This window comes from Delftia acidovorans NBRC 14950, assembly GCF_001598795.1.
Taxonomy (GTDB): Bacteria; Pseudomonadota; Gammaproteobacteria; order Burkholderiales; family Burkholderiaceae_C; genus Comamonas; species Comamonas acidovorans.
Map to the genome: position 1 here is coordinate 1 of NZ_BCZP01000011.1, position 57671 is coordinate 57671.

The window sequence follows — 57671 nt, forward strand, 5'->3', positions numbered from 1 at the left end:
AACCCCGCCACACCACAGGAGACCACCATGGCCCGCCAGATCATCATTGCCATTTCCGCCGACGACGAGGGCCGCGTTGCCCTGACCACCAACCTGCCCCGCCCGGTGCCTGGGCGCGGCCTGAACACTGAGGACGCGGCCGCCCTGGAGCTGCTTCGCATGGCCCAGCACCTGCCCAACCTCGAAACCACCACCTACGACGCCAACCACCTGGCGCCGGATGCGGCCGAGGCCTTCGACCTGATCCGCGAGCTGATCAACCCTGATGGCTACGGCTACTCGGTCACCGCCGAAGTCGGCAACCACGCACGCCGCGTGCTGCAGATCAAGGGGCAGCAGGTCGGTCTCCCGCTATGAGCAAGAACACACCATGGCGGGCCGAGGATGACGCCTACCTGCGGGCGCACTACCCCACCCAGCCCACGGCTGCCGTCGCTGCGCACCTGCAGCGCTCGGCCAGGCATGTGCAGCAGCGCGCCTATGACCTGGGTGTGAAAAAGGCACCCGGCGCCAAGACCGCGCGCACCGGCCGCTGGACGGACCTCGATGACCTGCTGCAGCTGCTGTATGCCGACATGCTCAACGAGGACCTGCGGGAGCTGCTGGGCATGCCCATGCGAGACATCGCCACAAGGGCCAGCCGCCTGGGCCTGCACAAGTCCCCTGCGGTGCTGACCCAGACCTACCGCGCTTCCATGCTGCGCCAGGGCCAGAGGCTGGGGCAGTTCACCGCAGGGTTCAAGCCGTGGAACAAGGGGAAGCACGGATACAGCGTGGAGCAGCGAAAAAGCCATTTCAAGGCCGGAAACAGGCCTCCGACCTGGGTGCCCGTGGGCACCGAGCGCTGGACCACGCCGCCACGCGCGCTGCCACATGCAGCCCGCTACCTCAAGCGCAAGGTGGCCGAGCCAAACCGATGGGCGCTGGTACACCGCATCGTCTGGGAGCAGCACCACGGCCCTATTCCGGAGGGACATGCCGTCATCTTCCATGACGGCGACACCTCAAATTTCGACATCAACAACCTCCGCTGCATCCCTCGCGCAGAGCTGTCCCGCAGCAACGGGGCCGCCGTCCCCATCGACCTTCTGCCCGTGTGGCAACTCACACGCCAGCTGGACCGCGAGATCAAGGAAATCGAGAAAACCGAGCATGACCACCACCACAACCGACACCCAGCCCACGCCGCCTGAAATCAGCGGCATGGGCCAGCTGCAATCGCTGCTGCTCCAGACCATCAAGGATCTGCGCAGCGGTGCCACCACGCCGCAGATCGCCCGCGCCATCACCGACATCGGCCAGACCCTGGTGGCCAGCTCCCGCGCAGAAATCGAATTTGCGCGGATCACCAAGGCCTCGCGCGTGGGATTTCTTGACTCTCCAGCGACGCAAGCTGCATTGCCCAGACCCACGGCAGACGGGTCCGGCCACACCACACCACTGCCGCCGGGCCAGCACTGGCAGGGCCTGGTCCACCGCACCAGCGATGAGGAGCCCAACCGATGAATCAGCATCAGCCCAAAGGCTCAATGTGTCAGACCTGCTGCAGCGGCAGCCGCGCCTGCGCCGCGCTGCCCTTCGCATCCATGCCCGTCATCAAGACCTATCCGGACGGCGTGAAAGCCGTGAAATGCAGCGCATATCAGGCAACCACCAGCGCACAGGCCCGCCGCTGCCTCAGCTGCGGAGCACCTGCACCCACCCATCTCGCCGAAGGCGAGGGACTGCCCTGCGGCCACTAACCGCAATCACTCAAGAGGATTTTCATGAACACATACCAACTCCTGCTCGCTCAGCGAGATGCGCTCGACGCGCGCATCGCTACCGAATTCAACCGACTGCGCCAGGACTCCATCGACACGGTCAAGCAGCTGTGCACCATGTACAGCATCAGCGCTGCCGATGTGTTCTCCGCAGCGAAGCCCAAGGCCAACGTGGGCCAGCCGAAGTACCGGGACCCCGCCACCGGCGCGACCTGGACCGGCCGGGGCAAGCCGCCGAACTGGATCAACGGCAAGGACCGCGCGCCCTTCCTGATCGCCACCCAGTAGAGGCATGAGCACAGCGCATGGGCGCTGTCCTGATACCTCCCCCTCCCCTGAAGCCACCCGGCCCCGTGCCGCGAGTGGCTTTTTTTTGGCCCAAAGGAACCCCACCCGATGAAGCGCGACAACTTCACCATGCCGCTGGCCTTCCCCGGCGAACTCATCATCGACAACTTTGCCGGCGGCGGCGGCACGTCCACTGGGCTGGAGTCCGCATTCGGCCGGCCCGTGGACATCGCCATCAACCACGACCCCGAGGCGCTGGCCATGCACGCCGCGAACCACCCGCACACGCTGCACCTGCGCGAATCGGTCTGGGACGTGAACCCGATCCAGGTCACCGGCAATCAGCCCGTGGCGCTCGTCTGGCTGTCGCCGGACTGCAAGCACTTCAGCAAGGCCAAGGGCGGCACGCCCGTATCGAAGCACATCCGGGGCCTGGCGTGGGTGGGCATGCGCTGGGTTGCCATGTGCAAGCCCCGCGTGCTCATGCTGGAGAACGTGGAGGAGTTCCAGACCTGGGGTCCGATCCTGGTGGGCCCCGATGGCCTGGCCCGGCCGGACCCCGCGCGCCGGGGCAAGACCTTCAAATCGTTCGTGCGCCAGCTGCGCATGCACGGCTACCAGGTGGACTGGCGCGAACTGCGCGCCAGCGACCACGGCACGCCCACGATCCGCAAGCGCCTGTTCTTGGTGGCCCGCCGCGACGGTCTGCCCATCGTCTGGCCCGAGCAGACACATGCCGAGCCCACGGATCGCCGCGTCATCGCGGGCAAGCTGGCCGCGCACCGCACGGCCGCCGAGTGCATCGACTTCGACCTGCATGCCGAGAGCGTGTTCGGCCGCAAACGCCCGCTGGTGGACAACACCATGCGCCGTGTCGCAAAGGGCCTGTGGCGCCATGTGCTGACCAGTGCCAGCCCGTTCATCGTTGGCGCTGGCGGCCCGGTCTATTCGGGCCGGCCTGCAGCGACAGACCGCCCCATCGGCACCGTGACCACGCAGAACCACCGCGCCGTGGCCCAGCCCGTGATCGCGCCCTACCTGAACGAACACGCGAACGCCAGCAACCAGCGCACCATGCCCGCCGACGCACCGCTGCGCACGGTCTGCGCGCAGGTGAAGGGTGGCCACTTCTCAGTGGTGGCGCCCACGCTGGCCCCGCTGCGCGGCACGACTGAGCAGCACCTGCTCGGCCATGCCGTGGATGCACCGCTGTCCACGGTTGCCGCGTCCGGCACGCACCACGCGCTGGTGGGCGCCAACCTGGTCACCATCGGCTACGGCAAGCGCTGGAGCCATGGCGCGCGCAGCCTGGAAGTGCCGCTCAACACGGTCACGGCTAGCGGCGGCACCAGCGCGCTGGCTGCCGTACACCTCACCCACCTCACCCACCACGGCGAGCGCACCGGCAACGATCCGCGCGAGCCCCTGCGCACCGTCACCGGCGCCAACCGGGGTGAGCAGGCCATGGTGGCCGCGTGCTTGGAGCAGGCCAACGGCGGGTTCTACGACGGCGACGGCCGCAGCGCGGCGGACCCCATGTCCACGGTGACTTCCAGCGGCACGCAGCAGCGGCTCATCACCGCCTACCTCGTGAAGTACTACAGCGAGGGCGGCCAGTACAGCGCCTGCAGCGAGCCGATGCACACCGTGCCCACGAAGGCGCGCATGGGCCTGGTGCAGACCTGCCAGGTGCCGGCCGCAACGCTGGCGCCCGAGCATGCCGAGCGGGCCCGGCTCTGCGCCGAGCTGCTTCACAAGCACCTGCCCGAGCACTTCCCAGACCCCGCCGAGCTGGTCCTGATGTGGCACGCGGGCCAGTGGTGGGTGCTCGTCGACATCACGCTGCGCATGCTCAAGCCACGCGAGCTGTTCCGGGCCCAGGGCTTCCCGCGCGACTACCACTTCGAGCGCGTGCCCGACCCGGCCCTGCTGTTTCGAGGTGGCAAGCAAGCCGCCGACCCGCGTGATGTGCCGCTCATCGACCTGAGCACTACCGCCCAGGTCCGCATGTGCGGCAACAGCGTCTGCCCACCTCTGGCCGAGGCCCTGGCCCGCGCCAACTTCGCCCACGAGGCGCTGATTTACGGAGTCGCCGCTTGACCCCGACCCCACCCCAGACCTGCGAGCTGCTGCAGCGCGCAGGCCACGTCATCAACACCACTGCCACCTGGTGGCGCATCCCCAAGGAAGCCTCATGACAGCAACGAAGCAAACGCCCGAAATGATCCTGGCCAGCTCCCCCGAGGCCGCAAGCATTCAGACCGTCACCGGCTGGGTCGCGCGCGACGGCCGCTTCTGGGGTGACGACGAGCGCATGGCGCGCTACTGCGGATCGACGCACAGCATTTGCGAAAAGAACCCTGCACACGGCCCTGTCGAGAACCGCTCCTACTGCGAGGCCTGCTACGCCGAAAGGAAGGATGCCCAGTGGCAGGCCCTGCCGAAGGCGCCTGTTTCTGAGGAGCTGATGCCGCTGTGCGTCTTCGACAGCGATCGCTACTTCTTCGACCTCGATGACCTGCGCGACTGGCTGAAGGAGCACGAACTAAATCCAGAAGATGTTCGCCTCGTGCAATGCGAGCCAGTGCACGCGCAGCCCATCGACCCCAATGAGCACTTCGCGGACGACTTGCCAGAAGACGGCGAGGTCCCGGATGAGCTGCGCGAGGCATTCGAGGCCTTGAACGCAGCGATTGAGAAGTGCAACCCCCTGGGCTGGCGCGCCGCAAACAAGCTGGGTGTTCTGATCCCCGCCGACTTCCTCAACTGATCCCCGCGAACACAGGAGCAACACATGACTCACATCCTGATCCCGCGCGAACCCAGCACTGCCCTGCTTCGCCCCTTCATCGGCTGCAACACCCAGGAACTGCACGAGGCCTGGGCCGCAATGGTCCGCATTGCCGAGGTCCAGCATGCCCGCGCCGGCAGCCAGTGCCTGCAGCAGATTGCGGAGCCCGCAACCCTGGCCGGCAGCACCATCGAGCAGTACGCCCGCATGTTCAACGCAGCCTGTGAGGCTCTGGGCCAAATCAGCGACTGCCTGGGCATCAACTCGGACATCAACCCAGGCGCCGAACCCATCATCGCCGCCATTGAGCAGCTGCGCGCTGGCGGCACTCATCCTGTGCTGGATGACCGCTGGAAGGCCCGCATGCTCGACGGCCGCGCGCCAGAGCGCGACGAGATGGGCCTGGGCGATCACCCCGATCTGCCTTGGCTGGACGAAGGCATGATGCCGCGCAGCTTCTTCGCCGCGCTAGGTCTGGAGCTGGCCCACACGATGGCCGAGGACCAGCTGGACGCCGATGCTCTCGAAACCATGAGCGAGGCCGTCAACTGGACCGACTGGCAGCCGACCTCACCCCAAGGCGTCGGCTGGAAGCTGGTTTCCATCTTCGACACCGAGGACGGGCCGGCGGCGTGGTGGCTGCGCGAGTTACCCGAAGCCGAAGACGGCACCACGACCATTAGCAAGCTGCAGGCCGAGGCCGGGCGACTGCAGAAGGCAATCAACGAGCTGGCCGGCATGTTCCATGACCAGATCGTCGCTCAGCAAGCCGCCTACATCGAATGGCAGCATGGCGCGGGCGCGGAGGCTGCGATGGGATGGATCGAGAACGGTCTCTGCGGCCCTGGCCACATTCCTGACGAGGACGCCCCCTATGGCAAGGAGGCGCAGGCTTGGTTCGACGCCAACAAGCACGAACCTTTCCCTGCATGCCCGTGCGGACGGCCCTCAAACATTCTCTGGATGGGCAAAGGCTTCTGCTGCAACGCGCACTACGACGAGGCATTCAAGGCCCACCAGACCGCCAAGGGGGAGCACGGCAATGGCTGACGCGCACGACGAATTCCTCAAGGCTTTCGATCGGCTGCTGGAAGAGCACGGGATCGCCGAGGCCATGTCCATCGCAACTGGAACCTTCGTGTCGCTGGTTGTCGGCTTTGCCAAGCACAACGGCCATGCCGACAACCTGCCAATCACTATCAAGGGCACGGACCGCAACAGCGGGCACCGCCGCGACATCACGATCCACCCCGCGAAATCGCGCCCCGCGCCGCACAAAGAGAGCTGACATGCAAACAGCAACACCCCAGCAGGTCCGCCTGCTGCAGCACACGCTCGGCCTGTGCGAGCACCAACGCAGCTCCTACCGCAATCACTTTGTGGCTGGGCCTGGCCACCACGACATGCCGGACCTCGAATCGTTGGAGAGCCTAGGCCTCATGGCCCGCGTGCACGCGCCGGCATTTTGCGAGGTGAGCGACATCGTGTTCGTGACCACCACGGCCGGCGCCGCCCTGGCGCTGGAGCACCTGCCCGAGCCGCCGCCACCTGCGAAGCAGACGCAGTACCGCCAATGGCTGAATGCGGACACGGGCTGCACGTTCTGCGAGTGGTTGTGCGGAAGCCGGCTACCGAAGTTCGAGACACGCGGCTACGTCCTCAACGGAACCCAGGAATACCGCATGTACCGCATGGTCTGGGACGGCGACTGGGACAGCTACCGCGACGTGCAGGGCCAGTGGGCCACCACGAAGAAGGAAGCAAAGGCCAGCTACAAGGCGGCGCTAAAGGCGCACCAGCAAGCACGGCGCACAGCAAGCAAACAGGAGAGCCACCATGCGTGAACGTCCCATTCTCTTCAGCGGCCCGATGGTCCGCGCCCTGCTGGCGGGCACGAAGACGCAAACGCGCCGCGTCGTGAAGCCACAACCCGACTCCACACACAGGGGCTTCCCCTACTGGCACGTCGGCGGCTATCGTGCATCGTGGTGCCGCAGCGCGGCGGATGGCGGTCCGCTGGAGCCCTCGAACCCGCTACTCTGCCCCTATGGCCAGCCCGGCGACCGGCTGTGGGTGCGCGAGACCTTCGGCCACTTCGAGCGCAACGAGAACTTCAAGCCCGGCTGCGATGTGTTTTACAGGGCCGATGGCGACTGCTTGGAACTGGAGCCCTGGCGCCCCAGCATTCACATTCCCCGCTGGGCCAGCCGCATCCTGCTGGAGATCACCAGTGTGCGCATCGAGCGCCTGCAGGACATCAGCGACGAGGATGCCCGCGCCGAGGGCATGGAGTGCATGGCAGGTGACCCGGAATGCGGCTACCGCAACTACCTGGACAAGACCGACCAAGACTGGACGCTGAGCCCGCGCGAGTCGTTCCAGAGCCTCTGGGAATCGATCAACGGCCCGACCAGCTGGAGCGCTAACCCTTGGGTGTGGCCGCTGGACCTCAGGCGCATCCTGAACCAACAGCAAGGACAACAACAATGAGCAACACAGACACCCTGAACCTGCGCGAAGCTGCAGACATCCTCAAGATTCACGTCAAAACCGCAGAAGACATGGCCCGCGAGGGGAAAATACCGGCCGCAAAAATCGGCCGTGCCTATGTCTTCATGCGCCGCGACGTGGTGCGCTTCGCCGAGCAGGCAATCAACAAGCAAACCGCCGACCGCATACTGAAGCGCTCACCAAAGCGCGTTCGCAAGGTCAGTGCCCCGCAGGTTCGCGTAGCGCATTAGCATGCGCTGCGTCTTGTGGCCTGTGATCTTCATGATCTGCGTCTCGCTCAGCGTGGTCCGCTCAAACAGGCGGCTGGTCGCTTCGTGTCGCAGATCATGAAATCGCAGGCCCTTGGCCCCGGCCTGCTCCATGATCCCCGCATACAGGTTCGACAGGTAGTCAGTGGTGGCATGCAGATCTTCATCACGCTTCGACCACCACGGGAAAATCAACGACTGCGGGCTGGGCAGATCCAGGCCCTGCAGGTAGCCCTCCAGCACTCCAACTGCCACCGAGGACAGCGGCACTTGCCGCTTGTCACCGTTCTTGGTCTTGTCCAAAAACACCGTTCGCCGTGGCAGGTCCACCTGCCCGAGCGTCAGCGTGTACATCTCGCGCATCCGCATTGCCGTCTCCACGGCCAGGACGAACAGGCATCGCAACGCTGCCTGGTTCTCCAGTTTCAGCGGCCGCTGCCTTCGCGCGAGAACTCCCCCATCAATCACAGCCAACACGGCCTCATACTCGCCGCGCTCCAGGCGCCGGTCACGCTCCACATCGGTGCGAGCACCACCTTCTGCAAGCGCGGCATCCGTCTTTGTGTACTGGGCATATCCGTCTGGCAGCGTGCGTAGCGGATGGTCCGGCAGGGACAGCAGCCCCTTTCGCATGCCCCAGTCCGTGCACCTGGCCAGTGCCCCTACCTTGGCACGGATGGTGGCCGGCGCCAGGTTCTCCACCCTCTTCATTTCCGAAATCCAGCCATCGACCCAAGCCGAATTGATCTCGCTCAGCGGGTAGTGGCCACGGCTGTCCAGGATGGTGCCGAGGGCACTTCGATCTTTCGGCGACGGATGCGCATCGCGCTCGTACTCGCGCACCAGCTCCTTGATTGTCAGCACCACCTCAGCCTTTTGGTGCTCGGCGGGCACGATGCCCCGTGACAGCAGGGCATCCAGCCTGGCTGCATATTCATCGCCCTCGGCCTCGGTTGCGAAGGTCAAATAGAGCGGTTTGTCCAGCACGCCCCGGCGCTTGAACGTGTACTGCCAGGTGCCATTCGGGAACTGTTTCTTGCCTGCCAAGCCGGCCTCCGATCTGCTGCAAATGGGGCGCGAGTCTACGCCCAGGCAGGTTGGTAGACAACTATTCTCGGCTGGTAGACGCTCCCTTTGGCTACCATTCTGGCGGGTAAAACGGCAAAGAAAAAGGCCCTAGAAGTCTCTAGGGCCTTGATTTAATTCAGTTTTTGGTGGTGGGTGCTAACGGGGTCGAACCGCTGACCTACGCCTTGTAAGGGCGCCGCTCTACCAACTGAGCTAAGCACCCCACCTTGACTGGTGTCAGTTCAGGGCATCTTTCAATGCCTTGCCCGGACGGAACTTTGGAACCTTGGCGGCCTTGATCTTGATGGTTTCGCCGGTGCGGGGGTTGCGGCCCGTACGAGCAGCGCGCTTACCAACGGCGAATGTGCCAAAACCAACGAGCGACACTGTACCACCCTTTTTGAGGGTTTTCTTCACAGCCTCAATCGTGGAATCCAGTGCACGAGCAGCCGCAGCCTTGGAGATGTCGGCGTTGTTAGCGATGTGCTCAATCAGTTCGGTTTTATTCACAAGATGCCTCTGGAGAAATAAGTGAATGGGATGTCTCTGCGGCCACCAACTTGGCTCGGCCAGAAACCCGGCGCGACGGATACGGAATCTGGCTTGCCGTTCGACGCCTGCCTCGGGGCAGACATCGGTGAATTAAAGCCATCGACCTTCCAGGTGTCAATGCACGCTGCGCATCGCAGCGACAGGGGACGATTCTATGCGGTTTTGGCGCCAGCTTTGGCTTTGCGGCCGGTTTTTTGCGCCCGGCGCAGGCTAGCGGCTTCACGAATTGACAAGGGTTGACAATGGACTTGTCCGCTGCAGGCCTTGCCAGTGCTGCAATGCGCCTCACCGCTTCGCATCCACGACGCCGCAGCGGCTGCCCTGCCTGATTCAAATGCTTCCAAAAAAATAGCAACGCCAGACAGTTTGACGTGTCTGGCGCAGGATCCCGGGAACGGCCGGAAAGGCCCTCAGTGCGTGACCCGCGCGCGGATCTCGGGCAGGGCTTTTTGCAGGTAGTACACCATCGACCAGACGGTGAGCACCGCCGCCACCCAGATCAGCACCTGGCCCCAGACGCCGGTGTCGATCATGCCGAACACACGGCCGTCGTACAGCAGGAAGGGAATGGCCACCATCTGCGCCGTGGTCTTGAGCTTGCCGAGCATGTGGACGGCCACGCTCTTGCCCGCGCCCAGGTGCGCCATCCACTCGCGCAGAGCCGAGATGGCGATCTCGCGGCCGATGATGATCAGGGCCACGAACACATCGGTGCGCTGCAGGTGCACCAGCACCAGCAGCGACGCGCAGACCAGGAACTTGTCGGCCACCGGATCGAGGAAGGCGCCGAAGGCCGATGTCTGGTTGAGCTTGCGCGCCAGGTAGCCGTCGAGCCAGTCGGTGGCCGCGAAGACGATGAACATGACCGTGGCGACCAGGTTGCGGGTCGCCACATCGAACGGCGCGTAGAACACCCCGACGATCAGCGGAATCGCGACGATCCGCGTACAGGTCATCAAGGTGGGGATTGTGAGAAACATGGCCGCCATTGTGTCACGTACCTTGGTGTTTGAGGTTCTGTTTCAAGGCCCGCGGTGCAGCCTGCGGGACGGTCATTTCAATGCAATGCACGGTAGATATCTTCAGCCAGCGCGGCCGAGATGCCGTCCACGCTGCACAGGTCCTCGACGGTGGCTTCGGACACGCCGCGCACGCCGCCAAAGCGCTGCAGCAGGCGCGCTCGCTTCTTGGGGCCAACGCCCGGAATCTCCTCGAGCTTGCCGCCGCCCACGCGCACCTTGGCACGCGCCGCGCGCATGCCGGTGATGGCGAAGCGGTGGGCCTCGTCGCGGATCTGGGCCACCAGCATCAGCGCGGCCGAGTCGTAGCCCAGGTAGATCTTCTCGCGCCCGTCGGCAAAGACCAGCTCTTCCAGGCCGACCTTGCGCCCCTCGCCCTTTTCCACGCCCACGATGCGCGAGACATCGAGGCCCAGCTGCTCGAAGACTTCGCGCGCCATGCTGACCTGGCCCTTGCCGCCGTCGACCAGCACCAGGTCCGGCAGTTGCGGCTGCTTGCCCGTGAGCTCGGCACCGCCCGCCTCTCTTTGCGCTTCGGCCACGCGGCTGTAGCGGCGCGTCAGCACCTGGCGCATGGCGGCATAGTCGTCGCCGCCCGTGATGCCTTCGATGTTGAAACGCCGGTATTCGCTGCTTTGCATCTTGTGGTGATGGAAGACCACGCAGGAGGCCTGCGTTGCCTCGCCCGCCGTGTGCGAGATGTCGAAGCATTCGATGGTGAGTTCATCCAGGTTCTCGCAGGCCAGGTCCAGCGCCTCGACCAGCGCGCGCGTGCGCGCCTGCTGCGAGCCTTCTTCGGCCAGCAGGCGGGCCATCTGGATGTCGGCGTTCTTTTGCGCCATCTCCAGCCAGATGCGACGCTGCTCGCGCGGCTGCTGCACGGCGGTGATGCGCACGCCGCCTTGCTCGCTCAGCAGGGCCAGCAGCTTCTTGTCCACTGGATGGCTGACGATGAGCACGGGCGGCACGGCCACGCCGGTGTAGTGCTGGGCGATGAAGGCCTCCAGCACGATGTCCTCGACCGGGCGCGCGGATTCGGCAAGATTGGCCTCTTCCTCGCCGGCGTAGACCGAGGCGGCATCGCCCAGATTGGCGGGAAAGTACGGCCGGTCGCCCAGGTGGCGGCCGCCGCGCACCATGGCCAGATTCACGCAGGCGCGGCCGCCCTGCACCTTCACGGCGAGAATGTCCACGTCGCGGTCGTCAGCGGTTTCTATGACCTGCTGGTGCAGCACGCGCGACAGCGCCGTCATCTGGTTGCGCACCTCGGCGGCCTGCTCGTATTCCATGCGCCCGGCGTGCTCCATCATGCGGGCCTCCAGCTGGCGCAGCAGTTCCTGGGTTTCGCCGCGCAGCATGGCCTCGGCATTGCGCACATCCAGCGCATAGGCTTCGGGCGAGATCAGATCCACGCAAGGGCCGCTGCAGCGCTTGATCTGGTAGAGCAGGCAGGGGCGCGAGCGGTTGGCAAAGACCGTGTCCTCGCAGGTGCGCAGCCTGAAGACCTTCTGCAGCAGCTGGATGCTTTCCTTGACGGCCCAGGCGTTGGGATAGGGACCGAAGTAGCGGTGGCGCTTGTCCACGGCACCACGGTAGTAGGCCATGCGCGCGAAGCGCTGGTGGGCAGGCTCGCCAGCCTGGCCGTCGCGCGCGGCCACGCCGGTGATCTTCAGGTAGGGATAGCTCTTGTCGTCCCGGAACAGGATGTTGTACTTGGGGTGCTGCGTCTTGATGAGGTTGTTTTCGAGCAGCAGGGCCTCGGCCTCGGAGCGCACCACCGTGGTCTCCATGCGGGCGATCTTGCCCACCATGTGGCCTATGCGCGTGCCGCCATGGTTCTTGGTGAAGTAGCTGGAGACCCGGCGCTTGAGGTTGATGGCCTTGCCCACGTACAGCAGGCCGCCTGCCGCGTCGAAATAGCGGTAGACGCCGGGCAGACCCGGCAGCGCTGCCACCTGGGCCAGCAGTTCATCGGAATGGGGTTCGGACATGCGCCTATTGTGGCCGCTGCCCGGGCCCGCCGCAGCGGGCCTGCGGGCCCTCGGGCTCTTACTCGGCCTCGATCTTCGAGGATTTGACCACCTGGGCCCAGTTGGACCACTCGGTCTTGACCATGGCGCCCAGCTGCTGCGGGTTCATGTAGTCCGCCGTGGCGCCCTGCTCCTGTGCCTTTTGCTTGAAGGCCGGGTTCTCCACCACCTTCTTGAGGTCGGCCGTGAGCTTGTCGATCACGGGCTTGGGCGTGGCGGCGGGCGCAAACACGGCAAACCAGGAGGTGGCGTTGACGCCCGCATAGCCGGCCTCGGCCGTGGTGGGCGCATCAGGCAGGCTGGGCAGGCGCTGCGTGCCGGTGACGGCCAGCACGCGCAGCTTGCCGCTTTGCACATGGGGCATGAAGGGCGGCGCCGTGCCGAAGGTCAGGTCCACCTGGCCACCCAGCAGGTCCTGCAGCGCGGGGCCGGTGCCCTTGTAGGGGACGTGGACCATCTTGATGCCGGCCTGCTGCTCCAGCATGGCGCCCGTCACGTGCTGCAGCGAGCCATTGCCCGACGAGGCGTAGTTCAGCTTGCCGGGGTTGGCCTTGGCATAGGCCACGAGTTCGGCCAGCGTCTTGACGGGCAGCTCGGACCGCACCACGATGATCTGCGGCGCCGACAGCACATTGGCCACGGGCTGGAAGTCGCCCTGCTCCCAGATGCGGGCCTTGGTCAGGTGGGGCGAGATGACGTGGTAGCCCGAGTACTGCATGAGCAGGGTGTAGCCATCGGCCTCGGCACGCTTGACCAGGCTGGCTGCGATGGAGCCGTTGCCGCCGCCCTTGTTGTCCACCACCACCGACTGGCCGATGACGGGCGCCAGGGCCTGGGCCGCCATGCGCGCCGCCAGGTCGGTAGTGCCACCGGCTGCGGCCGGCACGATCATGGTGATGGTCTTGGCGGGGTAGCCGCCCTGGGCCAGCGCGGCTGTGCCGCCCAGGCCCAGTCCTGCGATGGCCATGGCCACGGCTGCGATCTGTCTGCGTTGAATCTTCTTCATCTTTGTCTCCTTGGTTTGCTCGGTTCTTGTGAATGAGAATGCGCGCCGGCCTCAGCCCTTGGCCAAAGCCCGTTCGCGGATGGCTGCAAAGTCGGCTGGTGGCTGGTGCAGGTCCAGCCGGGCACCGGCCTTGGCGATCTGGCTGGCCGTGTCATGGCCGATCAGCGCGGGCAGGCTGCGCGCGGCCGCGACGATCTGCGCCAGGTCCACGCCGGTGTCGTAGCCCATGAGCTGCAGCGCGTGGACGATGTCCTCGGTGCAGGCATTGCCCGAGGCGCCGGGCGCGTAGGGGCAGCCGCCCAGGCCGCCGATGGAGGCGTCGAAGCGGTCGCCGCCCGCCTCGATCGAGGCCAGCACATTGCCCAGGGCCATACCGCGTGTATTGTGGAAGTGCAGGGTCAGTCCCAGTTGTGGCCAGCGCTGCCGGAAGGCGGCCACCATGGCACGCACCTGGGTCGGGAAGGCCATGCCCGTGGTGTCGCACAGCGTGATGCCCTGCACGCCCAGGTCGGCAAAGCGCTGCACCCAGTCGAAGACTTCCTGCTGCGGCACGTCGCCCTCCATGGGGCAGCCAAAGCAGCACGACAGCGAGACGTTGACGGGCACGCCCGCCTGCTGCGCCGTGGCCACGACCTGGGCCAGCGCCGCGAACGACTGGCTGCGCTGCATGCGCAGGTTGCACAGGTTGTGCGTCTCGCTGACCGACATGACCAGGTTGAGCTCGTCCGTGCGCGCCTCGATGGCGCGCTCGGCGCCGCGGGCATTGGGCACCAGGGCCGTGTAGACCGTGCCGGGGCGGCGCTCTATCTCACGCATGACGATCTCGCCATCGCGCAGCGCGGGAATGGCCGTGGGCGAGACAAAGGCCGTGACCTCGATCTTGGACAGGCCAGCCTGAGACAGCGCATTGACCAGGGCGATCTTGTCCTCGGTGGGGACAAAGGCCTGCTCCATCTGCAGCCCGTCGCGCGTGCCGACCTCGTTGAAGAAGACGCGGCGGCCCGCGCCCTGCCAGACATCCGTGGGGTGGACGGCATTCATTGGATCACTCCCTTGCTGCGCAGCAGCGCAATCTGTTGGGCCGTGAGGCCGGCCTCGGCCAGCACGGCATCGGTGTCATCGCCCACATGGGGCGCACTGCTGCGCACCGTGCCGGGCGTGAGCGAGAGCTTGGGGACGATGCCCGGCACCTCGATGTCGTCTCCGTCGCGCGTGTGCTGGCTGAGGATCATGTCGCGGGCGCGGTAATGCGGGTCCTCGGCAATGTCCTTGGCCGTGTAGACCTTGCCGGCCGGCACGCGCGCGGCGGCCAGTTGGTCCATCACGGCCTGCACGCTCTGCGAGCGCGTCCAGCCGCCAATGACGGCGTCGATCTCGGCGATGCGCGCCACGCGGCCCGCGTTGTCGGCCAGTTGCGGATCGTCGGCCAGGTCCTGGCGGCCGATGGTGGCCATCAGGCGCTTGAAGATGGAGTCGCCATTGCCGGCCACCAGCACCCAGCCGTCCTGGCAGGGATAGGCGTTGGACGGCGCAATGCCCGGCAGCGCGCTGCCCGCCGCCTCGCGCACGGCACCAAAGGCGCTGTATTCGGGCAGCAGGCTTTCCATGACGTTGAACACGGCCTCGTGCAGCGCCACGTCGATGACCTGGCCGGCACCGCCGTTCACCTTGCGGTGGTACAGGGCCATCATCACGCCGATCACACCATGCAGCGCGGCCAGCGTGTCGCCTATCGAGACGCCCACGCGCACCGGCACGCGGCCCGGCTCGGCCGTCAGGTGGCGCAGGCCGCCCATGGCCTCGCCTATCACGCCAAAGCCCGGCAGGTCGCGGTAGGGGCCGGTCTGGCCGTAGCCCGAGATGCGCAGGATGACCAGGCCGGGGTTGAGCGCATGGAGCTCTTCGGGCGACATGCCCCAGCCTTCCAGCGTGCCGGGGCGGAAGTTCTCGACCAGCACATCGGCCTCGGCGATCAGGCGCCGCGCGATGTCCTGGCCCTCCTGCTGGCGCAGGTCCAGCGCCACCGAGCGCTTGTTGCGCGACTGCACCTGCCACCAGACCGAGGTGCCGTTCTTGATCAGGCGCCAGTTGCGCAGCGGATCGCCCGCGCCCGGCGCCTCGATCTTGACCACGTCGGCGCCGAACTCGCCCAGCGTCTTGCCGCAGAACGGCCCTGCAATCAATTGCCCCATCTCGACCACGCGCACGCCATTGAGTGCGCCGGGTGTGGGTGCCTGCCTTGTCTGTTGTGTCATGGGTTAGCGCTTCCTCTTTGTCTCCTGCGGCCAGCCTCCGATGGCATTGCCGCGGCGCCGATCTTGCCGCCGTCCGCGCGCGCTGCAAAACGCTCAAGCGCGACGCTGCCATCGCAAACCGGCATGGCAGAACCCAGCCGGGCGGGGCCGGGAGATAATCGCCACCCCATGAAACTCGACCCGATTTCGCTGCGCCTGTTCGTGGCCGTGATGGAGGAAAGCGCCATCGCCCGCGCCGCCGCACGTGAACACATCGCCCCCTCGGCCGCCAGCCGGCGGCTGGCCGAGCTGGAGAGCCAGCTGCAGGTGGAGCTGTTCACGCGCAGCAACCGCGGCAGCGTGCCCACGGCTGCCGCCTATGCACTGCTGAACATGGCGCGTGGCGTGCTCAACGACCTGGACGGCATCGGCGAGCAGATGCGCGAGTACGGCAGCGGCCTGCGCGGCCATGTGCGCGTGATGGCCAACATCTCGGCCATCACGCAGTTTCTGCCCTCCCAGCTGCAGCGCTTCCTGGACCAGCATCCGCATGTGGACGTGCGCCTGCAGGAGCGCGTGAGCAGCGACATCGCACGCGCCGTGGCCGACAACGAGGCCGACATCGGCATCCTCAACCAGGGCAGCTATGGAGAGAAGATCCGCCTGCGCCCGTACCGGCGCGATCGCCTCATCGTCATCGTGCCCCAGGGCCATGCGCTGGTACGGCGGCGCTCGCTGCGGCTGGCCCAGGTGCTGGACCATGACCTGGTGGGCATGCACGCCGGCAGCGCGCTCAACCACCAGATCACGCGCGCGGCCGCTGACCTGGGCCTGCAGCCCCGGCTGCGCATGAAGGTCACGGGCTATGACGCGCTGTGCCTGATGGTGGCCTCGGGCCTGGGCGTCGGCATCCTGCCCGAAGGCAGCGCACGCCTGTACCTGGGCGCCCTGCCGCTGCGCTGCATTGCGCTGGACGAGCCCTGGGCCGAGCGCCAGCTGATGCTGTGCGTGCGCTCGCAAGAGGCACTGCCGCCCGTGGCGCAGTTGCTGGTCGAACACCTGTGCGAACCCTGATTCCCATGCTTGCCTTCAACCCCATCCCCCCGGCCCCTCTGCCAGAGCAGGCCGCCGCACGGACCTGGGACATCTTCTGCCAGGTCATAGACAACTTTGGCGACATCGGCGTGTGCTGGCGCGCGGCGGCCGACCTGGCCTCACGCGGCCAGCGCGTGCGGCTGTGGATGGACGACGCCAGCGCCCTGGCCTGGATGGCTCCCCGGCCGCACCCGGCCGGGCTCAGCGTGCACGGCTGGCCCACGCAGGCGCAGGATGTCCCGCAGTCCATGGGTGATGTGGTCATCGAGGCCTTCGGCTGCGAGATCCCGCCGCCCTTTCTGGCGGCCATCGCGCGCCGGGCACCGCTGTGGATCAACCTCGAATACCTGTCGGCAGAGGACTATGTGGAGCACTGCCACCGCCTGCCCTCGCCGCTGATGTCGGGGCCGGCTGCGGGGTTGACGCGCTGGTTCTTCTACCCGGGCTTCACGGCCGCCACGGGCGGCCTGCTGCGCGAGCCGGACCTGGCCGCGCGCCAGGCAGCCTTTGCTTCCGAGGGCCGGCAGGCCTGGCGCACACGCCACGGCATAGGCACCGGCGATTGCGCCATCTCTCTGTTCTGCTACGAGCCCCCTGCCCTGCCTCAATGGCTGGCCCAACTGCATGCAGCGCCCCCTGCGCCGCAGGCCACGCATTTGCTGGTAACCCCGGGGCGCGCAGCCGCCACCGTGCAACAGGCCATGGCCAGCGTGCCCGCCACGGAACAAGGCGCGGTGACCCGGCATGCGCTGCAGCCCTGCCCCCAACCTCAGTTCGATGAAATGCTCTGGGCCTGCGACCTGAACCTGGTGCGTGGCGAGGATTCGCTGGTACGCGCGCTGTGGGCGGGCCAGCCGCTGGTCTGGCACATCTATCTCCAGCACGACGACGCCCATCACGACAAGCTCGACGCCTTTCTTGATTGGCTGCAGGCACCAGCCAGCCTGCGCGCCTTCCACCATGCCTGGAACGGCATGGCACCGGCAAGCACCTTGCCCGCAATCACGCCTGCGTTGCTGCAGCAATGGCAGGAATGCGTGCAGGCGGCACGCTTGCGGCTGCTGCAACAGACCCCATTGATTGAGCAGCTACAAGCTTTCGTGACCGAAAAAAGCTAGAATGCACGTTTTGCCTCCCTGGAGGCGCCGCTGCGGGCGACCGCCAGCCGGCCGCCATCGACCAACCAGGGTTGCACCCGCCGCGGAACTGCGGCAGGCGCACCGTCCCAGCGACTTCGCTTGCCTGCCCTGTTGAGCGGCTCAACCTCAGCCAAGCAAGCTATGAAAATCGCTCAAGAAATCCGCGCCGGCAACGTGATCATGCACGGCAAGGACCCGATGATCGTCCTGAAGACCGAATACGCTCGCGGTGGCCGCGGCGCCGCCACCGTCCGCATGAAGCTCAAGTCCCTGCTGGGCAACATGGGCACCGAAGTCGTCTTCAAGGCCGACGACAAGATCGACAACGTGATCCTGGACAAGAAGGAGTGCACCTACTCCTACTTCGCCGATCCGATGTACGTGTGGATGGATGCCGACTTCAACCAGTACGAAGTGGAAGCCACCAACATGGGTGACGCCATCAACTACCTGGAAGACGGCATGGAAGCCGAAGTCGTGTTCTACGACGGCAAGGCCATCTCCTGCGAACTGCCCACTTCCGTGGAACGCGAAATCACCTGGACCGAACCCGCCGTCAAGGGCGACACATCGGGCAAGGTGCTCAAGCCCGCCAAGATTGCCACCGGCTTCGAAGTGCCCGTGCCCCTGTTCGTGAGCCAGGGCGACAAGATCGAAATCGACACCCGCACGGGCGAATACCGCAAGCGCGTCTAAACAACGCTTGCAGTTCCCTCTGCGAAGCCCCTGGCAGTCTCTGCCAGGGGCTTTTTCTTTGGGCGCGCGGTATCCATGCAGATATTTACCCGGATTTAATTGACTTGCAAATTTTACCCGGCTAATATCCACCGCATGACTACCGACTCTTGCATGGCGGGCGCCGAGCCCGCACCCAGCTACACCATCTTCCAGGGCCATGGCCGTCTGCTCCAGGGGGACAGGCCTGCCGTCCTGCAGTTCCTGCAAAGCCATGAACAACAGGCGCAGGGCAGTGGATCGGCACCGCCGTTGTGGGTTTTCGACGACCACAGCGGCATGCGGCTGGACCTGGACTGGCGCAGCGAGCTGGCCGCATCGCCCGTACCCGGTCAAGCCGCCGCGCCCCGCAGCGTGGGCCGCCCCAAGCTGGGCGTGGTGGCACGCGAAGTCACCTTGCTGCCACGGCACTGGGAATGGCTCAACCGCCAGCCCGGCGGCGCCTCCGGCGCACTGCGCAGGCTGGTGGACGAGGCGCGCGGCAAGCACGCCGCACAGGATGCCGTGCGCGCCGCCACCGAAGCCGTCTACCGTTTCATGAGCGAGATGGCGGGCGACCTGCCCCATTTCGAGGACGCCAGCCGCGCCCTGTTTGCACGCCAGGCCGAAGCCTTTGCACAGCACACCGCCGCCTGGCCCGAGGATGTGCGAAGCTACCTGCAGCAACTGGGCGGCCCCGTGTGGGCGGGCTCACCTGCGGCACCAGCCCAGGACTGAAAACCTAAACCGGCCCGACCTCACTGCTTTTCTCGTCGCATTACCAGACACAACATGACGAAACCAACCGAACCCCTGCCCCAGGCCGCCGCGCCTGCCGCATCCAGCCCCGGCGGGCCGCCCATTGCCGGCAGCCAGCCGCTGTGGCGCACCTTTCTGGTGTTCCTGGGCCCCATGGTGCTGGCCAACATCCTGCAATCGCTGTCGGGCACCATCAACAGCGTCTTCATCGGCCAGATGCTGGGCGTGCAGGCGCTGGCCGCCGTCGCGGCCTTCTTTCCGGTGATGTTCCTCTTCATCGCCTTCGTGATCGGCCTGGGCGCGGGCTCCTCGGTGCTGATCGGCCAGGCCTACGGCGCGCGCATGCATGACAAGCTGCGCGCGATTGCAGGCACGGCCATGTGCATAGGACTGCTGTTTGGCGCCATCGTGGCCCTGTTCGGCGGGCTGTTCACCGAGCCGCTGATGCGATTGCTGGGCACGCCGCCCGACATCATGGAGCAGGCCACGCTGTACTCGCGCATCGTGCTGCTGGGCATGCCGGGGCTGTTCGTGTTTCTGCTGGCCACCTCGCTGCTGCGCGGCGTGGGCGACACGGTCTCGCCCATGCTGGCCCTGCTGATCTCCACGGGCACGGGCCTGGCCTGCACCCCGGCGCTGATCGCGGGCTGGGCCGGCCTGCCGCGCCTGGGCGTGGCCAGCGCGGGCGTGTCCATGATCCTGGGCTTCACCCTGGCGCTGGCCTGGCTGGGCTGGCGGCTGCGCCGCATCGGCAGCCCGCTGGCGCCCAATGCCGCGCTGTGGAAGGCGATGCGCATTGACCGAACCCTGCTCAAGAGCATCCTGCGCGTGGGCATTCCCACGGGCGTGCAGATGATTGCCTCGTCCATGGCCGGGCTGGTCGTCGTGTCGCTGGTCAACGGCTTCGGCTCCAGCGCCACGGCCGCCTATGGCGCGGTCAACCAGATCAACTCGTTTGCGCAGTTTCCCGTGATCTCGGTCGCCATCACGGCCTCCATCCTCGGAGCCCAGGCCATCGGCGCGGGCCGCAGCGAGCGGCTAGGAGCCATCACGGCCACGGCCATCCGCATGAACCTGGCATTGGGCGCCGCACTGGCCCTGATCGGCAGCCTGTTCGCACGGCCGCTGCTGGGCATGTTCATCACCGACGAGCAGGTGCTGGTGCTGGCCATCGAGCTGCTGTACATCGTGCTGTGGAGCGGCCTGCTGCTGGGCTGCTTCATTGCCCTGTCGTCCATCATGCGCGCCAGCGGCGATGTGGTCATTCCCACGGCCATCACCATCACGGTGCTCGCCGTGCTGGAGCTGCCCATGGCCTGGTGGCTGAGCCGCGGCTTCGGGCTGATGGGGATCTGGATGGCGCTTCCGCTGTCCTACACCCTGACGCTGTGCCTGCAGACCGCCTACTACAAGCTGGTCTGGAAGAAGCGCCCCATCCGCCGCATGGTGTAAGGCGTGCGCCATGCAAAACAGGCTTCCCGAGGGAAGCCTGTTTTTTTGGGGTGGGCAAAGCGTCAGGCGTTCAGGTCCAGCACCACGCGCCCTTCGATCTTGCCTTCATGCATGCGCGCAAAGATGTCGTTGATGTTCTCCAGCCGGTCGGTGGACACGGTGGCCTTGACCTTGCCCATGGCCGCGAAGTCCAGAGACTCCTGCAGGTCCAGCCGCGTGCCCACGATGGAGCCGCGCACGGTCACGCCGCTGAGCACCATGTTGAAGATGGGCAGCGGAAAGCTGCCGGGCGGCAGGCCGTTGAGCGACACCGTGCCGCCGCGCCGCACCATGCCCAGCGCCTGCTCGAAGGCCTTGGGCGATACCGCCGTCACCAAGGCGCCGTGTGCGCCGCCAATCTCCTTTTTCAGGTAGGCCGCAGGGTCCGTGGTCATGGCGTTGACCGTGACCTGTGCGCCCAGGCGCCTGGCCAGCGCCAGCTTGTCGTCATCCACATCCACCGCCGCCACGTTCAGGCCCATGGCCTTGGCGTACTGCACGGCCATGTGGCCCAGGCCGCCGATGCCCGAGATCACCACCCAGTTGCCGGGTTTGGTGTCGGTGACCTTCAGGCCCTTGTAGACGGTGACGCCCGCGCACAGCACGGGAGCGATCTCGATGAGGTCCACGCTGCCGGGCAGCAGGCCCACGAAATTGGCATCGGCCAGCGCGTACTGCGCAAAGCCGCCGTTGACGGAGTAGCCGGTGTTCTTTTGCTGCTCGCACAGCGTCTCCCAGCCGCCCAGGCAATGCTCGCAATGGCCGCAGGCCGTGTACAGCCAGGGAATGCCGACGCGGTCGCCCTCCTTCACATGGGTGACACCTGCTCCCACGGCGGCCACATAGCCCACGCCTTCATGGCCTGGGATGAAAGGCGGATTGGGCTTGACGGGCCAGTCGCCCTGAGCCGCGTGCAAATCGGTATGGCAGACGCCGCAGGCCTCGATCTTCACCAGCACATGGCCGGGATCGGGCCTGGGCACCTGGACTTCCTCGATGGTGAGCGGCTTGCCAAACTCCCGCACCACGGCGGCCTTCATGGTCCTGTTCATTCGCGCCATCCTTTCTTTGCGTCAAAGTAGGTACAGCATTTCAGCGAAGCGACCTGAACGCCTTGATCAAAATCAGGCCTTGGACCATCAAGGACAAAAAAAGCGGGCAAGGAAAACCTTGCCCGCTTTTCAGGGATGCGAATGCAGGCCTTACACGGGCTGGCCCACCAGGTCGTGGCCCTGCGTGCCCACGATGCGCGCCTTCACGAAGTCGCCCACCTTGTAGGTCTTGCTGGCCTTCTCGGGCGGCAGCAGGTGCACCAGGCCGTCGATCTCGGGCGCATCGGCATAGCTGCGGCCCACGCCACCCTTCTTGCCCAGGCCCACGGACTTGTCCACCAGCACCTGCATGGTCTGGCCCACGCGCTTTTGCAGGCGCGCAGTGGAAACCTCTTCGGCCACGGCCATGAAGCGCGCACGGCGCTCCTCACGCACTTCCAGGGGCAGCATGCCGGGAATCTCGTTGGCGGCAGCGCCTTCGACCGGGCTGTAGGCAAAGCAGCCCGCGCGGTCGATCTGCGCCTCGCGCAGGAACTGCAGCAGGTGCTCGAACTCCTGCTCCGTCTCGCCAGGGAAGCCCGCGATGAAGGTTGAACGGATCACCAGATCCGGGCAGATCTCGCGCCAGCGCTGCAGGCGCTCCAGGTTCCTCTCGCCGTTGGCGGGGCGCTTCATGCGCTTCAAGACATCGGGATGGCTGTGCTGGAAGGGCACGTCCAGATAGGGCAGCACGCGGCCCGTGGCCATGAACGGAATGACCTCGTCCACGCTGGGGTACGGGTAGACATAGTGCAGGCGCACCCAGGCGCCATAGGGCTCGGCGATCTCGGCCAGCGTCTGCACCAGTTCGAGCATGCGCGTCTTGACCGGCTTGCCGTCCCAGAAGCCCGTGCGGTACTTCACATCCACGCCATAGGCCGAGGTGTCCTGGCTGATCACCAGCAGCTCCTTGACGCCGCCCTCGAACAGCGCGCGCGCCTCCTTGAGCACATCGCCCACGGGGCGCGAGACCAGGTCGCCACGCATGGAGGGAATGATGCAGAAGGTGCAGCGGTGGTTGCAGCCCTCGGAAATCTTCAGGTAGGCGTAGTGCCTGGGCGTGAGCTTGATGCCCGCCTCGCCAAAGGCGCCCGGCACCAGGTCGATGAAGGGATCGTGCGGCTTGGGCAGATGGGTGTGAACGGCGTTCATCACCTCCTGCGTGGCGTGCGGCCCGGTCACGGCCAGCACGCTGGGGTGCACTTCCTGGATCAGGTTGCCGCCGTCCTTGCCCGCCTTGGCACCCAGGCAGCCCGTGACGATGACCTTGCCGTTCTCGGCCAGCGCCTCGCCAATGGTGTCCAGGCTCTCGCGCACGGCGTCATCGATGAAGCCACAGGTGTTGACGATCACCAGGTCAGCGCCCTCGAAGGTCTTGGAGGTCTGGTAACCCTCGGCGCTGAGCTGGGTAAGGATGAGTTCAGAGTCCGTGAGTGCCTTGGGGCATCCAAGAGACACGAAGCCCACGCGCGGAGCGGCCGCGCCTGCAGGGGTTGTCATGGTTGTTGCGTCGCTCGTGGGGGTCATAGGGGCGATATTGTCCCAGTTCTGCGAGAACTTGGTAAACCGCCCCTGAACTTATCCCTGCAAGCTCAGCTATTGCGCTTGATCCCGAGCGCGCCCAGCATCTGCTCGGTCTGCTTTTGCATCTGCTCCTGCATCTGGGTGAACATGTTCTGCGACTGCTCCATGTAGCTGCTCATCATGTTCTGCATGGCGGGCGGCTGCATGCGCATGAACTGGCTCCAGGCCTCGGGCGAGGTGCCCTGGGCCTGCTCGGCCAGCTTGTTCTGGAAGTCGGTGAACATCTGCACGTTCTTTTCCAGATACGAGCCCATGTAGCCCTGCATGGCATGGCCGTAGAAACGGATGATGTTGGCCAGCACGGTCTCGGAGAACATGGGCGCGCCACCAGCCTCTTCTTCCAGAATGATCTGCAGCAGGATGCTGCGCGTGAGGTCTTCGCCGCTCTTGGCGTCCTTGACCACCACGGGCTCGTTGCTCATTACCAGCTGCTTGACTTCCGTCAGCGTGATGTAGGAGGACGTGTTGGTGTCGTAGAGACGGCGGTTGGGGTATTTCTTGATCACGCGCTGAGCGCTGGGGGCGGCGGCTGTTGTCGTCTCTTGCATTGCAATGCTTCTCCTCTTGTACGTGCTTGTACGGGCAATTGATCTATTGCACTGCAACAGATTCTAGGCAGCGCACACAGCACCTGGCGCAGCAGTAACCCTGATGGTAGCCGCGTACGGCGCGCCTGCGGGCCTTGCCGCGCGCAACAGCGTCTCAAGGGCGACCTGGCCAGGCCGCCGTGCGCAGCCAGTTGCAGGTCGCGCGCCGTCAAGCCGGCAGGCCCGGGCTGGCAGGCGGCATTCCCAGGCTGGAATGCGTGGCCAGTTGCTCCAGCAAGGCCTCGCCGATGGCCCAGGTATAGGCGGCATTGATGCCTGCACAAGTCAGCGGTCCGGTAAACCAGCTGGCAATGGAGGCCAGGCGCAGCACCTGCGTGCCCAGGCGCGGCGGCTCCATGGCCTGCACGAGCCCGGTGATGACCTGCACAGCAAGCTCCTGTGTAAAAGGCGCGCCGAACAGCAGGCACAGCCGCTGCGCCATGCGCAGCTGCACGGCCATGGCGACGGCCGCGCTGACCATGCCGGGAGGCGCCGCAGCGCTGGCAGCGGTCATCAACGTGTGATTGCGGATGACTTCGCGCGCACGCAGCCGGCGCAGGCCATCGCGGGTCAAGGCTCGGGAAATGGTCATGGTTCAGCCCTCGTTTCACGCATGGTATGCACGGCGCGCCGGAATCAGCTCCGCTCAGGCCACCATCTCCAGCAGCAGCACTTGCACCTGGACTCCCGGCGCCCCCACGGCCAGCGCGCCCACATAGCCGGCCGGCACAGGCAGATCCAGCGTGGTCCAGTCCTGTGGCGCCATGCCGGCCGGAGCATGGCACAGCCAACCGGAGGCGGCAGGCCCGCAGTCCACGGCGTAGGCATCCAGCGGCAGCGACAGCCCCTGGCCCACGGCCTTGGACACTGCCTCCTTGCGCGCCCAGCAGCGCATGGCCGCACCGGACGCCTCTTCGGCAAGGGCCTCGATGGCCCGCTTCTCCGTGGGGTGGAAACAGGCCGCAATACCCAGGAAGTCAGGGGGCGCCTGGGCGGATTCGACGTCGATGCCTGCCGTGGTGCAGCGCGTGGCCACGGCCCAGACCTGGTTGCCGCTGTGGCTCAGGTTGCAACCCAGCCCGAAGGCCGCGAAATCGGGCCGACCAAAGGAGTTGAGTGCCAGCGGCGCCAGCGCCGGCATGCCGCCATAGGCGCTGGCCAGACGCCGCAGCAGGCTGCGCCCCGCGAGGTGACGCAGCGCATCGCGCCCCTGCACAAAACGCGCAGCGCGCGCATGTTCGCAGGTGGCGGTATGCGCCGCCAGGGCCGGGCGAAAGACGCGCTCGAGTGTCCAGTCCAGTGTCAGCCCCAGGCAGACGGCAGAGTCCGGCGCCAGGGGTGGCAGCTCAAAATCCAGCGGCGCATGGGCCGGCACGCGCAGCCGCTGCAGTGTCACCTGGCGGCCGCGATACCATCGCGTTGCGTGGACGGAGCCGCAGCAGGCGCCGGGATGGCTTCCGGCCTGGCCGTCTCGCGCCGATGCGTGTCGGGAACCGTCGGCCGTGGCATGGCGGACGAGGCCGGCCTGGCGTCGCGCACCAGCGGTCCGGCAACGGCATCTGCAGGCGTGGAGGCATCGCCCCTGCTGGTGCCGGCGACCGGCTTGCCGGCCGTCTTGCCCTCGGGTTTGAGGCCCTCGCCACCGATGGAGATCAGCGGCAGCCCGCCCGTCTTGTCGTTGCCCATGATGACCACCTTGGCATTCTCGGAGCGCGCCAGCTCCAGGGTTGCCTCGATGCCGCGCCAGCGCAGATAGGCATCGTTCATGCCGCCACTGATGATTTCCTGGAAGTTGCGGATGCCCAGTGCCTCAACCCGCTTGCGCTCGCTCTCCTGCCCTTCCTTTTCCACCATCAGCGCGTATTGCTCGACTTCGTGGCGGGTGACGTTCTTGCGCACGATGGCATCTTCCACGCCGTCCGGCAGCACGATGCGCTTGATCAGCACGTCCTCGATCAGCACCCACTCCTGGCCAGAACGCAGTTCGGTGTTGAAGCGGTGGCGGATGTCGTAGCGCACCGACTCCGAGATCTGGTTCTGGATCTCCAGACGGTGACTGGTGTAGATATCCTCAGGGCGGTAGATGGCGATCACATCGCGCGCACGCGCACCGATGGACTGGCCCACCAGGGTCTCGGTGTAGTCGCTGCCGATATAGCGGTGCAACTCCCCCAGGAACTCGGGCACCAGGCGGAATCGCCAGGCCAGTGTGACCTGCAGCTTCAGTCCGTCGGAGGCCAGCACCTCGTACTCGCGGTCCACGCTCTGCAGGCGGGCGTCGTAGATGTAGAGGATGTCCCAGGGCGGAATCAGGGTCGTGCCCTCGGAGCGCACCGAATCGATGTCCGTGCCGCCGCCAAAGCGCTTCCAGTGAACCCCGAGGTGGCCCGCCGGAATGGTGACGACCATGGAAGGCAGCAGAAAGACCAGCAGGACCAGCAGGACCACGGCGGCGATCAGCAGATCGTCCCCGAAAAAACGCAGCCGTGCCCACAGCCTGCGGCCCATCGCGGCCATGCCGCCATCCCGGCTTGCGGTGGTGGCGTTCATGATGCACTCCCTCGGTTAGAGACGGAGGCGATGCGCCCGTCCTCTATGTGTACGCGGCGGTCCGCGTGGTGGAAATAGCGGTCGTCATGGGTGATGGCGATGACGGTCACCCCCTTGTGCTGCAGGCGCGGCAGCAGGACCTCGTAGAACTTGGCGCGGAAATGCGGGTCCTGGTCTGCCGCCCATTCGTCAAGCACCAGCACGGGCCGGCCTTCCAGCTGGGCCGCCACCAGGGCCAGGCGCTTGCGCTGTCCGGTGGACAGGCCCACGGTCGAGAAGCGCCGGCCGCCCTCTATGTGCACCTTGCTCTCGATCTCCATCTCGTCGATCAGCGCATCGGCATGTGCGCTATCGACAGGATCCAGGCCGTACAGCGTGCGAAACAGGTGGAAGTCCGAGAAGATGGCGCCGAACAGGTCGCGGTAGGCTTGCAGGCCCTGGGCATCCACGGGCTGCCCGTCCAGGACGAGGGAGCCGGAGTCCAGCGGATACAGCCCCGTCAGCATCTTGACCAGCGTAGTCTTGCCCGAACCGTTGCCGCCCGTGATGAACAACGTCTCGCCCCGGTGGATGCTCAGGTCGACAGGCCCCACCGTGAAACGGTCGCTGCCCTCGCCTCGCGTGAAGACGGCATGGCGCAACTCGATGGTGTCGAAGCTGGCGGGCGCGCCGGAATCGGTGCCCGTGCTCGTGGGGTTGCCAGTGCTGGTGCCCGGAGGCTCCACGTTGTCATCCAGCAGTTTCTCGACAGCCAGCAGGTTCTCCGCAGCCGCATTGGCCACGGTGATCTGCGGCGCGGCGGAGATCACACCCGACACCGGCCCGACAAGAAACAGCACGGCGGTCAGCACCTTGACCGTGATGGCCGCGAAGGTCGTGCTCAACACCGGCAGGATGAAGACCAGCGAGCCCAGCAGCACGAAGATCGCCGCCTGGGAGAACACGAAATTCATGCCCAGCGTGCGCTGCGCCAGCGAACGGTAGTGGGCCGTGCGCGAGGACACGCGCACCGCATCGTCCAGCAGTTCCGCGGCGCGGCGGCTGGACAGCTTGATTTCCTTGAAGCCGCCCAGCAGCGCCTCGACCATCTCGTGCAGGGCGCCGATTTCCTCATGCGCGCGGCGCAGATCCTGACTGGCACGCTGGCCACGGCGGGCATACACGCGCGCGGCCAGCAGCAGGACCACCACCACCAGCCCGAGCGCAGGCAGGGACAGCGTGGCGATGTAGACCGCCGTGCACAGGATCATCATCACGGCCTGCACGCCCAGGATCAGGCTGCCGGCAGTGTGCGAGACGGTCTGCGTATCGGCATTGATGGCCGTGAAGATGGCCCCATGGCCGATCTTCTCCACCCCCACCAGGCGGCTGGCGGCCAGCTTGCGGATCAGGCGGCGGCGCCATTCGTCAACGATGCGCTCGACCTCGTCGGTGGTGGTGTTGAGAACATAGCGCTGGCTGAAGATGTAGACCAGCAGCGCCAATCCGTACAGCGCCACGTACTGGGCGTTGCCGCCCGAACGCAGCTGGCTGTCCGTCGCCACCGAGTTGACCACGGCCAGGATCACCGTGCTGGAGGCACCGGCGAGGAAAGCGACAAAGCCCAGGCGCTGCAGCGGGGTCCGCGCATCGCGGATCAGGAGTTCCGTCAGGCGCATGCGTCAGCGGCCACCCAGGCGGTCTTCGGCCTGCAGCGAGGCGAACAGCAGAAGGTAGATGAATGCCACCAGCGGCGTCAGCATGAAAGCCACGACCAGGGTACGCATCCAGCCCAGGCGGGTGCGCCGGCCGATGAAGGAAACGATCAGGCACAAAATCAGATAGATGAGAAAGGCGTTCGACATGCCCGGGCTCCTATTTTTTGTCGATGATCTTCAGGGGAATGGCGCCGTAGGCCAGCGCACGCACGTCGGCGGAGCAGTCGGCGCCGTTGGAGTACGTGCACTCGATGACTTCGAGCTCTCCGGTCAGGTTGTCGCAGCTGCCCACATCGATGGCATTGGACAGATGGGTCAGGTCCTGCTTGCCGACCTTGAGGACATAGAAGCGGGCGATCGTGCTGCCGGCCGACTTGTCGTTGCCCTGCTTGCGGTAGCGGATGCCGGCCACCAGTTCCTCCATGGTCTGGTTGGAGGAGTTGTTCACCTGGATCTGGGGCGAGCACACGGAGCGGCGGTTCATGCCGTCGTTGGCCAGGATCACCAGGGCCTGGGGAATGGATACATAGATCTGCCCCTTGGGCCGGCGCCTCTTGACCAGTTCCTGCAGCGGCTCTTCGATCACATGGTTGTTGCTGCCCAGCCGGTGCCCCACGTCCTGGGCCCTGGCGCCCGTCGCGGTGGCGGCCAGGCCGCACGCCATCAGCGTCCACAGCAGCGCGGCACGCAGGGCGCCGCTCGTCATCATCGGGAAATCGTTCATGCAGGCACCAGGCAGGCCGCTGCGCCCAGGCGCAGGCGGTCGATGTCGGCGGACAGAGTGTCCAGGAAGTCGGGAGCCGACTGGAGGAAGAAATGCCCGCCATCGAAGCAATGCAGCCGCGAGCCACCCGTGGTCATGGCGGACCATCCGGCCATCGCCAGGGGCGTGGCGAGCGCATCGGCCCGTCCCGCATAGGCCACCACGGGGCAATCCAGGGGATGCCCCGGCCCCGGCAGCGGCTGGGCCGCCAGTGCGAAGTCGGCCCGCAGCACGGGCAGCGCCATGGTCCAGAAACCGGGGTCGGCATCCAGCTCGGGCGGGATGCCGCCATAGGAGCGGACCAGCCGCTGGAAGGCGCCATCATCCAGGCCAGCCGTATCGGCCACGGCCGGGCGACCGGGGGGCGCGCTGGCGGCCACCAGCAGCCCGCACGGTGGCGGCAGGCCGCGTTCGGCAAGTTGCCGGACCAGGGCAAACGCAAGGCGCGCGCCCAGGCTGCAGCCAAAGAGCGCGTAAGGACGGTCCAGCCAGGGCGCCACGGCATCGGCAAGGCCGGCTAGCATGGCGTCCAGGCTGACCAGCGGCCTTTCCGACAGCCGCGTTTCGTGGCCCGGGTACTGCAGCGGCGCCACGGCCACGCCTGGCAGATGGCGGCGCCAGCCCAGATAGGCCGAGGCACCGCCACCGGCGAAGGGCAGGCACAGCAGGCGCACGCCTGCATCCGCCGCACCTGCACCGAAGGCCAGCCAGGGGCAGCGGGAGGGCTGCATCGATGTCATCGCAACCGGGCCGTGCCTGCTCAGGACGCGCCGGCCTTGCCGCCGCCGACGTTCTTCTGGACGAAGGCCTTGCCCTCTTCCACCTGTTGCTTGAGCTTGCTGCTCATGTCCGAGACCTTGACATCCAGGAAGGTGCCGCCCGTCTCGAAATGCTGCATGAACAGCTTGCCGACCGCGTAGGTGGTCGCGCCCGCCAAAGTGGACTGGGCCAGCACGCCGGCGGCGATGCCCACGCCCGGGATGAACTTCAGCAGGCTGGCCAGCGGTGCCGTCACCACCAGCGGCAGGTAGCCCCCCAGCAACGCGCCCAGCAGCTTCTTGCCGGTCTCGTCCGACAGCGAATGGCCGTACAGGCGGCCCACCTTGCGCAGCAGGCTCAGCTGCACGCCGGTGAGGGCGATCAGGTCCAGGCCCGGAACCGGCAGGATGCCGATGCCCATGGCCGTGATCACGTGGTTCTTGATGGTGTGCAGGGCCTCGTTTTGCCGCTCCTGCGGGGTCAGGGGCGCATCGGCTGTTTCAGCAGAGGCCACGGCAGCATCGGCAATGGCCGTGTCGGTGGCAGGGCTCACGGTACTTTCGGCTTTTTCCACGCTCATGGGAAATCTCCAGTTGGGGAACAAGTGGCCCGGCGCACGGCGCCGGGAAGGCGGCACAGGAAGCGGAGTTCGCCCAGTGCCACGGCGGAACACAAATGTTCCAAAGTGTCACCGACACCGGAATCATTCGTGAAACACAGGTAACAGTCAACCCTGCGCGCCGCGCCCTGGCCGCGGGCGCAGGAGGGGGTCAGGGGACTGCGAACGGGGTGCATTCGGGGCCTCAGCCTTCGGCTTTTCCGTAGAGGCGCTCGGCCGGGATGCCCAGATCCTCGCAGGCGGCCAGCAGGGAGCGCACGGAGCGCATGGCGGCCGACTCCGGGTCGAACTCGATGCTGGTGATAAACGACAGCCACGGCTCCAGCCCCAGTGCATAGACGAAGACCTGCTCGCACTGCAGCATGCGCAGCAGGCCCATGGCGCGGCGGTAGTCCGAGCCGTCGAGCCGGCGCGACTGGTCGCGTGCGCGGTCCAGCGGTGTCGGCAGCAGCGGACCGTACAGCCAGCTCAGGGGCGCGCCCTCGCACTCCATGCCGATGAACAGGGCCTGCAGCGAACCCACCACGGGGCGCAGGTGCTCGTACAGGCGAGGCTCCAGATTGTTGGAGTCCGCCGCGAACAGCAGGCGGCTGCCGGCGGCATCCACCAGCCAGGCGGCCTTGGTGCGAATGTCCAGATCGGCATGCTCGCCCAGGAAAGGCAGGGCGGTGACCGTCAGGTCGCCCTCGCTGAAGACCTCCAGCGGGCCGATTTCCTGCACATCGGCAAAGCCCGCCGCCTGCAGTGCGAGCTTGAGCGAGGGGTCGGCAAGACTGCCTCCCCCGCCGGCTGGCACCAGAACCCGACCGATGCGCGAGCGCAGGGCCAGCAAGGTCTCCAGCTGCACATGGTCCTGGTGGTTGTGCGTCAGCGCCACGCAGTCGATGCGCTGCGGCAGGTCGGCCAGCGTGAAGCGCGGTGTCTGGCCCGCGCTGCCACCGGCAGGCACCAGGGGATCGATCAGCACGCTGCGCCCACCTGGCGTCTCGACCAGCACGCAGGCATGGCCGAAATACCGCCAGCGCGCGCTGCCCACCGGCGCCGTGTCCGCCAGGTCCCCACCGCGCCGGGCCGGTGGCGTGCCGGTCAGCAAAGCGTGGAAGCGGTCGGCCCGCGCGCCCTCCAGCCCGAGCGACTCGGCGATGGCATCGAAGGGGCGCGGTGCGTGCCGCAGCGCTGCCAGCATGTCGTTGGCGGGGCTGGCATACGGAATCTGCAGGGCGACCGCCCCGTCACGTTCGAGCTGCGGCGTGCCCAGGGCAAAGGGCCGCACATCGCCGCCGCGCATCACCAGCGTGCTCTGAGCCGAGGTGTCATACAGCGGGCTGCGGTAGAGCAGCGCCTCGATCAGGCGCAGGTCCGGTGCGCCGGTCAGCGAGTACACGAGCTCCGCATAGCCGCGCACCGAATCGGGAAGGCGCGGATACAGCTGCGCCATCGAATGCCCATCGGCCTGGGTCTTGAGCAACTCCCAGCACTGCCCCAGGTCGGCAGCAAACGACAACAGCCCGGCATGGCGCTGGCGCGTCTCGTCCAGCAGGGCCTGGATGTCCCCGCGGCGCTCGGCCGGCCAGTCCATGAAGGGGCCGCCGCGCATGGCGGCATTGGCCACGGCCTGGGCATGCAGCTCGGGCGCCTCCAGATAGGACTCCATGATGCGCACGTAGCGGTTGGCCAGGTACAGGGCCGCCGTGGCGGGCGAAATCAGAAAGGACCAGGCATACCAGCCCGCGAACCGTGGCACGGCCACCACGTCCTCGCGCAGATAAAGCGGTGTTGCGTCAGCCATGTGTCTCCTCAAGCCAATAGGTCAGCGGCCGGTCCTGGTCCAGCGTCTCCAGCAGGTGCGCCATGGACTCCAGCAGGGCGTCGGCCACGGCGGGAGCGACCTTGAGCGCGTCGTGCACCGCCAGCAGGCGAAAATCGTCGCCGGGCATGACTTCCAGGTTGAACGGGTGGTGCCAGGCGTCACGGATGTCCACATCGTGAAAAGCCAGGGCGGCGCTGTCGCTGCCCAACTCGCCCAGCGGGTAGTTCTGAATGCGCAGCGCCGTGCCGAACAGGTCATCGGCAGCGGCCAGCCCGGCGGCCGATGCGATAGCCCGCGGCGCCAGCCAGGCATGACCAGACGCCTGCATGCGCCGGCGCTGCAACTGCTGGCAGGCGGCGGCAAAGCCCTGCGCCCGGTCGAGCCTCACGCGCAACGGCGGTGTGGCCAACATGGCGCCCACCATGGCCTCGGCACCCTCGAGTTCGGCGGGACGCAGGGCCGAGGTGACGCCAAAGGCCAGGTCGTCGCGCCCCATGTGCCGCGCCAGCACCAGCGCCCACGCCAGCAGGGCCACGCTGGGCACCGACAGGCGGTGGCGGCGGGCAAAGGCAGCCACGCTGGCGCCCGTCCCGGCTGCCAGCACCCGGTGCACCTGGCGGGAACGTCCGCTGGCCACGGCTGCCTCGGCAGCAGGCCAACGCGAGGGCGCCAGGCCCGCCAGTTCATTCTTCCAGAAGGCCTGCGCGCTGCCCGCATCCTGCGCATCCAGCCAGTCGAGGAAGCGCCGCACGTCGGGCGCTGGAGTGTCGGGCGCCGCCGCGCCGGGCAAGCGGCCCGCATAAACGGCCTGCACATCGGCCATCAAAATCGGCATCGACCAGCCATCGACCAGCAGGTGATGGTAGGTCCAGCAAAAGCGCCAGCCGCCGTCCGGCATGCGGGCGAGCGCAAAGCGCATCAGCGGGGCGCGGGCAAGATCGAAGCCGCGCGCCTGCTCGATCTCGCGCAGCGCATCGTATGCGACCTGTGCATCGGCGGGTGTCCAGGCAGACCAGTCCTCGGTGCGCCAGGGCGCGGCGGTGAGGCTGTCGTCCACATGCTGGCGCCCCGACCCGTCTGCTGCGTCCACAGAGAAACAGCCGCGCAGCGCCGCATGGCGAGCCACGGCGGCGTTCCAGGCAGCCATGAAAGCGGGCACGTCCAGCGTCGCAGGCAGGCTGGCCCCCAGTTGCACCACATAGGCGGACGATCCCGGGCAGGCCAGGGCGTGGGCCAGCATGGCGTCCTGCTGCGGCCCCAGGCCATGCGAGGGCAAGGCTGGCGCGCGCAAGGACGGGCTGGCCTGTGCGCCGCCTGCCTGTACAGAACCGGCTTGCCGCGCACTGGCCGCCGCGTGCACCAGCCAGGCCTGCATGTCGGCGGCCAGCGCCGCAATCCAGCCTTCCTCCAGGTCCCGGGGATCGTAGGTGAGATCCAGCGCCAGCCGCCCGTCCGCCACCATGGCATTGACTTCCAGCGGGAAGGCACGCGGCGTGCTCGCCGCGAAGCCCGGGCCATCGCGCTCCGGCGCAGGGCGCAGGCCCTCGCCTTCGGGCCAGGCCGTATCCCATTGCCCCAGGTAGTTGAAGGCGATGCCGGGCGGGGCCTGCGCGGCCAGGGCCTGGCGCACGGCCGGCTCGGGCGAAAGCTGGCTGAGCACGCCGTAGCCGAAGCCGCGCCGCGGCATGGCGCGCAGAGCCTCACGCACGACCGCAAGAGCAGACAGCGCGGACGGGCCCGCAGCGCCGTCCGCAGGCGGGGCATCGGGCAACGATCGAGGCAGGGGCAGTGCCAGGGGTGCCAGCGCCGTGAACCACCCCACGGTGGAGCCCACCTCCAGGCCTTCAAGCACCACATCGCGGCCATGCGACTCCAGCGCCACACCGATGCAGCGGCCCTGGACGCGACCGGCCAGGGCCGAGGCCAGCGCCGCCAGCAGCAGCTCCTGCATGGAGGCGCCATGGACCCGTGGCGCCTCGCGCAGCAAGGCGCCAGTCTCGTCCACGGACAACTGCACGCCGAGGGTGACGGCTCCGCCCACCGTGGAGGCCGCCCCGGCGCCACGCGCCAGCGGCAGGCAGGCGTCGCCTGACTGGGCCAGCCAGTACGGCAGCTCGGCACGCGCCGACTGCGATGCGGCATGGCGCGACACGGCTGCCGCCCAATGGCTGAAGGACGCGCCAGGCGGCCTGGCAATGCGGCCAAGGCGGCAGGCCTCGGCCAGATCGTCCAGCAGCACGCGCCAGGACACGGCGTCGATGGCCAGGTGGTGCACGACCAGATGCAGGCGCGCCTGTGCCTGTGCATGAGTTGGCGCCTCCTCCTGGCCCGGGGGAAGGTACAGAGCCGCGTGCATCAGCGGGCCCGCCTGCAGGTCCAGCCGCTCCTGGTTGGCCACGGCGGCGGCCTGCAGCCGCTCGCGCCATGCGGCCGGCGTTTCGCCAGGCGGCGATGCCACCACCTGCAGCAGCGGGACCGCAGGCGGCACAAGGCCATCGGCCAGCGTCTGCACCCAGCCGCCGTCCTCGCGGCGATAGCGCAGGCGCAGCGCATCATGGCGCTGCAGCAGCAGCGCCAGCGCGGCCTGCAGCCGTTCGGGCGCGAGGTCGGCAGGCACGGTCAACAGAAAACTCTGGTTGTAGTGCTGGCGCTGCGGAGCGTCCAGCGCCAGGAACCAGCGCTGGATGGGCGTGAGCGGCACGCGGCCATCGCCTGCAACGTCCTCGGTGGCGCGGGGCTGCACCACCGGCCCTCCGTCCTGATCCAGCAGCGCCACGAGAGCAGCCACCGTCTGCGAGGCCGGGTCCATCAGCTGCGCCAGCGTGATGGCCAGCCCCTGCCGGTTGGCCCGCGCAACCACCTGGATGGCAAGAATGGAGTCCCCGCCCAGCTCGAAAAAGCTCTGGTGCGGCCCCACCTCGGCAACGCCCAGCACCTGGGACCAGACCGCCGCCAGCCGCGCGCAGGCGTCGCCTGCAGCGGCGTCGGCGGCAGGCGCTGGCGAAGACGGCCGCGCCGGCTGCGCCGCCAGTTGCCGGCCCAGTGCCTGGCGGTCGATCTTGCCGCTGTGGGTGAGCGGGAGCTGGTTCAGCTCCACGAAATAGGCGGGAACCATGTGCGCAGGCAGGCGGGCCGCCAGGTACGCGCGCAACGCCTCGGCGCCGACGGGGTTCGCGGCGCCCACGCAGGCCGTCAGCCGGTGGTCGGCCTCGCCGTGCGCAATGACCAGCACCGCTGCGGCCTCCACGCCCGGGTGGGTGGCCAGCGCAGCCTCGATTTCGCCCAGCTCGATGCGCAGGCCGCGCAGCTTGATCTGGTGGTCGTTGCGGCCTGCAAAGTGCACGCGCCCATCGGCCAGGCGCCAGCCCCGGTCGCCCGTGCGGTACAGCCGCTCGCCGGGGTCGCCGAACGGATCCTGCACAAAGCTGGCCGCCGTCAGCCCGGGACGCCCCAGGTAGCCCCGCGCCAGCCCTGCACCGCCGATGTACAGCTCCCCCGGCGCCCCCGGGGGCAGCAGGCGCATGTCCTCGTCCAGCACATGCAGCTGCATGTTCGGCAGCGGCCGTCCAATGGGCAGCTGGTCGGCGCGTTGCACGCCCTCCTGCACGCTGACAGCCACCGAAGCCTCGGTCGGTCCATAGGCATTGAAAAAGCGCCGGCCCACCGACCACCGCAGCGCCAACTCCGGTGCACAGGCCTCGCCGGCCACCACCAGCAGGCGCAGCGCATCAAGCGAGGCCGCCTCCAGGGTGGAAAGCACCGTGGGCGGCAGTGTTGCGGCGGTGATGCCATGGCGCCGCACAAAGGCCTGCAGCTGTGGCCCGGCCCTTGCCATGTCCGGGGCAGGCACCAGCAGCGCCGCCCCATGGCGCCAGGCCATGGTCATCTCCCAGACGGAGGCGTCAAAGGACAGCGAGGCGAACTGCAGCACGCGATCGCTTCCATCCAGCGCGAACACGCGCTGCTGGGCATGGGCCAGGGCGCGCATGCCCGCCCGCGTATTGACCACGCCCTTGGGCGTGCCCGTGGAGCCGGACGTATAGATCACATAGGCCGAGGACGAGGCCTGCGGTTGGGCAAGCACAGTGGCCTCGGCAGCCTCGTCTGGCGACATGGTGCCGAATAACTGCTCCGGCGTGAGGCAGCGCAAACCCAGTTCCTCCGCCACGGGCAGCGCGGCATCGGCCAGCACCAGCACTGCGCCGCTGTCCTCCAGCATGAAGCGCTGGCGCTGCGCCGGCAGCGCAGGGTCGATGGGCACAAAGGCTGCGCCCGCGCGCAGGATTGCGGCAATTGCCGCCAGGCATACGGGAGAGCGGCCCAGGCACAGGGCCACACGGGTTTCTTGCCCTGCACCCAGGGCATACAGCGAGCAGGCCGCCTGGCTCGACAGCCTCGCCAGTTGCGCATAGTCCATGCGACCGTGCGGCCCTTCCAGGGCCGTGGCGCCGGGCGTGTGCTGCGCCCAGTGGTCGATCCAGTCCACCAGAAAGCGCTCGTCCATGGTCTCGGCAGGGCCGGTGCCGGCCTCCAGGGCATCGCGCGCCTGCTCGGGCGCGAGCTGCAGCAGCGAGCCCAGTGCCTGACCGGGCTGCGCCGCCATGGCGGCAAGCAGCGCATCGAGGTGCGACAGCAGGCGGCGCGCTGCCGCAGCCGGCACCTGCTCGCGGTCGCGGTGCAGTGCCAGGCGCCATCCATCCGTGCCTTGCATGCAGGCCAGGGTGAGCAGGAAGTTGGTGCGCTCATGGCTGGCGACTGCGGCCAGGCACAGACCACCGGCCTGCAGCGCATCGGGCGCAGGATAGTTCTGCACCAGAACCAGGGACTGGAACAGATCGCAGCCTGGCTCCAGTTCCGAGGCCTGGCGGATTTCCGCCAGCGATGCGGCCGCATGCTGCTCGCGCTCCAGGTGGTCCCGCTGCAGCGCGGACAGCCACGAGAGCAGCGGCATGCCGGCAGCCACACGCACACGCGCCGGCACCGTGGCGATCAGCATGCCGACCATTTGCTCCACGTCAGCGATGTCGGGAGAGCGCCCCGACACGGTCACACCGAACACCAGGTCGCGGCTGCCGCTGTGGCACGACAGCAGCAGTGCCCAGGCGGCCTGCAGCACGATGCCGGGCGTGGCACGCGCGGCGCGGGCCAGCGCGGCCAGGGCGCTGCTGGTGGCGGGCGGCAGCAGGCATTCGATCGGGTCCGGAGCCTCAGGCTCGACAGGCTCCCCGGCCTGGCGCAGAAAGGCCAGTGAGGTGGGCTCGTGCAGGCCCTGCAACGCCTGGCGCCAAAAGGCCTGGTCGGCCTGCACGTCGCGCCGCTGGTGCCAGCGCACGCAGTCGGCGAAATCGGGCGCGCGCGGCAGCGCTGGCGTGCCATCGCCCAGGGCCTGGCCGTACAGGCGGAAGACCTCGTCCATCACCACAGAGACCGACCACCCGTCCAGCAGCAGGTGGTGGGCGCTCCACAACAGCTCATGGCGGTCTTCTGCCGTGTGCAGCAGATGCAGGCGCATCAGGGGCGCGTGGCGCAGGTCGAAGCCCCGGGCCCGGTCCTGCGCCAGCAGTGCCGACAGGGCGGCATGCTGCGCGGCCGTATCCATGGTGCGCCAGTCGTCGTGCTGCCAGGGCAGCTCCACGTGGGCATGCACATGCTGCATGGCCTCGCCATCGTCCCAGTGGAAGCTGGTACGCAGCACGCCGTGGCGTGCCACCACAGCTTCCCAGGCACGGCGCAGCGCTGCCGGGTCCAGCGGACCCTGCAGGGTCAGTGTCAATTGATCGAAGTAGACCTGGTCATCGGGTGCACGCAGACTGTGGTAGAGCAGGCCGTGCTGCAGGGGCGTGAGCGCCAGCACGGCCACCGGAGCACGGCTGCGGGGAACGGCCTGCGGCACCTGCCCGGCCGGGGCAGCACATGCTCCACGGCCCTCACGCGCGGCGCTGGCGATCTCGGCCAGCACGGTCTTCACCTCATCCAGCCATTGGGCGATGCGCTCGCGGTTCGGCCCCCCTGCCGGAAAGCTCAGTTCCCCGCGCAGCCGGCCATTCCAGAGCCCCGCATTGAGCTCGATCACATGGCTGCGCGCCAGTCCGGGGGCCTGCGCAGGTCCCGCCGCCTCATCCACCGGAGCGATGGTCTCGTCCCCGGCAGGGGCGCCGTCCATGCGGCCCAGGTAGTTCAGCAGCAGTTCCGGTTCAGGCAGCGCGGCCAGGCCGGCGCGCACGGCGCCGTCGGGCGAGCGGTAGCGCAGCAGCCCCAGCGCCAGTCCCTGCCATGCGGCGCCGCGCACCTGAGCGGCAACCTGCGCCACCACCGCCGCGGCATCGGCGGCGCCGTGAGCTGGCTCGATGCCCACGCGCTGCAGCGCCGTGAACCAACCGACGGTGCGAGACAGGTCCAGCTCCTCGAAGAGGTCGGCGCGTCCGTTGCGCTCCAGATCCAGCCGCCAGGGACCATCCACCCCCAGCCGCACGCCTGCCACAACCAGGGCGGCGAGCAAAGCCTCGTCCACGCGGGCGGCAAAGGCACGCGGCACCTCGTGGACCAGGGCCTGCGTCGTCTCCTCGTCCAGTTCGAAGGCCAGGGTCTGGGCCTGGCCCACGCAACCGGCTGGCGTCTGGGGAGGCAACACGGTCGCGCCCACCTGGCTGAACGCCTGTTGCAACGCCTGCGCCTGCGCAGCCGCCTCGGGCCCGGCGGCCAGCTCGCCCAACCGGTGCGACCAGCGCGCATAGGAGCTGGTGGGCGCGGGCAGTCGCACGGGCTCGCCGCGCGACACTTGTGCGCAGGCCAGGGCCAGGTCTTCCAGCAGTACCGACCAGGAATAGGCATCCACCGCCAGGTGGTGAATGGCCAGCATCAGCCGGCCCGTGCCGGGCAGCAGCACGCCACGCACCATGCGGCCGGACGCCGGGTCCATGGCGCGCTGGGCCGCGGCAAAGGCTTCGGCCTGGCGCTGCTGTGCCTCTGCCGGTGCAAGGCCCTCCAGGCAGACCACGTCCAGCACAGGCCCGGGCGCCATGGGGGCAATATCCAGCACGCCTTGTGCGTCCACCCGCAGGCGCAGCATCTCGTGGCATGCCACCACGCCCGCGAGCGCCCGCTCCAGCGCTTCGGCCGGCAACTGCGGGGGCACGCGCAGCACGGCCGCCTGGTTGTAGTGAGCGGCCCCTGCCCCTGCATGCTCCAGGAACCAGGCCTGGATGGGGGTCGGTGACAACGGTGCCCCGGCCTCCGCCACCGGTACCGTCGGCGCGGCCCGCGACCGCAGGGCGATCTCCCCGGCCAGGGCACGCACGGTCTGGGTGCGGAAGATGTCGCGCACCACCAGGTCCAGGCCCTGGCGGCGCGCACGCGAGACGATCTGCAGGCAGCGGATGGAGTCCACACCCAAGTCGAAGACGTTGTCGGTGACGCCCACCTGCGCAAGGTTCATCACCTCGGCAAAGAGCCTGGCCAGGGTGGCTTCCAGCGGGCTGCAAGGCTGGGCCGTGCCGTCCGCCACAGGCAGCTGCGGCGGCGACTGGAGGGCCAGCCCCGCCAGCGCGCGCCGGTCGATCTTGCCCGATGCCGTATGGGGCAGGCTCTCCAGCACGCGGCACACGGCAGGCACCATGTAGGGCGCAAGCCGCTCGGACAGCCAGCTGCGCAGCGCCGCCGCATCGGCCTGTCCCGCAACCACCGCGAGCAACACCGGCTGGCCTGCGCCATCGTGCGCCAGCACCACGGCAGCCTCGCGCACGCAGGGATGGGCCATGAGGGCGGCCTCCACTTCGGCGGGCTCGATGCGAAATCCCCGGATCTTCACCTGCGCATCGCGCCGGCCCAGGAACTCCAGCGCACCGTCGGCACGCCGCCTCGCCAGGTCGCCGCTCCAATAGGCGCGCGCCCCGCCCAGTGCGGCGCAGGCGCGAAAAGCGGCCTGTGTGGCCTCGTCCTGTTGCAGATACCCCTGCGCCACACCACCGCCGCCGATGACGATTTCGCCGATGGCCCCGGCAGGCAAGGCCTGCCCGGCGCTGTCCACCACGGCCAGTTGCACGCCCTGCAGCGCATGGCCCAGAGGCAGGATCTCGGCCGCCAGAGGCAGCACGTCGTGCGCGGGGTCGAAGAACGCGGCCGAAATGGTGGCCTCCGTCGGGCCATAGCCGCTGAGCAGGGCCACAGGATGGCGGCACAGCGCCTGCCACTGGCGCAAGCTGCGCACGAAAACGCGGTCGCTGCCCGTGACCACCAACCGCAGGGCGGGCGGAACAGCCGTGCCCGATGCATGCAGCATGCCCACCCACTCGTGCCAGAACGCGGACGGCAGATTGAGCACGGTCAGCCGCGCGCCTGCCACCTGGGCCTGGAAAGCCTCCAGGCTGTCAAGACTGTTCTGTGCCCGCAGCACCACGCAGGCACCGGAGGCCAGCGTGGGGAAGATCTCCTCGGCAGCCACATCGAAATCGGGTGCCGCGAACTGCAGCACGCGATCGGTCTCGCACAGGCCGAACTCACGCGCCACCGCCGCCGCATGGTGGGCCAGGTTGGCATGGCTCACGACCACGCCCTTCGGGGCGCCGGTCGATCCCGAGGTGAAGCAGACATAGGCCCGTTGCGCGGGGTCTGCGAGCCAGGGCTGCTGCGCGGCGCTGCCGGCAGGCTCTGCCACCAGGTCCGGCGCCAGGTCCGGCGCTACCAGCACCGTATGCGAAGGCCACTGCTCCGCCGCAGACGCGGTAATGACCAGGCGCACGCCGGCCGCCTCCATCATGGTCGCGCGCTGTGCCAGCGGCCTCGCCAGGCTGAGTACGGCATAGGCACAACCACAGCGCCAGGCCGCCAGCATGGCCACCGGCAAAGCCAGGCAGTTGCCCAGGCCCAGGCCGATCAGGTCGCCGGGCCTGGCACCCGCGCCGCGCAGTCGCCCGGCCAGTGCGTCGGCCTGGCACACAAGCTCGCGCAGCGAAAGTGCCGCGCCATCCGCCTGCACGGCCATGCGCTGCGGCCAGCGATCGGCAGCGCGGGCTATCAGCGCGGGGACGGATGCCGGCGCAGCGCCCTCGGGCATGGCTGGTGCGGGAGCCACGGCGCAGGCCTGCGGGGCCAGCGCCAGCCGGGACAGTGCAAGGCCGCACGCCCACTGCCCCGCCACATGCGCAAACTGCGCGCACAGCGCAGCCACGGTGGCCGGGTCGAACAGGTCGGCGTCGTACTCCATGTCGCAGGCGAAGGCTTCGCCGTCCAGACGCGCCGACAGGTTCAGGTCCAGCTCTGGCGCCGCCGCTGGCACGGGCAGCGGCCGCACGGCCAGCCCCTGCATCGCCAGCACGGCTGCACCAGCGGTCTGCTGCACGAACATGGTCTGGAACAGGGGCGCACGGTTGAGCGCCCGCTCGGGCCGCACGGCCTGCACGATGCGCTCGAACGGCAGGTCCTGGTGCTCGAATGCCTGCAGGCAGGTGCGGCGAACGCGCTGCAGCAGCTCGGCAGGTTGGGGGTCGTCGCGCAGGTCGATGCGCAGCGGCAGGGTGTCGATGAAGAAACCGACCAGTCCCTGCGTCTGCGGCGTGTCCCGGTGGGCCACCGGGCAGCCGATGACGACCTCGTCCTGGCCGGTCCAGCGCCCCAGCACGGCGGCATAGGCGGCCAACAGCGCCATGAAGGGCGTGACGCCTGCGCGTGCTGACGCCTCCTGCAGCGCCTGGGTGCCCTCCGGCGAGATGCGAAAGTGATGGTGGGCGCCACTGGCGCCGCGCTCTGCGGGCCGGGGCCTGTCCAGCGGCATCGCCAGCTGGGTGGGTGCGCCCTGCAGTTGCGACTGCCAGAAGGCCAGTTGCGGCGCCAGCCGCGCCTCATCCAGCGTGGCGCGCTGCCAGGCCGAGTAGTCTGGGTAGCGCAGGGGCAGCGGTTGCAGCGGCGACGGCAGGCCCTGGCAGGCCGCGTCATACAGCTGGCCGAGTTCGGCCAGCAGCAGCCCCATGGACCAGAAATCCCCGGCAATGTGGTGCAGCGACAGGGCCAGCACGTGGCGCTGCGGCTCCAGTGCAAACAGGCGCAGCCGCAAGGGGGGCGCCTGCGTCAGATCGAAGGGCTGGCGCGCCTGCTGCGCCATCAGGTCGGCCAGGCCCTGGGGTGAGGCATCGTCCACGGACTCTGGCTGAAGGCGCACGGCCGTGGCAGCGCCGATGCGCAGCACCGGCTCGGCGGCCTCGTCCACGATGACGCTGCGCAGCAGCTCGTGGCGCTCCACCAGCACCGTCAGCGCCTGCTGCAGGGCCTCAAGGTCCAAAGGGCCTTCGAGCTCGAAACAGGCGGCCATGATGAAGGCGCTGCCACCGCCCTCCAGCCGGTCCAGGAACCAGAGCCGGCGCTGGTTGAAGGACAGCGGCACGCGGTCGGGATCCACCTCTGCAGCAGCTCCTGCGGCCACTGGCGCGGGCCCGCTGCGTGACAGCAGGGCCAGCAGCTGCGGCTTGAGAGCGCGCAGCTCATCGCGCATCTGCCCGCCAATGGCACCTGCCGGGCCGCGCACTTTCAGATCGCCGCCCTCGACTTGCACGGTCACGCCCAGCTGCGCCAGGCGGGCCAGCAGATCGCTTGCCCTGTCGCTCGCACTCTTCATAAGGTGAATTCCTCCACGGTGCCGCCCATGGGCCGGCACGCGTCAACAAAGTCTGCCAAGTCGCCGAGCACCGGATGCTCGAACACCGCCGCGATGCCCAGCTCCACGCCGAAATGCTCACGCACATAGGCCAGCACGCGCATGGCAATCAGGGAATGGCCGCCCAGTTCGAAGAAGTGGGATTGCGCACCGATCTCGGCTACGCCCAGAACCTCGCGCCAGACGGCGGCCAGCCGTTGCCGCGTGTCCGGGCCTTCGCCGCCCTGCTCAGGGGCCTGTGCCGGCTCGCCGCTGGCGGGCAGGCCTGCGGGCGCTGCAGCCGCGTCCGTCCAGACGCTTCCGGCCAGGCGCAGCAGGGAGGGCAGGTCGCGCACGCAAACCGATACGCGGGGATGGGGCGAGGCCAGGGCACGCCGCAGCACGGCCACGCCTTCGGCGGGCGTCAGTCCCTCGCTGGCGGCCAGTGCGGGCAGGCCCCAGCGCTGGCGGGCCATGACGGTCATGCCCACTTCGGTCCAGTCGTCCCAGTCGATGGCCTGCGTGAAGCCGCCACGGCGTGCCGTGCGCTCGGCGGCGAACAGCGCCAGGAACTCGTTGGCGGCGGCATAGCCGATCTGGCCGAACTTGCTGCCCGGCACTACCGTGCCCAGCGAGGAGAACAGCACAACGAAGTCGGGTTCTTGTCCGGCCAGGGCCGCATCCAGCGCCAGGGCGCCCTGGACCTTGGCTGCCATGGCCGTGGCGATGCTGGCGTCGTCGCGGTTGTGCACCACCCCGCCCTGGTCCGCCACCCCGGCCGCATGCAGCACGCCGTCCACGCGGCCAAACCGGCTGCGGGCCCGGGCCAGGGCATCGCCCAGCGCTCTGGCGTCGGACACATCGCAGGCCAGCGCCAGCACCTGGGCGCCGCGCGATTGCAACTGAGCGACCAAGGATGCATCGACATGCCGGCCCAGCAGCACCAGATGCGCGCCGCTGCCGGCCAGCTCGCGCGCCAGCGCCGAGCCCATGCCACCGAATCCGCCCGTCAGCACATAGACGCCTGCAGGCCTGAAGCGCGCCTGGCCGGCCAGCGGCTCGGGCAGGCGCTGCGCCGTGAACTGCGGCACCCAGCGCCGCCCGCGCCTGAGGGCGACCACGGGCTGCGGGGCCTGCGACAGCGGATCGGTGCGCAGCAGCTCGGCAGCCAGGGCCTGGAGCGCCTCGCCTGCGCCCGGGCCGTCCATGTCACGGACATCGATGAGGCGGCAATCGAGGTTCGGATACTCCAGCGGCAACACCTTGACGGCGCCGAGCAGCGTTGCAGCGCCCGCGGCCAGGGCCTCGTCGCCGTCCACGTCGGCTGCGCCAGTGGTCACGATGTCCAGCCGCACCGGCCAGGGCGGCACCGCGCTGCCCAGGGCGCGTGCCAGCCCCAGGACGCCGAAGAAGCCTCGCCGCAACAGATCGTCCGGCGCGCCGCCGCGTGTGGCCTCCAGGTGCACGATGCGCTGCGGCCGTGCATGCTCCGGCAAGGCATCCAGAAGACGCCGGAAATCCTGGTGATCTCCAGCACCGATCGTGAAATGGCCGGGCGCCGCCTGCGCAAACGCCTGGCCGGCGCTGACGGCAAGCACCTGCTGGTCGGCCACGCTCAGGGCCTGCACCAGCGCGGCGCCGGCCGGCAGGTGTACGCCCACCACCATCCAGCGCAGCGAGGCTGCGGCGGGTGCCGCAATGCCAGCGGCCTGTGCAGCGGGCTCGCGGCGCCAGCCCGGCACATGGAACCAGTCGGCCATGTCGGGCAGCTTCGGCGGAGCGGCCCGGACATCGCCCAGGAAAGGCGAGGCCGGTGAAACAGCGGAAAGCGAAGGGGCGGCTGGCGCATGCGGCTTGCCTGCCACTTCGGCAGGCCAGTGCCGGATGCGTTCGAAGGCATATACGGGCAGGGGAATGCGTCGGCCGGCTGCGGGCGGCAGGCGCCCCGGACGCGAGGCAGCGCCCAGGCACCACAGCCGCGCATGCAGCGCATCCAGCGCAGGCTCGGCGACGGACCCCTCGCTGCGCTGCAGCCCCGAGGGCGCCAGCGCATCTGCAGCCCATCCATTGGCACCAGCGAGCTTGCCCAGCACCCTGCCCGGGCCGAATTCGGCCAGCACACCGATGCCCTCGGCGCGCAGGGTCTTCAGGCCGTCGGCAAAGCGCACTGGCGCACGCAGGTGGCACGCCCAATACGCCGGGTCCGTGGCCTCGGCGTCCGTGATCCAGGTACCCGTGAGATTGGACAGGAAGCGTCGCTGCGGAGGGTGCAGCACCATGCCATCGAACAAGTCGGTGAACGCGCGCTGCATGCCCTCCATCGATGCGGAGTGGAAGGCATGCGAGGTGTCCAGCCGCATGGCGGCCTTGCCCGCATCCGCCAGCGCCGCCTGCAGCCGGTCTATGGCCGGCACCGGCCCGGCGAACACGCACTGCTGCGGCGCGTTGATGGCGGCCAGGTCGATGCCGGCATGGGCCGGGCTGGCCAGCAGTTCGCGCGCCTGAGCCTGGGTGAGCGGCACGGCCAGCATGGCTCCGTGCGGCAGCGCCTGCATCATGCGGCCGCGCGCGGCCACCAGGGCCAGGGCGTCGTCCAGCGAGAAGACCCCGGCCAGGCAGGCTGCCACGTACTCGCCCAGGCTGTGCCCCAGCAAGGCCGCCGGCTCCAGGCCGCGGGCCAGCGCGGCGCTGGCCATGGCATAGGTCACGGCGAACAGCGCGGGCTGCGCCAGCTCGGTCTGGCGCAGTGCCTGGGCATCGACGGCCACGCCGACCGGGCCGTACAGAATGCCGCGCAGATCCTGCCCCAGATGCGGAGCCAGCCCATCGGCACAACGATCGAAGACGCTGCGGTAGTCGGCGTCCTGCTCGTACAGCGCGCGTCCCATGCCGGGATACTGGCTGCCCTGGCCAGGAAACAGCCAGGCCTGCGCAGGCCGGTCGCCCTGAGACACCTGAGACACCTGGGACACCTGACAGGGCGCGGCGCGGCGCAGCAGCGCCGCCGCCTGGGCCGTGCCGTGCGCCACCACGGCCGCGCGCCAGGCAAAGGCGGCCCGGCCCTGGTGCAGCGTGAACGAGAGGTCGGCCAGCGAAGTCTCTGGCGCCTTGTCCAGCATCCCTGCCAGGGCCAGCAGGCCGGCCTGCAGCGCGGCCGGCGTGCGCGCCGACAGCGGCAGCACCCAGGCCTGCGGCAGCGCGCCCGTGCTGGACGCATGGGGCGCGTGCGCCGCCGCCTGCTCGATCACCACATGCGCATTCGTGCCGCCGATGCCGAAGGCACTGATGCCTGCGCGGCGCGTGCCGTCATGCGTCCACGGCCGCTGCCGGGAGACCACCTCGATGGGGACGGAGGCAAAGTCCGCATGCGGATTGGGGGCCGAAAAATGCAGGCTGGCCGGGAGCACGCCATGGTGCACGGCCAGCACGGCCTTGATGAAGCCTGCAATGCCTGCAGCCGTATCGGCATGGCCGATGTTGCTCTTGACGGAGCCCAGCGCCAGAGGACGGCTGCGGGCCGCCGTGTCCTGCGCGCCCGCGCCACCGGCTGTGTTGCCGAACACACGGCCCAGGGCCGCGATCTCCACCGGGTCGCCCAGTGCCGTGCCCGTGCCATGGGCCTCGATGTAGTCGATGTCGGCCGGAGCCAGGCGCGCCGCTGCCAGCGCGGCGGCAATCACCCCGGCCTGCCCGTCGGCGCCGGGCGCGGTGTAGCCGACCTTGGCGGAGCCGTCGTTGTTGACGGCGCTGCCGCGCACCACGGCGAGCACGTTGTCGCCATCGGCCAGGGCGCGGGACAGCGATTTCAGCAGCACCATGCCCACGCCGCCTCCCGGCACGGTGCCGCCCGCGTCGGCCGAGAAGGGGCGGCAGCGTCCATCGGCCGACAGGATCATGCCGGGCTGGTGTACGTAGCCGTCGCGCTGCGGGAACTGGATGGACACGCCCCCGGCCAGGACCATCTCGGCACTGCCCTCGCGGATGGCACGGCAGGCCATGTCCACCGCGACCAGGGATGAGGAGCAGGCCGTCTGCACGGCCATGGCCGGGCCCTTGAGGTTCAGGTGATAGGCGATGCGGCTGGCGGCAAAGTCCTTGTCATTGCATGACAGCGCGTGGTAGGTGTCGGCGCCGGCCGGCAGTTCGCCGCCCGGATACAGCACGCGCAGATAGGTGTTGGTGCCCACGCCCAGGAAGACGCCGATGCGCCCGCCATGGGCTTCGGGCGTGTAGCCCGCATGCTCCAGCGTGTGCCAGGCGCACTCCAGTGCCACGCGGTGCTGCGGGTCGAAGGTCAGGGCATCGCGCGGACCCACGCCGAAGAAGGCCGCATCAAAGCAGTCCGCATCGCCGATGCGCCCGGCCGAGCCCACGAAGCCCGGAAGCGGAGCGTCTGGCGCGCCACCGTGGTCGATGCCCTCGCGGCCTTCGAGCAGCAGGCGCCAATAGGCATCGAGATCAGGCGCACCGGGATAGCGGCAGGCCATGCCGATGACGGCTACATCCTGTTCGCCCGCAGGCTGCGGCACCCGCTGGGCCTCCGGCGCTGCGCCATCGTGCGGGGACCGGAGCGCGTCCAGATACGCAGCCTGGCTGCGGATGGTCGTGAAGCGAAACAGCTCGCTGATGGGCACGGATACACCCAGGTCCGATCCCAGCCTGTCGTGCAGCGCCACCAGCAGCAGCGAGTGGCCTCCCACGTCGAAGAAGTTGGCATCCGCATCGATGCCGGCACAGCCGAGCACCTCGCTCCACAGCGCGGCCACGCGTGCCTGCGTGGCCGCGGGCACCGGCAAGGGGGTCCTGCTGCCGCCGTCCGCCCCGCCATCGAACTGCGGTTGCGGCAACGCCCTGCTGTCGATCTTTCCATGCGCAGTCAGCGGCATCGCATCCACGCGCACCACCACGGCCGGCACCATGTGCGGGGCCAGCGTGCCACGCAGCCGCGCGCGCAAGGCTGCCGCGTCCAGATCCTGGCCACCGGCCACCCAGGCGGTCAGGCGCTGCTGGCCCTGTGCATCGGTCCAGGGCATGGCAAAGGCCTGGGCCACGCCGGGCTGCTCCAGCAGGGCGGCCTCGATCTCGCCAGGCTCGATGCGAAAGCCGCGCAGCTTGATCTGGCGGTCCATGCGCCCGAGGAACTCCAGAGTTCCGTCTTCACGCCACCGGCCCCGGTCACCGCTGCGGTACAGGCGTGCGCCCCCCGAGCCGTCAAAAGGATCGGGGCCGAAACGTCCGTCGCCCATGCCGCTGGCGACATAGCCGGGACTGACATTCGGGCCGCCGATCCAGATCTCCCCGGCCACCCCCACGGGAACCCGCCGCCCCTTGTCGTCCACCACGTACAGGCGCGCATCGCCCAGCGGGCGGCCTATGCCCGGCGACTGGCCCGGCAGGTGGCGTGCGGCGGTGGCTGTCACGGTAGCCTCGGTCGGGCCGTAGGCCACGAAAAGGCTGCGCCCGCGCGACCATGCATCGGCCACGGCATCGGGACAGCGTTCCCCGCCGACGACCAGGGTCTGCAGGCACGGCAGGTCCGCCACCGGCGTGGCCACCAGCAGCGAGGCGGGGATCTGCAGGTGGGTGACGGCCATGGCCTGCAGCGTGCCGACCAGCGGGGTGCCAGGCAGGAGTTGATCGCGCGAGGCCAGGCACAGGCAGGCACCGGCCGACAGGGCGAAGGCGATATCGGACATGGCCACGTCGAAGCCGAAGGCCGCCATCTGCAGCACGCGGCTGCCGGGTCCGATGCCGAAGGCCGTGCCCGCCGCCTCGGCCAGCCGGCACAGTGCGGCATGCGTGACGCGCACGCCCTTGGGCCGGCCCGTGGAGCCCGAGGTGAAGATGATGCAGGCCAGGGCTTCGTCGCCATGGCCTGCCGGCGCAGCGCTGGCGCCAGGGGCACCCTGGTCCTGGCCCTCGACCAAGTCAACGCCTGAGCCTGGCTCGCCTGCCACGGGAAAGGACAGTGACATGGGCAGGGGCCACAGGGGCAGGCTGCAGCCCGCGACAGGCGCCTCGGCCACCACGGCCGTGGCGCAGGCATCTTCTAGCATGGCAGCGATGCGCGCGCCGGGATAGGCAGGGTCCACGGGAACCACGGTGGCCCCTGCCTCCCACAACCCGGCCAGCGCCACGATGAGCGCGGGCGAGCGCTGCGCGACCAGCGCCACGCAGTCGCCCGCCTGCAGTCCCTTGCTGCGCAACCAGCGTGCATAGGCCGAGGCCAGGCGCGACAGCTGCCCATAGTCCATCGCCTGCGGCGCGCCCGCCATGCTGGCCACGGCTGGCCGGCCGGGATGCTGCGCGGCGGCGCGGCGCAGCAGCGCATCGAGCCGCTGCGGACCCTGGTGCGGCGGGTTCAACCGCTGCGGCTGCGCCGCAGAGCAGGCCAGCCTGTCCAGCAGGACCTGTTCATGCGCATCGCACAGCGGATGGCCGTCCAGCGGCGCGGCAGGCTGCTGCAAGGCGGCCTCCAGCAGGGCCGAAAAAGCCGAAGCCAGCCGCGCCGCCAGCGCGGGGCCGAAGAGATCGGCCGCATATTCGATATGACCGCCGAGCACGAGGTCGTCTTCGCCCTGCCCTGCCAGCAAGGCCAGCGACAGGTCGCAGCGCGACACCGGTGCGGCCTGGATACGGGGCGGGACGCGCTGCCCGTCGAACGCCAGATCCCAGTCCTGCCCCTGGGAGAGCACGAACATCGCCTGTGCCAGCGCGGGGCGCTGCGCGGCGCGGGGCACGCCCGAGGACTCCACCACCTGGGCGAAGGGCACATCCTGGTGGCGCAGCGCCTCGGCCAGCTGGTCGCGCACGTTGCGGGCAAGCACATCCAGGCCGGTACTGCCGCTGACGCCCACGCGCAGGACGACGGTGTTGCTGAAGAAGCCGACCGCGCTGTCCATGCCCTCGCGTTCGCGCGCGGAAACGGGGGTTGCAACCATGACTTCGGCATCACCGCCAAAGCGTGCCAGGGTGGCAGCCCATACGGCCAGCAGCAACGCAAAGGGCGTGGTGCCCGCTTGCCGCGCCGCTGCCGTCACCCGCTGCATGCTCGCCGGCGGCAGGCAGAGCGCGGCCCGGGCATTGCGGTAGCTGCGCCGCTGCGGCATGCGCTCGGGCTGCAGTCCCAGCACGGCGGGGGCGGCGGCCAGTGCGCGCCGCCAGTATTCAAGCTGCGGTGCCCACAGACCCTTGTCGCCGCACGCGCGCTGCCACTCGGACACATCGATGCATTGCAGGGGCGGCGGCAGCGCCGACAGATCACCGCCCTGCAGCGCATGCGCCAGCTCCCGCATGAATATTTCGCAGGACTGGCCGTCCACCGCCGTGTGGTGCATGGAAATCACCAGCGCGTGGTCGTGCATGCCCAGGGTGAGCAGCGTGGCCGAACAGGGCAGCGCGTGGTCCAGCGCAGGCGGCCGCGCCACTTCGTCGTCCAGAAAGCGCTCCAGCGCCGCTTCGGCACCGGGGCCCGAGAGATCCCGCCGAACCAGCGAGAAATCACCGGCCTCCCCCACCTGCTGCCACAGCAGGCCATCGCGCAGCACCAGGCGGGTGCGCAAGGCCTCGTGGCGCAGCACCACGGCGCGCAGTGCCTGCTCCAGCCTTCCGGCATCCAGCCCGGCGCCAGTGCGGTAGCACACCACCTGGTTGTAGGCGCCGCGCTGGGCCTCATGCTGCTCGATCAGCCACAGGCGTTCCTGGTTGAAGGAGGCGCGAGCCTCGCGCCCCGGATGCGCCGGCCCCCGGCCGATGGCCGGCAGGCCCGCGCCGGGCGCAGCCTGGCCGATGCGCGTCGCCATGGCGGCCAGCGTCGGCACCTCGAACACGGCCGCCGCGTCCAGCGGCACGCCCCATTCCTGGCGGACGGCCTGGGCCAGCCGGGCCGCATTGAGCGAATGCCCGCCCATCATGAAGAAATCCGCGTCGGCGCTGACGGGACGGGAGCCGATCACGCGCTCCCAGACATCGGCCAGGCGCGCCTGTGCGGCCGTCAGCGGCAGGCGGGGCGCGTTGCCCTCGCCGCTCGCCGGCAGGTCGTCGGGGCCCGGGGCCGGCAAGGCGCGCACATCGACCTTGCCGTTCGGATTGAGCGGCAACTGCGCCAGACGCACATAGGCACTGGGCAGCGCTGCACGGGGAAGGCGATCGCGCAACCAGGCATGCAGTGCGGAGGCGGCGGGCGCATGCCCCGGCAGGTGCACCACCCAAGCGGCCAGAACGGTCTCGCCGTCGGTGCCCACCCATCCGGCGGCGGCCGCGTCGGCCACGCCGGGGTGAAGCAACAGGGCCGCGCGCACCTCCGCAGGGTCTACGCGAACGCCACGGATTTTCATCTGCCGATCCAGCCGCCCCAGGCAGTCGAGCCCGCCATCGGGCCGCCAGCGGCCCAGGTCGCCGGTGCGAAAGCCGCGGGCGCCGTCCAGGGCCGCAGTGGGCTGGAAGCGCTGCCGGGTCTCCCGCTCACGGCCCAGGTAGCCGAGCGCCAGGCCATCGCCGCCCACCACGATCTCCCCGGCCACCCCCACGGGCAGTGCCTGGCCAGCGGCGTCGCAGACCGCAATGCGGTGGCCCGGAATGGGCCGGCCTATGGGAACGAGATGGCCACCGGCCTGTGTCACCTCCTGGAAGGTCGAGTCGGCCGAGATTTCAGAGGAGCCATAGAGGTTGAGCAGGCGGCAGCCCGGCAGGGCCGCAAGAAAGCGGCCGGCCAGGTCGCTGGAAAGCGCCTCGCCGCTGACCGTACAGTGCCGCAGCGCGGGCAGCAGGCCTGCCGTATCAGCGGCCGGCTCCAGCAGGGCCTTGAGCAGCGAGGGAACCACCACCAGCCGGGTCACCCCATGGCGTGCCAATGCGCCGGCAAAGGCACGCGGGTCCACCACATCGGCATGCGCCAGCACCACGCTGGGCACGCCCGCCAGCAGGGGGCCGAAGAACTCCCAGATGAAATCGACGAAGGCCGGCGTGGTCTTCTGGCAGCACACTTCGCCCGCGACAAAGGGATAGGCATCCCACATCCACAGCAGGCGATTCACGGCGCCGCGGTGCAGTCCCATGACAGCCTTGGGCTCGCCCGTGGAGCCCGAGGTGTAGAGCACGTAGGCCAGGGTATCGGGGCCGATGCACAGCGCAGGCGCCTCGGCCTCGGGCAACAGCATGCCGGGATCGATGAGCAGGGGAGCGCCTGCGGCCGGCAGCCATGCGGGCCGGCCCTGCGCCAGCAGCAGCGATGCACCGCTGTCGGCCAGCATATAGGCCAGGCGCTGCGCAGGATGGTCCGGGTCCATGGGCACAAAGGCCGCGCCGGCGCGCAGCACGGCCAGCAGGGCCACGGCCAGGTCGGCACCGCGCGGCAGACACACGGCCACGGGAATGCCGGCTGCAGCCCCCCCTGCCCCGGCCCCTGTGGCGCTTGATGCGCCAAGCTGAGCGACAAGGTGGGCCGCCAGGGTCGCCGAGCGCCGGTCCAGTTCCTGGTAGCTGACTGCGCGGCCCGCATCGATCAGCGCGGTCGCGGCGGGCGACTGGCGCGCGCGCCGCTCGAACATCGCCGCCAGGCTGCCAGCGCTCTCGATGCGCTCGCCCAGCGGCGCCGGATGCAGTGCGTCCAGGCCGCGCCGTGCGTCGGCCGGCCGCTGCAGCGGCAGCACGGACAGCGGCAGCGAGGGCTGGGCCAGCGCCGCTTGCAGCAGCACCGGCAATGCGATGGCGATGGCCTGAGCCACCTGCTCATCCACCAGGCCCTCGCGGTACTCCAGCCAGCCCGCAATGGCGCCATCGTCGCGCCCCTGGTCCAGCTCCAGCGTCAGATCGGCGCGGGCCACAGGCAGGGGAACGGCCTGTCCCGTCAGCAGGACATCGCCGGCCGCCTCGCGCAGCGCAGGCAGCGCCTGGAAGACAAGCATGGCCTGATACAGCGGCTGCACCCCCGGCAGGCGCGGCGGGTTGACCGCCTGCACCACGGCCTGCAGCGGCAGGTCCTGGTGGGCAAAATCCTCAAGGCAGGCTTCGCGCACGCGCTCCACCAGGGCTGCAAAGCCGGGGTCTGCGCGCAGGTCGGTGCGCAGCACCAGGGTCTCCACCAGAAAGCCCACGGTGCCGCCGGTGTGGGGACGGTGGCGGTTGGACACGGGCACGCCCACGGCCAGATCGTCCTGGCCGGTGAAGCGCGCCAGGACGGCATTGAAGGCGGCCAGCACCACGGTGAAAGGCGTGGTGCCACAGGCGGCGGCGAATCTTCCCAGTTCCGCCGCCAGCGCGGGCGCAAGCACCACCGCGATACGGCCGCACCGGTCCTGACCCGCCTCGCGCGGCCCGGCAAAGGGCAGCTCCAGCAGCGGCGGCAGGCCTGCAAGCCTGTTGCGCCAGTACGCTGTCAGGGCCGGCAAGGCCTGCTGCCGGGCGCTGTCGCCCAGCCAGGCGACGTAGTCGCCAAAGCGCTGCGGCTGCGGCAGGTCCGCGGCCGCCCCGCCCAGTTGCGCGGCGTAGAGAGCGGCCAGCTCGCGCAGCACCAGCGAGGCCGACCACAGGTCGATGATGGCGTGGTGAAAACCCAGCAGCAGAACCTGCTCGCCGTGGGCGCGCAGCAGATCGGCCCGGAAGAGGCTGCCCCGCTCCAGCGAGAAAGGCCGGGCCGCCGCGTCCTGCAGCGCCTGCGGCATCGATGCCGGGCCGACATCGTGCACCGCCAGCGGCAATGCATCCAGCGCATCGAAGACCAGGCGCGCCGCTTCGCCATCGGCATCCTCGAAGCGAGCACGCAGGCTTTCATGGCGCTGCGCCAGGGCGGTCAGTGCGGCCTGCAGCGCGGCCACATCGGGCGTCGCGCCACAAAAGCGCACGGCAAGGCCAAGATTGAACTCGCCACGAGCCCCGTGAATGCGCTCCATCATCCACAGCCGCTGCTGCGCCGACAGCGCGATCACGGGCGCATCTGCGGCACGTGGCGCGGCGCCTGGCGCCTGCGTGTCTGGCAGCTCGAAGCCATCCTCTGCCAGCAGGGCCGCCAGCAGATCGTCGTCGGAAAAACCGCCCGCGCTCATGGCAGCGCCTTGGTTGCTGCAGCGCCGTGGGCGGCCGCCTTTTGATCAGGGGTCATGCTTTCGATCTCGAACAGCCGGCCCGCAATGGCCAGCGTGATTCCCGGGCGGGATTCCAGCGCAATCACGCGCTGGCAAAAATCTGCCATGCAGGGGTGGCGCAACAGCTCGGCCATCGATATATCGACGCGAAACAGCTCCCGCGTGCGCGCCGCGATCTGCGCCGCCCCCAGCGAATTGCCGCCCAGCGAGAAGAAGTCGTCGTCCACACCACAGTCGGCCAGGCCCAGCGCCTTGCACCACAGGCGCACCATGTAGCGCTCGAACGCATTGCGTGGCGCTGCGCTGGATGCCATGCCCGCAGCCAGGCGCAAAAGGGCCGCGCGGTCCAGCTCCCCCCGGGCATCGGTGGGCAGGGATGCGACGTTCAGCACCGGCACGCTCACCGGCCGTCCACAGGCATCGTGCAGCCACCGATGCGGTGCGGACGGGTCACCGCTGCCGGCCACTTCATTCACTTGCTCCACTTGATCCACTTGATCCTCTTCGCCGGCACGGCGCGCGTCGACTGCGGCGCCTTCACGCACCCAGACCAGCTCATCGGCACCGTAGATGGCGCCCTCGCGCACCGCGGCGTGACGGGGATGGCCGAGGTCCAGGCCCACGGTCATGACAGGCTGCTCGCCGCGCACCGCCAATTCGAAGGCCTGCAGGCCCTGCGCCTCATCGATCGACAGATAGCCCGAGGCAGCGAACAGCGCCGGGTTCGACACCTGGCGGCTCAGGCCGATGTCCCGCCACGCCGAAAAACCGAGGTAGCGGCAGCGGGCGCCACCGGCGCTGTGCGCCTGTCGCTCCACAAAGGCCATCTGCCAGGCATCTCCCGCCGCATAGGCCGCCACGCGGCGCCCCCCCAGCAGGCCCATGACCGAGCCGGCCACCAGGAACAGGGCCCGGGGATCGTGGGCGATCAGGGCGTGCAAATGGCGCGTTCCCTCGACCTTGGCGCGCTGCGCCCGGGCAAAGCATTGCTCTTCTTCCTCCGCACACAGGGCCAGGCGCGACTCGGCTGCCAGTTGCACCACGCCGGCCAGCGGCTGTCCGAAGTGCTGCTGCGCCTGGGCCACCGCGGCCTGCAGGGCGGCGGGGTCGGTGACATCGGCCTGCACGTACAGGAGCGTCCCGCTGCGCGAAAGCAGTTCCAGTGGCTGCCGGCGCTCCACAGCAGGGGCACGGCCGACGATGAGCAGCCGGGCGCGGTACCGGCCGAGCAGGTGCCGGGCCAGCAAAAAGCCCACGCCCCCCAGCCCACCGGCCAGCAGGTACAGCCCCTGCTCCTGGAATCCCTGATGCCCTGCAGCATCGGGAACCAGGGGCACCAGGGGCACCAGGGGCACCAGGCGCCGCACCCGCCGCACGCCGGCATGCCACAGCACCTCGGGCTCGCGCTGGCTGCAGCCCAGTTCCGCGCACAGCCCGGCGGCATCAAGAACGGCGGCATCGGCAGCGACACTGGCGTCGGCATCGGCAGCGACACCGGCGTCGCCCCAGGCGACATGGCGGCAGCGCAAGGCAGGCATTTCAGCCTCCAGACTGCGCAGTACCGCGCGCGCCATTGCCCGCTGGCCCTCGTCCTGAGCCGTACCTGCGCAGACCAGCAACCGGCCTGGCACATGCCCGCCGGGGGCGGCCAGCCAGCGGGCTGCCTGCAGCAGGCCAGGGGCCAGCGCCTGTTCACCGGCCAGCACCAGCACATCAGGCGCCCACTCGCGCAACGCGGCCACGGCGTCGGCCGGTGAGCCGGTATCGTCCAGCGCCATCCAGCGGTGACGGGGCTGCAGGGCCTGCAATTGCGCCAGCGCCTGGGCGCCGGCACCACACAGCGCCACAGTCAACGCATGCGCCTGCGCAGGCGCCATGGCCGGCAACGCATCGTGCTGGCGCGGGCGCCATACGGGCCGGGCAAACCAGGCAGGTATGGTGCCTGCACCGCCGATCAGGCAGGCGGCATCCTTGATTTCGCGATCAAAGGCCCCTGTCTCCACCAGGCGGCGCAGCTCCACGCGCTGCACCTTGCCGGCACCCGTGCGCGGCAGGCGCTCGGGCGGCACGGCAATGAAATGGTCCACGGCCAATCCCAGGTCCTGGCCCAGGCGCATGCGCAAGGCGCGCATGAGCGAACGGCGCAGTTGCGGCTCGCCAGCGCCCGGCGCGTGAAAGAACAGCACCAGTTGGTCGGTGGCCGCGCCGGCCGGGCGCACGCCGATGGCAGCCAGCCCCTGGCGGTCCAGGCCGGGCACGCGCGCAGCGGCCTCCTCGATCTCGGCGCTGTAGAAATTGGCACCGTTGACGATGATCATTTCCTTGACGCGGCCCACGATGTGCAGCTCGCCCGAACGCAGGAACCCCATGTCGCCGGTCTGGAACCAACCGTTGCGCAGCGCCTCGGCCGTGAGGTCGGGCCGGCCGTGATAGCCCGAGAACACCGAGGGCCCGCTGAGTTCGACCCGCCCGATCTCACCCTCCATCAGGGTGCGGCCTGCATCGTCCACGATGCGCTGTGCACCGCCTGCGATCGGGTGGCCCAGGCTGGTCACCGCCTCGCCGGACGCTGTCCAGCAACGCAGCGAGAACGCAGAGACCGTCTCGGTCATGCCAAAGGACATCCAGACGGCGCCCTGCCTGAGCCCGTCCTGCGCAAAGCGGCGCTCGAAATCCACGAGGACCGGCTCCGATACCGGCTCCCCGGCGTTGATGAGCATGCGCAAACAGGACAGGTCCCAATGGCCGGGGGCCTGGCCGCGGGCTGCACGCAGCAGCAGGTCGAATGCAAAGTTGGGCGCCCACACCGCTGCGACCCGGTGCTCGGCCACGAGGTCCAGCCAGCGCGCGGGAGCCTCGAGGATGGTGGCCGTATCCACCTGGACCTGGTCCAGGCCCAGCACCGTAGGCATCACGCACAGGAACACCACGCCGCCCACATGGTCCAGCGGCATCCAGTTCAGCGCGGTCTCGCCGGGCGCGAAGCGCAGTTGCTGCTGCACGCCGCTGATCATGGCGGCCAGATTGCCGCGGCTCAGTACCACGCCCTTGGGCGTTCCGGTGCTGCCCGAAGTCAGCAGCATCAGTGCGGGCTGCCCCGGCCCGGCGCTGGCCGAGGGCTGCGCGGGCGCACCCGCCTGCAGTGCCTGGGCATCGAGCAGCTGCATGCCCTGCAGCGCTGCGGCATGGGGCCGCAAGCCGGCCAGGGCTGCCGCAGAGCCGACCACGGGCGCCCTGCCCGCCACCTCCCAGCAGTTGAGCAACCGCTCCAGGCCGGCCCCCCCGGCCGCCGCCGGTCCCAGTGCCAGAGGCGCCGGCACCAGGCCGCCGAGCACACAGCCCCAGAACACGGGCAGCAGGTGACGACTGTCCCCGGCGTCCACGATGACGGTGTCACCCGCCTTCAGCCCCAGGGCCAGCAGCCCGCCCAGGGTGCGGCAGGCCTCGTCGAGCAGTTGCGCATAGCTGGTGCGGGACTGGGAAAGATCGGCAGCCACATGGACGATGCCCGCTCCGGGACGCGCAGCCGCGCGCACCAGCGCCTGCTCCAGCGCATATCCGACACCCGCGTCCGGCAGCGCAGGTGAATGGTGGACGGCAGGAATGCGCTCGTGCAAAGGCACCGCGCCGCGCCGCGCCGCAGGTGCGGGCGCCGGATCGCCCAGCAAGGGCCGGCCGGGCAGCAGATCGCACAGGTGCAGGTGGGAAGCCGGCTGCACGGCAGGCCGGGTGACCAGCGCGCTGCCCCATTGCTGCTGCGCGGCGTCGACCGCGCCCGGTGACCAGACTGGCAGTGCG

The 57671-nt window shown here is 68.9% G+C and carries 39 protein-coding genes and 1 tRNA gene (1 of these 40 running past the window's edge); 17 read left to right on the forward strand and 23 right to left on the reverse strand.

Translation table 11 applies throughout. From position 1 onward, the window contains the following. The 12 genes from DA1_RS15585 to DA1_RS15640 form a co-directional block, all read left to right on the forward strand. On the forward strand, window positions 1-357 hold a 357-nt coding region (locus DA1_RS15585; RefSeq protein ID WP_218017178.1), incomplete at its 5' end, for a hypothetical protein. Further along, a complete protein-coding gene (locus tag DA1_RS15590) occupies window positions 354-1193 on the forward strand; it encodes an HNH endonuclease signature motif containing protein (RefSeq protein ID WP_034391971.1) in 840 nt (279 codons plus the stop codon). The genes DA1_RS15585 and DA1_RS15590, both read left to right, overlap by 4 nt. Continuing rightward, on the forward strand, window positions 1153-1506 hold the full coding sequence (locus tag DA1_RS15595; RefSeq protein WP_034391969.1) for a hypothetical protein: 354 nt from the start codon (window positions 1153-1155) through the stop codon (window positions 1504-1506). Before DA1_RS15590 ends, DA1_RS15595 begins: the two co-directional genes overlap by 41 nt. Further along, complete coding sequence (locus DA1_RS31185; protein ID WP_034391967.1) at window positions 1503-1742, forward strand: hypothetical protein; 240 nt, start codon at window positions 1503-1505, stop codon at window positions 1740-1742. The genes DA1_RS15595 and DA1_RS31185 overlap by 4 nt, the downstream gene beginning before the upstream one ends. Window positions 1743-1766: 24 nt before the next feature. After that, the gene (locus DA1_RS15605) at window positions 1767-2051 is read left to right on the forward strand and encodes an H-NS histone family protein (protein ID WP_034391965.1); all 285 of its coding nucleotides are present in this window, start codon (window positions 1767-1769) and stop codon (window positions 2049-2051) included. Window positions 2052-2159: 108 nt separating this feature from the next. Further along, window positions 2160-4151 (forward strand): DNA cytosine methyltransferase, encoded by a 1992-nt coding sequence (locus DA1_RS15610; protein ID WP_034391963.1) that lies wholly within the window; start codon window positions 2160-2162, stop codon window positions 4149-4151. Window positions 4152-4245: 94 nt separating this feature from the next. Next, window positions 4246-4821: a hypothetical protein gene (locus DA1_RS15615; protein ID WP_034391960.1), complete on the forward strand. Its 576-nt coding sequence runs from the start codon at window positions 4246-4248 to the stop codon at window positions 4819-4821. Window positions 4822-4845: 24 nt separating this feature from the next. Beyond that, window positions 4846-5892 (forward strand): hypothetical protein, encoded by a 1047-nt coding sequence (locus DA1_RS15620; RefSeq protein WP_051940620.1) that lies wholly within the window; start codon window positions 4846-4848, stop codon window positions 5890-5892. Beyond that, entirely contained in the window at window positions 5885-6130 is a 246-nt protein-coding gene (locus DA1_RS15625) for a hypothetical protein (RefSeq protein WP_034391957.1), read from the forward strand. The genes DA1_RS15620 and DA1_RS15625 overlap by 8 nt, the downstream gene beginning before the upstream one ends. Window position 6131: 1 nt before the next feature. Beyond that, window positions 6132-6686, forward strand: a complete 555-nt coding sequence (locus DA1_RS15630) for a hypothetical protein (protein ID WP_034391954.1) — start codon at window positions 6132-6134, stop codon at window positions 6684-6686. Further along, a complete protein-coding gene (locus tag DA1_RS15635; RefSeq protein WP_034391953.1) occupies window positions 6679-7332 on the forward strand; it encodes an ASCH domain-containing protein in 654 nt (217 codons plus the stop codon). Before DA1_RS15630 ends, DA1_RS15635 begins: the two co-directional genes overlap by 8 nt. Next, entirely contained in the window at window positions 7329-7583 is a 255-nt protein-coding gene (locus tag DA1_RS15640) for a helix-turn-helix domain-containing protein (RefSeq protein WP_062794132.1), read from the forward strand. The genes DA1_RS15635 and DA1_RS15640 overlap by 4 nt, the downstream gene beginning before the upstream one ends. On the opposite strand, the gene DA1_RS15645 is transcribed toward DA1_RS15640, so the two are convergent. The 8 genes from DA1_RS15645 to DA1_RS15675 form a co-directional block, all read right to left on the reverse strand. Further along, entirely contained in the window at window positions 7530-8648 is a 1119-nt protein-coding gene (locus tag DA1_RS15645; RefSeq protein ID WP_034391952.1) for a site-specific integrase, read from the reverse strand. The two genes, DA1_RS15640 and DA1_RS15645, sit on opposite strands and share 54 nt — an antisense overlap. A 168-nt stretch (window positions 8649-8816) precedes the next feature. Further along, window positions 8817-8892, reverse strand: a tRNA-Val gene (locus DA1_RS15650). Window positions 8893-8906: 14 nt separating this feature from the next. Next, a complete protein-coding gene (locus tag DA1_RS29760; RefSeq protein WP_012204727.1) occupies window positions 8907-9179 on the reverse strand; it encodes an HU family DNA-binding protein in 273 nt (90 codons plus the stop codon). A 452-nt stretch (window positions 9180-9631) separates the two neighbouring features. Continuing rightward, on the reverse strand, window positions 9632-10201 hold the full coding sequence (gene pgsA, locus DA1_RS15655; protein ID WP_026062576.1) for a CDP-diacylglycerol--glycerol-3-phosphate 3-phosphatidyltransferase: 570 nt from the start codon (window positions 10199-10201) through the stop codon (window positions 9632-9634). Between the two features lie 77 nt (window positions 10202-10278). Beyond that, the gene (gene uvrC, locus DA1_RS15660; protein ID WP_034391951.1) at window positions 10279-12231 is read right to left on the reverse strand and encodes an excinuclease ABC subunit UvrC; all 1953 of its coding nucleotides are present in this window, start codon (window positions 12229-12231) and stop codon (window positions 10279-10281) included. A 58-nt stretch (window positions 12232-12289) separates the two neighbouring features. Continuing rightward, on the reverse strand, window positions 12290-13276 hold the full coding sequence (locus DA1_RS15665) for a Bug family tripartite tricarboxylate transporter substrate binding protein (RefSeq protein WP_034391950.1): 987 nt from the start codon (window positions 13274-13276) through the stop codon (window positions 12290-12292). A gap of 51 nt (window positions 13277-13327) precedes the next feature. Continuing rightward, window positions 13328-14317, reverse strand: a complete 990-nt coding sequence (locus tag DA1_RS15670) for a hydroxymethylglutaryl-CoA lyase (RefSeq protein WP_034391949.1) — start codon at window positions 14315-14317, stop codon at window positions 13328-13330. Next, window positions 14314-15531, reverse strand: coding sequence for a CaiB/BaiF CoA transferase family protein (locus DA1_RS15675; protein WP_013803127.1), 1218 nt, complete (start codon window positions 15529-15531; stop codon window positions 14314-14316). Before DA1_RS15675 ends, DA1_RS15670 begins: the two co-directional genes overlap by 4 nt. A gap of 168 nt (window positions 15532-15699) precedes the next feature. On the opposite strand from DA1_RS15675, the gene DA1_RS15680 reads away from it, so the two are divergent. The 5 genes from DA1_RS15680 (at window position 15700) to DA1_RS15700 (ending at window position 20669) form a co-directional block, all read left to right on the forward strand. Then, a complete protein-coding gene (locus DA1_RS15680) occupies window positions 15700-16584 on the forward strand; it encodes a LysR family transcriptional regulator (protein ID WP_012204721.1) in 885 nt (294 codons plus the stop codon). A 5-nt stretch (window positions 16585-16589) separates the two neighbouring features. Next, the gene (gene earP, locus DA1_RS15685) at window positions 16590-17723 is read left to right on the forward strand and encodes an elongation factor P maturation arginine rhamnosyltransferase EarP (protein WP_034391946.1); all 1134 of its coding nucleotides are present in this window, start codon (window positions 16590-16592) and stop codon (window positions 17721-17723) included. Between the two features lie 162 nt (window positions 17724-17885). Continuing rightward, complete coding sequence (gene efp, locus DA1_RS15690) at window positions 17886-18440, forward strand: elongation factor P (RefSeq protein ID WP_012204719.1); 555 nt, start codon at window positions 17886-17888, stop codon at window positions 18438-18440. Between the two features lie 153 nt (window positions 18441-18593). Next, window positions 18594-19196, forward strand: coding sequence for a DUF2239 family protein (locus DA1_RS15695; RefSeq protein ID WP_034391944.1), 603 nt, complete (start codon window positions 18594-18596; stop codon window positions 19194-19196). A 54-nt stretch (window positions 19197-19250) separates the two neighbouring features. Then, a complete protein-coding gene (locus DA1_RS15700) occupies window positions 19251-20669 on the forward strand; it encodes an MATE family efflux transporter (RefSeq protein ID WP_012204717.1) in 1419 nt (472 codons plus the stop codon). 62 nt (window positions 20670-20731) lie between these two features. Here the strand turns inward: DA1_RS15700 and adhP are convergent, their stop codons facing one another. The 15 genes from adhP to DA1_RS15775 form a co-directional block, all read right to left on the reverse strand. Further along, window positions 20732-21760: an alcohol dehydrogenase AdhP gene (gene adhP, locus DA1_RS15705; protein ID WP_034391942.1), complete on the reverse strand. Its 1029-nt coding sequence runs from the start codon at window positions 21758-21760 to the stop codon at window positions 20732-20734. Window positions 21761-21910: 150 nt separating this feature from the next. Next, a complete protein-coding gene (rimO, locus tag DA1_RS15710) occupies window positions 21911-23299 on the reverse strand; it encodes a 30S ribosomal protein S12 methylthiotransferase RimO (RefSeq protein ID WP_034391938.1) in 1389 nt (462 codons plus the stop codon). A gap of 92 nt (window positions 23300-23391) precedes the next feature. Then, the gene (gene phaR, locus DA1_RS15715) at window positions 23392-23931 is read right to left on the reverse strand and encodes a polyhydroxyalkanoate synthesis repressor PhaR (RefSeq protein WP_034391936.1); all 540 of its coding nucleotides are present in this window, start codon (window positions 23929-23931) and stop codon (window positions 23392-23394) included. Window positions 23932-24139: 208 nt separating this feature from the next. Then, complete coding sequence (locus DA1_RS15720) at window positions 24140-24562, reverse strand: hypothetical protein (protein WP_034391935.1); 423 nt, start codon at window positions 24560-24562, stop codon at window positions 24140-24142. Window positions 24563-24616: 54 nt separating this feature from the next. Continuing rightward, complete coding sequence (locus tag DA1_RS15725) at window positions 24617-25366, reverse strand: 4'-phosphopantetheinyl transferase family protein (protein WP_034391933.1); 750 nt, start codon at window positions 25364-25366, stop codon at window positions 24617-24619. Beyond that, window positions 25363-26520 (reverse strand): prohibitin family protein, encoded by a 1158-nt coding sequence (locus DA1_RS15730; protein WP_034391931.1) that lies wholly within the window; start codon window positions 26518-26520, stop codon window positions 25363-25365. The genes DA1_RS15725 and DA1_RS15730 overlap by 4 nt, the downstream gene beginning before the upstream one ends. Next, on the reverse strand, window positions 26517-28178 hold the full coding sequence (locus DA1_RS15735; RefSeq protein WP_034391929.1) for a cyclic peptide export ABC transporter: 1662 nt from the start codon (window positions 28176-28178) through the stop codon (window positions 26517-26519). The genes DA1_RS15730 and DA1_RS15735 overlap by 4 nt, the downstream gene beginning before the upstream one ends. A gap of 3 nt (window positions 28179-28181) precedes the next feature. Further along, window positions 28182-28364 (reverse strand): hypothetical protein, encoded by a 183-nt coding sequence (locus DA1_RS15740; protein ID WP_016445291.1) that lies wholly within the window; start codon window positions 28362-28364, stop codon window positions 28182-28184. Window positions 28365-28374: 10 nt separating this feature from the next. Further along, entirely contained in the window at window positions 28375-28941 is a 567-nt protein-coding gene (locus DA1_RS15745) for a hypothetical protein (protein WP_034391927.1), read from the reverse strand. Beyond that, a complete protein-coding gene (locus DA1_RS15750; protein ID WP_034391925.1) occupies window positions 28938-29711 on the reverse strand; it encodes a thioesterase II family protein in 774 nt (257 codons plus the stop codon). Before DA1_RS15750 ends, DA1_RS15745 begins: the two co-directional genes overlap by 4 nt. 29 nt (window positions 29712-29740) lie before the next feature. Next, on the reverse strand, window positions 29741-30319 hold the full coding sequence (locus DA1_RS15755; protein ID WP_016445288.1) for a YcjF family protein: 579 nt from the start codon (window positions 30317-30319) through the stop codon (window positions 29741-29743). Window positions 30320-30542: 223 nt separating this feature from the next. Then, complete coding sequence (locus DA1_RS15760) at window positions 30543-32147, reverse strand: MBL fold metallo-hydrolase (protein ID WP_034391923.1); 1605 nt, start codon at window positions 32145-32147, stop codon at window positions 30543-30545. Further along, window positions 32140-42774, reverse strand: a complete 10635-nt coding sequence (locus DA1_RS15765) for a non-ribosomal peptide synthetase (RefSeq protein ID WP_034391919.1) — start codon at window positions 42772-42774, stop codon at window positions 32140-32142. Before DA1_RS15765 ends, DA1_RS15760 begins: the two co-directional genes overlap by 8 nt. After that, window positions 42771-53834: a hybrid non-ribosomal peptide synthetase/type I polyketide synthase gene (locus tag DA1_RS15770; RefSeq protein WP_034391917.1), complete on the reverse strand. Its 11064-nt coding sequence runs from the start codon at window positions 53832-53834 to the stop codon at window positions 42771-42773. Before DA1_RS15770 ends, DA1_RS15765 begins: the two co-directional genes overlap by 4 nt. Next, window positions 53831-57671, reverse strand: the 3' portion of a protein-coding gene (locus tag DA1_RS15775) for an SDR family NAD(P)-dependent oxidoreductase (RefSeq protein WP_034398333.1). The gene runs 191 nt beyond the window's last position; the window shows 3841 of its 4032 coding nt (coding positions 192-4032); the start codon falls outside the window, past its right edge; it ends in the stop codon at window positions 53831-53833. The genes DA1_RS15770 and DA1_RS15775 overlap by 4 nt, the downstream gene beginning before the upstream one ends.

Excerpts from the sequence above, each read along its gene's own strand:
- DA1_RS15720 (WP_034391935.1), bottom strand. The coding sequence starts at position 24,562 with ATGACCATTTCCCGAGCCTTGACCCGCGATGGCCTGCGCCGGCTGCGT.
- phaR (WP_034391936.1), bottom strand. The coding sequence starts at position 23,931 with ATGCAAGAGACGACAACAGCCGCCGCCCCCAGCGCTCAGCGCGTGATC.
- DA1_RS15760 (WP_034391923.1), bottom strand. The coding sequence starts at position 32,147 with ATGGCTGACGCAACACCGCTTTATCTGCGCGAGGACGTGGTGGCCGTG.
- DA1_RS15735 (WP_034391929.1), bottom strand. The coding sequence starts at position 28,178 with ATGCGCCTGACGGAACTCCTGATCCGCGATGCGCGGACCCCGCTGCAG.
- DA1_RS15605 (WP_034391965.1), top strand. The coding sequence starts at position 1,767 with ATGAACACATACCAACTCCTGCTCGCTCAGCGAGATGCGCTCGACGCG.
- efp (WP_012204719.1), top strand. The coding sequence starts at position 17,886 with ATGAAAATCGCTCAAGAAATCCGCGCCGGCAACGTGATCATGCACGGC.
- DA1_RS15615 (WP_034391960.1), top strand. The coding sequence starts at position 4,246 with ATGACAGCAACGAAGCAAACGCCCGAAATGATCCTGGCCAGCTCCCCC.
- earP (WP_034391946.1), top strand. The coding sequence starts at position 16,590 with ATGCTTGCCTTCAACCCCATCCCCCCGGCCCCTCTGCCAGAGCAGGCC.
- DA1_RS15640 (WP_062794132.1), top strand. The coding sequence starts at position 7,329 with ATGAGCAACACAGACACCCTGAACCTGCGCGAAGCTGCAGACATCCTC.
- DA1_RS15740 (WP_016445291.1), bottom strand. The coding sequence starts at position 28,364 with ATGTCGAACGCCTTTCTCATCTATCTGATTTTGTGCCTGATCGTTTCC.
- DA1_RS15730 (WP_034391931.1), bottom strand. The coding sequence starts at position 26,520 with ATGAACGCCACCACCGCAAGCCGGGATGGCGGCATGGCCGCGATGGGC.
- adhP (WP_034391942.1), bottom strand. The coding sequence starts at position 21,760 with ATGAACAGGACCATGAAGGCCGCCGTGGTGCGGGAGTTTGGCAAGCCG.
- DA1_RS15755 (WP_016445288.1), bottom strand. The coding sequence starts at position 30,319 with ATGAGCGTGGAAAAAGCCGAAAGTACCGTGAGCCCTGCCACCGACACG.
- DA1_RS15625 (WP_034391957.1), top strand. The coding sequence starts at position 5,885 with ATGGCTGACGCGCACGACGAATTCCTCAAGGCTTTCGATCGGCTGCTG.
- DA1_RS15680 (WP_012204721.1), top strand. The coding sequence starts at position 15,700 with ATGAAACTCGACCCGATTTCGCTGCGCCTGTTCGTGGCCGTGATGGAG.
- DA1_RS15765 (WP_034391919.1), bottom strand. The coding sequence starts at position 42,774 with ATGAAGAGTGCGAGCGACAGGGCAAGCGATCTGCTGGCCCGCCTGGCG.
- DA1_RS15675 (WP_013803127.1), bottom strand. The coding sequence starts at position 15,531 with ATGACACAACAGACAAGGCAGGCACCCACACCCGGCGCACTCAATGGC.
- rimO (WP_034391938.1), bottom strand. The coding sequence starts at position 23,299 with ATGACAACCCCTGCAGGCGCGGCCGCTCCGCGCGTGGGCTTCGTGTCT.
- uvrC (WP_034391951.1), bottom strand. The coding sequence starts at position 12,231 with ATGTCCGAACCCCATTCCGATGAACTGCTGGCCCAGGTGGCAGCGCTG.
- DA1_RS31185 (WP_034391967.1), top strand. The coding sequence starts at position 1,503 with ATGAATCAGCATCAGCCCAAAGGCTCAATGTGTCAGACCTGCTGCAGC.
- DA1_RS15595 (WP_034391969.1), top strand. The coding sequence starts at position 1,153 with ATGACCACCACCACAACCGACACCCAGCCCACGCCGCCTGAAATCAGC.
- DA1_RS15590 (WP_034391971.1), top strand. The coding sequence starts at position 354 with ATGAGCAAGAACACACCATGGCGGGCCGAGGATGACGCCTACCTGCGG.
- DA1_RS15695 (WP_034391944.1), top strand. The coding sequence starts at position 18,594 with ATGGCGGGCGCCGAGCCCGCACCCAGCTACACCATCTTCCAGGGCCAT.
- DA1_RS15700 (WP_012204717.1), top strand. The coding sequence starts at position 19,251 with ATGACGAAACCAACCGAACCCCTGCCCCAGGCCGCCGCGCCTGCCGCA.
- DA1_RS15770 (WP_034391917.1), bottom strand. The coding sequence starts at position 53,834 with ATGAGCGCGGGCGGTTTTTCCGACGACGATCTGCTGGCGGCCCTGCTG.
- DA1_RS15635 (WP_034391953.1), top strand. The coding sequence starts at position 6,679 with ATGCGTGAACGTCCCATTCTCTTCAGCGGCCCGATGGTCCGCGCCCTG.
- DA1_RS15745 (WP_034391927.1), bottom strand. The coding sequence starts at position 28,941 with ATGAACGATTTCCCGATGATGACGAGCGGCGCCCTGCGTGCCGCGCTG.
- DA1_RS15750 (WP_034391925.1), bottom strand. The coding sequence starts at position 29,711 with ATGCAGCCCTCCCGCTGCCCCTGGCTGGCCTTCGGTGCAGGTGCGGCG.
- DA1_RS15670 (WP_034391949.1), bottom strand. The coding sequence starts at position 14,317 with ATGAATGCCGTCCACCCCACGGATGTCTGGCAGGGCGCGGGCCGCCGC.
- DA1_RS15630 (WP_034391954.1), top strand. The coding sequence starts at position 6,132 with ATGCAAACAGCAACACCCCAGCAGGTCCGCCTGCTGCAGCACACGCTC.
- DA1_RS15610 (WP_034391963.1), top strand. The coding sequence starts at position 2,160 with ATGAAGCGCGACAACTTCACCATGCCGCTGGCCTTCCCCGGCGAACTC.
- DA1_RS15665 (WP_034391950.1), bottom strand. The coding sequence starts at position 13,276 with ATGAAGAAGATTCAACGCAGACAGATCGCAGCCGTGGCCATGGCCATC.
- DA1_RS15620 (WP_051940620.1), top strand. The coding sequence starts at position 4,846 with ATGACTCACATCCTGATCCCGCGCGAACCCAGCACTGCCCTGCTTCGC.
- pgsA (WP_026062576.1), bottom strand. The coding sequence starts at position 10,201 with ATGTTTCTCACAATCCCCACCTTGATGACCTGTACGCGGATCGTCGCG.